Origin of the sequence: Bacilliculturomica massiliensis (assembly GCF_900605495.1) — a bacterium.
Classification (GTDB): Bacteria; Bacillota; Clostridia; order Peptostreptococcales; family Anaerovoracaceae; genus Bacilliculturomica; species Bacilliculturomica massiliensis.
Map to the genome: position 1 here is coordinate 1 of NZ_LR027603.1, position 57,671 is coordinate 57,671.

The following is a 57,671-nucleotide window of genomic DNA, read 5'->3' on the forward strand; positions in this document are numbered from 1 at the left end:
AGTACCAGCACAAATGAAAGTACTTTTCTCATTTTGAAATTCCTCCTTTAGAATTCTTCGAAGGGGAGTTTATTCGTTTTGGTTTGCTCAAATCATCCTCCCCTTCTGAAGATAATTTGACATTATTACAGAGAGACAAAACTCGTGTATACGTTGATTTCAAAGGGATTTATGATATATTACGTTAGATTTAAATAGACTTGGGCGAATGATAAAACGTCTCATTTTATGCGATTAACTATTCGGAAAACAGTGAATAAAAATGCAAAAAGAGGCCTTTGCGAAACAGCACTAAATGGTTTCTGTTTAGTGAGATCAGTTAGAAAAACACATAAAATAATTACAAAAATATACAGCGCATTATTTACTTATGAATAAATTACTTTAGATTAAATAATGGCGTAGTGCAGGAGAGATTTTCGCGGCACAGGTTTTACTTCTCCTTTTTAAATATCCCTTGACTAAAATTTGGATGCGGTATAATATTAACTTAAATAAAATTAAGTTAATATATTTTAAGAAAAGGAATGCCATGTTTATTGGAAGAAAAATTGAATTAGAACAGATGAATCGACGTTACCGCTCTAATAAGTTTCAATTTGTCGTTATGTATGGAAGGCGGCGTGTGGGCAAAACATTTTTGCTTACAGAGTTTATTAGAGATAAGAAAGCGATTTACTTCGCAGCGGAACAATATAATGAAAAATTACTGCTTGAAAAATTTTCTGCAGAAATACTTGCGGTCTGTCCCAGCAATTTATTTCAGAAATTTGATAGCTTTGAACAAGCTATCCGTTATCTGGCTGAAAGAGCCGCTGATGAACGGCTTATTTTGATTATTGATGAATTTCAATACTGGGCTCAACAAAATAAAGCTTTAATCTCACAATTACAGAATCTGATCGACCAACTTTTGCTTCATACGAAACTATACCTGGTTCTGTGCGGTTCTTATGTGAGTTTTATGGAAAGTGAAGTTCTTGGTTATCAAAGTCCGCTTTACGGACGGCGTACTGCTGAATTTAAACTTGATCCATTTCACTATAAAGAAGCCGCTGAAATGCTTCCCGGATACGATTCGATCCAAATGATGCAGGCCTACGGCGTACTTGGTGGAATGCCAATGTATCTGGCTCAGTTTGACGATGTATTATCATTAAAAGAGAATATAATTGATACTGTCGTCGCAAAAGGAGGGCTTCTTCACAATGAACCCTTGTTTGCATTAAAGCAAGAGCTCAGGGACCCGGCCCTTTACTTTTCGATCATTGAAAGCATTGCCAGAGGAAGCAGCCGGTATAATGAAATCTGTACAAAGGTGGGGGTAGACTGCGGCGCACAGCTTCACGCGCTGATTCAACTGGGTATTGTGAAGAAGGAGCTGCCTCTCGGCAGTCCTAAAACAGCAAGAAAAGCGATTTACAAGCTTCAAGACAACTTGTTTTCCTTCTGGTTCCGATTTATGAGCGAGGGAAATCTTTTAATTGAACAAGGGAAATATGAGTTGATGTACGACAGGATCATTCAGCCCGATTTATCAAACTACATGGGGCATACGTATGAGGATATTTGCATTGACTTGCTGGCGCAGGCAAACGCAGAAGAATTGCTTCCCACTTTATTTCTTCAAATTGGAAGATGGTGGGGCAATCATCCGAAAAAAAGGCAGGAGATAGAGATCGATATCATGGCAAAAGATGCCGATGATACATTGCTTGTGGGAGAATGCAAGTGGCGAAATGCGCCGGTCGACTTACCAATCCTGCTGAACTTGATAGAAAAGGCGGATATGTTTCCCCAGGGGAAAAAGTATTATCTGTTGTGTTCTAAATCCGGATATAAAACCTCCCTGCTGGAATACGGAAAAAAATTAGGGAATGTATTGATATTAGATACGGATACCTTAGAATTTAAATTATGTTAACCGAAATCAATCAAAGCAACGAGCAGACTAATCGACTGCTCGTTACTTTTAATTTCTCCATTCTATAACGGTTGATTTATAACATGAACTAACCTTTCAAACATGTATAAGTATACATTTAACCTTTGATAAACGTATACTTATTCTTTTGTTTTTGTCTCGAATCTGTTTGTTATTCAAATTGCATCACATCATTATTAATCACAATAAGTCCATGGAATTCAACCATTACAGCCGTTTACAACAACTTGAATAATGTCAAATTATCTTCAGAAGGGGAGGATGATTTGAGCAAACCAAAACGAATAAACTCCCCTTCGAAGAATTCTAAAGGAGGAATTTCAAAATGAGAAAAGTACTTTCATTTGTGCTGGTACTGTCTCTGGTTCTGGGAAGCTTTGGAATGTGCTTCGCAGCAACGGCCACTACGCCGAGCACCTTAAGCTTGAGCGATATTAATGGCCAGGACTGCGAGGATGCAGTCCGTGTGTTGACCAGCCTGGACGTAGTTTCCGGTTATGAAGACGGAACCTACAAGCCGGAGCAGACAGTAACGAGAGCGGAGATGGCGTCTCTGATCATCAAGGCTCTGGGACTGAAAGAGACCGATGCTGTACCGAAATTTGCGGACAGCAGGACCCACTGGGCGAAGGGATACATCGCTTATGCCAACACGCTGGGCATCATCAGCGGCAGAAGCGAGACCGTGTTCGATCCCGACGCAACGGTAACCTATGACGAGGCGACCACCATGCTGATCAAGGCTTTGGGCTACACGGACGAATCGTTGGTTGGAACCTATCCGGCCAGCTTCGTATCCAGAGCGAAGGTCCTGGGCATTCTGGATGGGATCCAGACCGGAACTGCCGGTGCCAACAGAGGCGATATCGCGATCATGCTGTATCAGACTCTGGATCAGGCTATCGGTAAGGTCGACAAAGATGGAAACTTTGTTGCAACCGTAATCGAGTGGAGCAAGAACGGTGGGAATGCTACAGATGCGAAAAAGTATGACACCATGCTGGATCGTCTGGGCGCTGACATCGTAGATGGCGACTCTAAATATGCGGACGTTGACGATGAAGCCTTCATGATCATCGGCGACGAGGACTCCCTGATCAATTTGACACCGTACAGAGGTGCACTGGTAAGCGCTTATGCAAACAGCGATGATGATATCATTGCAATCAAAGAAGTTTTTACCACATTTATTAGTGGTAACTTCGACAATGCTGACTTCGATACCGATACACCGTTTATTCTGTCTGATGGCGCCGAATATACCATGAAAAAGGATGCCCTGACGGATCTTGATGGTGGCAGCAAATATGATGTCGTCACTTTCCTCAACGGAGATGATACCAAACTGGATGGTCAATCCGGAACACTGCTGGCCTATCTGCAGACTCACAATAATGCGGACGATCAGACCCGTACTGCCTTTACGCTTTCTGTAGAACTTTCAGGAAAGAAGATCGAAAACATTTATGCAATCCAGCAGTGGGCCATGAAGGATGGAACACAGGTTGACGCAGATGACATCAAGGACATTGACGCAAACCACAAGCTGTTGGGTGTTGATTTTACAGAAGACAACAACGGAGATATCGATCTGGACGAATTTGAATTGCTGGGAGTAGAGTCTCTGGATAAGATCGCGAAAGACAATGTTGTTTATGTATACGACAACAATGACAAAGAAATCGAGAGAATTGCCGTAGGAACCGAAACCATTTCCGGCGAGGTTACGAAGACCAATGCTGCAAAAACCAAAATCACGATTGATGGAAAGACCTATAAGTACGCATCAGTTGAACTCGATGGCAACAAAATTGTTAACGATGCAGTTGCTGCCGGAAAAATTGAAGCAGGCGACGAAGTAAAACTGTATTTAGATGCTTATGGTTATATCTTCGACTATGATGAAATTTCTGGGCAGGCAGATAACTACGCGATCGTTCTCGAAACCGAGAATAAAGATGGAAACAAGATTTCCTCCGGAGCAAAGATTAAACTGTTCCTTGCTGACGGAACGGCCAAAGTGTTTGATGTAGATGAAGACGAAATTTTAGATGCCGGAATTATTGACAGCACCGATAGTGATACTGTAAAGTCTGACGGTACCAAGGGTGCTAGCGCAGCTGGAACAGATGGCCATTGGAATAACACTACCATTACCGCAGGTTCCATCATTAAGTATGGCGTAGACAAGAGCGGTACCATTACTGACATCGAAGCTAAGGGTGCCTATAACACAACAGACAATGGTCTTGATGTGAGAACTGCATCTGGTGAAGACATCACAGCTAAGGGCTACTATGGTGGTCAGGAAATCGGTAAAGATGCAGTTATCTTTAACTATGATTACGCTACCACCAGCGCGATCGGCGGAGACTTGACAGATGATGACAATTATTCCGTAGCTAAGTATGACAATATTCTGGACAGCGAAAATGTAACAGCATTCTACGTCTATGATAAAGATGATAAAGAAATCACTGCGATGTTGCTGTTCGACGTATCCTCCGGAACCGACGTATATGGCGTAGTAGTTGGAAACAAATACAACACCAGTGATTCTGAGGGTGAATTCGATATGCTGATCGATGGCAAACCTGTTACCTACAATGGTAAAGATACACTTGTAGGTAAGGGCTATAACAATGGTGGCGGAAGAAGCGGAAACGACGCTCTGTACAGAGTGAAGTTTGATGCTGACGGAGATATTAGCAGCTTTGAAGACTGGTATACCTCTGGCGACAAAGTGTTGAAGGCTCAGATCAATATGAGCGGTGGCAGAACTGCTACACTGAACAGCAGAGTATTTAAAGCCAGCGTTGCTTTCGATACCGTAACCGCAGCTGGGTTCTCCAACAATACATCTGCGGCAGGAAAGATTACTGACGAGGTTACACTGGACAGAGATGCTTACGTTTACAAGTACAGCTACAAAGATGGTGAGTGGCAGCTTGGAAGCACCAGCGATCTGAGGAGCCTGAATAATGGTACTTCAAACGGCGATATCGTGACCTTCTACGATGTTGTTGATGAAGATGGCGTGTTTGACGTCGTTCTGATTTGGGAGAAATCATCCGGAGCTACTACTGGCACCAATACTGGTTCTGTGACATACGGAAATGTTTCCTCAATGGCGATTACCTTCGATTTGACGCCGGATACAACGACTGTTGGCGCAATCAAGAGTGACGTTGCAGGCAATAGCATTACAAGTGTAAGTGCTTTAAGCGCAACAGTTTCAAGAGCAGGTTCTACGTCCGAATTAAACGCCAATGCAAAGATCAATAGTTCGAATGATTATGTTGTGACGATTACGGTTACACCTGATGTTAATGAAAACTTTGCAAAGGCGATGACTCTCACTGTAAATGGTGATACGGTTACCACTTATAAGAGAGATGGAAACAAATTGATAATCACCTATAACTTATCGTTATAAGTCCAGTAAAACGTCAGGGTTCGTACGAACCTTGTGATTAACAACGTAAGACTTTAGAGTAAAAAACACGTCTCGGATTACATTAACAGTGTACCGAGACGTGTTTTCTTGCATATGTAAAGGTTATTACCGCAACTGCAAGCGGTGAAGCTTATACCAGCGTTAAAGTAACGGTGGTAAGGTAACGCTTGTATTTGAAATCTTGTTAAGACTGGAAAACCGGCGCGTATAAAAACACTTGACTTTTCAGGTTTTATTGATATGCAAAAGTAGAGCAGTATAATACAGATAAGGCCAGATACCGAGATCTGGCTATGCCCTTATGTAGTTTTATCATCAATAAACAAATTCCCTGACGAACACAGAAAAATGTCGTCAGGGAATTTTGTTTACAGTCCAAGAGCCTATTGAACAAACTCTTTTGTACTAGTTATTTTAGATATGATTTACCTTAACGGTGATCTTCGCATCGTTGTCGAACACTACCGTAATAGTACCGCTCTGTCCAACCGCAATTCCAGTCTTTGTCAGACCAGTTTCTGTCAGCTTCAGCACGTAGCTTGCGCTCAAATCGTAATCGGCATTCGCTAACTGAACTCCATTAAACGTCATCACAGACTTAACAAAGGAAGCACCGCTCGGCAGAGTAATCGTCGCACCTGTGCAATTGAAAGCACCAGTAGTGGTTACAGTAATTTCCTTGCTGGACGGAGCAGGAGTCGGTGTGGAACCAGACGTCCCGGTTTCATCGATGAGGATGATATCATAAATGCCATCTTCATCCTGAACATCATAGAAGATTACCTTAGACCCATCCTTCAGATTTCTCAGATCGCTGGTACTGCCTAACTGCCATTCCTCATCAACTCTATCCCATACATAGATGTATGCGTCTCTGTCAATAGTAATACTGTTGGGGATAGATGTTACTGCTCCAGCAGTTGTATAGCTCAAAGGATCATTGTAACTGAAGGTTCTGTTATTCAGAGTCGGTTTCTTAGCAGTATCAACAGTAGTCAACTCAGCTCTGATCTGTTTGTCTCCAGTTGCAAATCCAGTTCCGGCACTCCAACTGGTGAAGGATTTGACATCGCCATCAGTATCATATTTGATCAAGCTCAGATCCTTATACTTATTGCGGCCAACATCTGACTTATCGCCATTCTTGTTGACTCCTGCACCATCGATCAGCATATCGAAATACGCACCGGCATCAGAATTGTTCTTACCGGATCCTACAACAACACCGTAGATGTCATCAGAGGATGTTACATCAAAGACAACCATGGCCACAATTTCTTTATCGTCATTGTCGTACACATACAAAGCTCTTACATCATCTTTATCGAGGATTTTTTCATAGCTGGCAACACCGTAATCATCGGCGTCGTCCATGTCGCTGCCTAATACAAAATTATCTCCGTCAAAGTTGAAGATTACAGCGTCAGAAGCAATGCTGGCGCCATCATAATAACCTTTTTCTGTGATGTTAGCTTTTTTGGAAGCAGCCATGTTATCGATAACGTCAATCGCATTATCAGTGACGTTGGCAACACCGGTATTTCCACCAGGAACACTCGCCTGAGCTCTGATATCTGTAATTACGCCACTCTTATCAACACCGTACTTGATAAGCGTTCCCGGTTTAATGGTATTTGTATTCCACGCACCCGGAGTCGGATTCAATGCAGATGTTGTTACGGCTTCTTTATCGTCACTTCCGATGATTCCGCCGTCCAGAATCTCGTCTTCGTCAACTTCAAACACTTTGTTTGTCCCATCAGCCAGGAACAGTTTGATCTTTGCAGAAGAAGAAATCTTGTTGTCTTCTTTGTCTTCGGTCTTTAATACAACGGCATAATTATCAGCCTGACCAGAGATCTCGTCATAATCATAGATGTATCCATAAGCATCCAGATAGATTTCGATTTCATCACCAGTATCTACCTTTGTATCAAGCACGGCATCACTAGAAATTCTATTATTTTTCAATTCGTTGCTTGCATACTTATATTGCGTACCGTCGATCGTGATCTTGCTTCTGCTGCTGTTCATTTTGGTCACTTCTCCCTTAACGGTGTTCTGACCTACAGCTACTCTAGCAATTTCCTCATCGTCATTGGCATATACATAAACAACGTCATCCTTTTCGATTTTGTCCAGAGAATCAACGCCAATCAGCTCGAATGCATCCAGATCAATATCGCCATTATTATCTTCGGGGAAGCTTACGCCCAGAAGCTTATTGTTGGTTTTGATATCGCTGATATCATCAGCGTCAACCATATCACCATTTTTGATATCCCACTTTAAAACGGAGTGGATATCTGTAATTTTCTTACCAGACAATTCGACAGCCAGGGTATACTGTGTTTCTTTAGCAATCGTCCCAACAGTCTTTTCATCTCCGTTAAGGAATTCTATGATGTCTTCTTTGAGGTCAAGGAGAGCATCGGACTTCATGGTGTATTCAGTTCCGTCAGCCAGTGTGAAGACAGTATCCGTATCAAAGTTGTCATCCCCGAACGTTCCGGCTACAAAAGTAGTAAATACTTCTTTGATTGCGATAATTTCATCATCACTATTTGCATAAGCGCTAACAACCGCTCCTCTGTACGGAGTCAGGTTGATCAGAGCGTCTTCCTCAGCTGTGATTACAAAAGCTTCATCATCAACTTCAGTCTTCTTGTATGCATTCTTTGCTTCATACATTTCAGCGCCCAGACGATCCAGCATGGTGTCATACTTCTTCGCCTGAGTGGCGTTTCCGCCGTTCTTTTCCCACTCGATTACAGTCGCAACGAAGTTTCCATCCTTGTCAACCTTACCGATGGCCTGGTCCAGAGTCTGATACAGCATGATCGCTACGTCGCCTCTGTTGGCTCCGGCAGTTCCGGTCTGGATTCCGTCCAGAATGCCCAAAACCTTCGCTCTGGATACGAAGCTGGCCGGATACGTTCCGTTCAGAGCCTCGTCCGTGTAGCCCAGAGCTTTGATCAGCATGGTGGTGGCTTCGTCATAGGTTACGGTCGCGTCGGGATCAAATACGGTCTCGCTTCTGCCGCTGATGATTCCCAGCGTGTTGGCATAAGCGATATATCCCTTCGCCCAGTGGGTCTTGCTGTCTGCAAACTTCGGCACAGCGTCAGTCTGCTTCAGTCCCAGAGCTTTGATGATCAGAGACGCCATCTCCGCTCTCGTTACTGTCTGCTCCGGCTTGTAGGTTCCGTCTTCATATCCGGAAACTACGTCCAGGCTGGTCAGCACGCGTACGGCGTCTTCGCAGGCCAGACCATCGATGTCAGTCAAGGTTTTCTTGACCGGCGTGGTGGTTTCAGCCGCAAAAGCCATTCCGAAGCTTCCCAGAACCAGAGACAGTACCAGCACAAATGAAAGTACTTTTCTCATTTTGAAATTCCTCCTTTAGAAATTCTTCGAAGGGGAGTTTATTCGTTTTGGTTTGCTCAAATCATCCTCCCCTTCTGAAGATAATTTGACATTATTCAAGCGGCTGAGATTCAATATAATTGTTGGAATTTCAACAGATTTCAATTTTTTTATTATTTGATGGGAGGAGAAATAACAAATGAAAATCAAGAAAGATTTTTAGAATTAAATGGTAATATTGAATGCATAAATATTCAAAAATAAAAACGGATTAAGCACCTTTTAAGAAAAAAGGTGTTGTCGCTAAAACGTTATTCACAAAAAAACAGGGTATTACATGTGCAATACCCTGTTATGGATCAAACTATTAAGGTAAATCTTTTCTCTCTGTGCCGGCGCCCTGGGTGTACCCCAATTCGTAAACAGCAAGATCATAATCCGTGATCGCTGCCGCCAACATCATATCATCATTGAAGGCTTTTAACTGTGCACCCTGTACATCGTCCAAAATCGCTATGCCCGCGTCGTAGGAGATCTGAGTCAAGCGAACATTTTCTTTTGAAAAGTCACAGTTTGCTCTCGCAGCTTCAATTGCAAGCCGTTTTTCCTCCAACGCATTGTACTGGTTTCTCACGTTCATCTCAAGATATATGGGTGCATTTTTAACCGACTGTAATGCACTATCATAACCCAGCTGCTGTTTTTTGTAGGTGGAAGACGCAGTGGAGATAGTATATTTCATACTGTCAAGTGTAGCTTTCTGAATGTCGGCGTACAGCTGCGCGTATGCCACATCCATGCTGTTTGCTTTTGCATTGGCGATCGCCTGATCCAGCGTCACGGTAGGGTATTCGAGTTCTTTCAAAGTATCCGTCAGAATAACTTCCTGAGTCAGATCATATCCCAACAAAAGATTTAAACTCATTTTAGCTTCGGCCAATTTTACTTCAGCCGTTTTCAGGCTGCTTTTCGCCCCCACTACGGATGTTTCCTGGGACATTACTTCTTTTTTTGCTGCGACACCTGCACTAAACTTTTTCTGAACATTTTCCAGCAGGTTGTTTTGAACCGTTAAATTATCCTGTGCCGCTTTCACGCCATCCTGCGCCTGCAGTACGCCATAATAAAGCTGCACGGTCTCTTTCTCAATTGCGTTCATATCTGCCTGATAGTTCTTGTCCATGTTCGCTTGAGCGTAGGCCTGATTCAATTTGTTTATTTTCTGTTCCAGCACACTGCTGCTTTCGTTGTTGCCTTCGAGAATTCTCTTCAAATTTTTAGCCGTCTCTGAGTATTTCTCTGTTGCCGCTTTATCTTCCTGTCTCTTGATTTCGGCGGTTTGTGCTTTAATTCCTTCGGTCTGCATTTGCTTTATTGCCTGATCCAGCGACAATTTGATCGGGCCGGAAGCCGCACCCGATATTTCTGCTCCGAAGGCCGTAACGCTGCCTGCAAGCAACATTACCCCGCACAGAGCAATACTGATAAGTTTCCTTTTCATTCTCCGCGTTCCTCTTTTCTTTTAAATTGGATAGTGTCCATTACAAATATTTTTCTGCGTCGCGTTTGGTAACATAGACAACGACATCGGCGACCGCAGATTTATCATCGGTCACATCATAAGCCCGTATCTTTGCTCCTGCATCGATATCGCTAAGACTGCCTTTTTCGTAACCGTCGATTGACCCTCCGTCAAATGTAGCTTTATAATATACTGCATCGTTCAAAATCGTGAGTTCCTTTGAGTCAGATGCTCCTGCTTCTGTTACAGTAAGCACTCTCTTAGAACGATCCGACACATCCGCCCAGTCGCCCGATCCGGCCAGAACTGCATAATGCTTTGGTCTACCCTCATTCGGATTCTGATAGATGTCTTTTACCGTCTTATCCATATTAAATTTAATATAATAAAGTGACCCGTCGTATTTGATCGGATCGGAGAGATCAGTCTTATCAGTGTTCAGTTTATAGGTTTCGCCATTCATAAGGAACTCGATCTGAACTACGTTGCTTCCATCTTTGTCTACCACCTTAGAATAGCCATTGATCATCCCAAAAGCTCCGCCTGCATCTTTAAAAATTGCAGCGTCATTGTCTGATGGTGTGACGGAACTACCGGTGGTGGGTTTATCATCGCTTCCATTGCCCTCGGGACTCTCAGAATGGTACTTGTCATAAATTTGTTCTGACACTGCAGACACCATCATGGCTACATCGCCTCTGGTTGCGGCGTTATCCCCATTTTCTCCAATGGGTACATCTTTTAATATTCCAAGTTCCTGTGCTTTCGCAACATAACTTGCCGGATAAGTCCCCGATAGATCTTTATCCGAATAACCCATTGCTTTTACTAACATCGTGGCGATCTCATTGTATGTCACATTGTTCGACGGCTTAAATATACCATCGCCATAGCCGCTGACTACCCCCTTTTCAGCTGCATAATTAACAAATCGCTCCGCCCACCCATATTCCTTCATATCGCTGAACGCGGATTTTGCAGCATTCAGCTCAGCGTCGGAGGGATCAATTGCATTTACGATGATCGAGCAGACCTCCGCGCGGTCGATAGGCTGTTCCGGTCTGAAAGTGCCGTCGGAATAGCCCTTTACGATTTCTTTTTCAACCAGCTTTTTAACCGCAGTCTCGTACTTTGTTCCCAGGACATCAGAGGGTATTGTCGTATCTGCAGCAAAAGCACTGATGCTTCCGGTAACGAGAAGCATCGATACCAATATAAACGATAACGTTTTCCTCATTTCTTCATTTCCCCTTTCTATTTTAGCCGATTTAATATTGACCAGCACATTTTAATTATATAGGGAAAAGGGGGCGAGTTCAATAAATGATTCCTTAGCAGAAGTATTCTTAACTGTTTTGTAATACTTTTTTTTATTTGAGTCGGGATACAGATGGGAATTAAACAAAACGTTGACAATGGTAACGCCTGTTTCAAATTGCATAATCATGTCGCATGATGTAGAATTAAACCATAAGTGCAGCTCAAAAGGGAAGTGTAGATGTTGTGTGTTACATAAATTACAGGAGGATTAGAATATGAATAAGGTACTGGCTTTTTTACTGACACTGTCAATGGTGCTCAGCTGCTTTGGAGGTTCGGCAGTTTGGGCAGCTGATTCATCCGGATATTCTGGCTCGCGTGTTTTCTATGCAGCAACCCCATCGAATACTTCTACAACAGGAACGTCCGTTGCGGCGACCGGGCCATCGGTGGATATATCGGCATCTGCAAAATCTAAGGTTTTTTCTGATATTTCAGGGCTTCCTTGTGAGGAGGCGGTGAAAGTGCTGTCAAACCTGAAGGTAATCAGTGGCTACAGTGATGGAACCTTTCGTCCCAGTGCAGTGGTTACACGTGCGGAAATGGCTTCTCTCATCGTAAAGGCATTAGGAATGGATGGTTATGACGGAGGCAGGAGTCTGTTCACCGATACAAAGGGGCATTGGGCAGAAAACTATATTACCTATGCAAACAGTATCGGAGTAATTTCTGGAAGGTCCGCAACGATCTTTGATCCGGACACTACGGTATCCTATGACGAGGCTGTTACAATGCTCGTAAAGGCCCTGGGATATACTGATGCCGTTCTGACCGACAATTGGCCGCTGAATTATGTTTCAAAAGCCCAAGATCTGGGAATTTTAAAAGATATTCAATCAGGGGCGTCAGGCGCTAACCGCGGCGATTGTGCCATCATGCTGTATCAGACATTGGATCAATATATTGGAAATGTGAGAAAAGGTGTTTTTGAAATCACCAGTGTCTATAAAAAAGGAATTACAGATGCAAATGCAGCTCCGGGTACCCTGGCCCCCGACACGATGATGGTACGTTTGGGAATCGTAATGCTGCCGGAGTTTATAGTCCGCGGCAACGAAGACAGTCTGATCAACCTGAAAGATTATCAGGGAGCTTGTGTATCAGCATATCAGAATTCCGATGGCGATATCATTGGTATCAAGGAAGAGAAAAGCATTTTCCTCACTGGAAAGTTTCAGGATTCTTATAATAAATTCAAAACGGATTCAGAGACATACAGCCTTGCAGGAAGTGCTTATCGCCCGGATCAGGTCTATTTATTTGAGCAGGGGGGATTTACGCCGACTATTGGCGTTCCTCTGACTCAATTGGTTATGGAGGATGAGTACACGTTAGCCGCCGAGGTATCGGGACGACAAATCAGAAAGATCTATTCGGTAAGCAAATGGGATTCTATTACGGCAGAGGCTACGGCTACGATCGTTAATAATATTAAGAACGGGAAAAAGATAAACACAACGGTCAAGTTTTATTTAGATGATTATGACAAGATCGATATGAATGAATTTTCGCTTGCCGGAGTTCCTACTTTGAGTGCGATTAAGACTGGCAATGTTCTGACCTACTCCGTTGATTCCGACAACTATGTGAAGAAATTGGCTGTGGGCACACAAGTGATCACCGGTCCGGTCTCCAAACTCAGCGGCGATAAGGAAAAGGTCACAATTGATGGTAAAGAGTATGAAATGTATGATGGCAGCGCATTTAAAGATGAGATTAAAGTAGGCAATACGGTGAAACTGACTTTGACATACAGTGGAAAAGTCTTTAAAGCTGAACGTTCCGGTACGACTTCAAAGGATACTTACGGGATCGTGATCGCAATTTCATTGGGAGACAATGCAAGCTCCAGCATTGATGCTGAGGATCCACAGATCAAGCTCTATACTTCCGCTGGAACCGAAAAAGTATTTGATCTGGATGCGAAAGCATTGGTTGACGGCAATTACCTTGCAGAGAGTACTGGAAACGGGAAAGTGTCTTATGTGACAGCCGGCACTATAAATGCTGAATTAGGTAAAAATACAGTTGTCAAATATGATCTGAATACTCAGGGAAAAATCAATGTGCTCGAAGTGGTTCCGGCGGCTAAGATGAAGTTGGTCACATCGATGAAAGTCACAGCGCAGGGCGCACTGGATGGTCATGCAATTTCTGCTGATGCCGTATTATTTATTGCGGACCATGTGGACAGTGACGGCAGCAAATATGTGGTTGAAAAGGATTATTCCACGACTACCAAAACCCGTCTCTTAAAAAAGACTCTGACCAGCGCTGTGTACGCTCTCAACGATAAGGAGCAGATCGGTGTCATGGTGCTTCAATCAAACAGTGCAAGCGATGATCTCTATGCAGTAATAAATGATTTCTACTCTGACAACAGCGACGCGGGTTACGGGGTGGAATTGATCATGGATGGTACCAAAGCTACCTACCATACCAAGAACAACTATTCATCACTGGTCGGCCCGGCCAGCGCACTGCAGAAAGTAAAGCTGAAGGCGGATGGAACAATCGATTCCCTGACAGAGATCAAGGCTGATCAGGAAAAGGTCATAACGAAAATCACTGGAAGCGGCGTTACTTTTATAGAAGATAACGGCCGGCTGAAGATCGCCAGCACTCAGGCGAACGCTGATAGTGAGGATTATGATATCTTCAACAAGATGCTGGGAGATAAAGTCGTGATTTACGCTTGGGATCATAAAGAAGATGAATGGGTAGTCGGCGATACGTCGGATCTGAATGACGCGCTTACAAAGGACGATGAATACATTTATGTTTATGAATTAGATTCCGTTGATAACCCTGCCACCGTTACACATGTTGTCGTATATAAAAAATGATTTAACACAAAAAAACCGTTGCGATCAAAAGACGCAACGGTTTTTTAGTTGTATTACTTTACAATAGGTGGTGTCTTTATTTTACATCGGCAGCTTTTACGATAATAGCTACATCTGCGGCCTGATTTTTATCATCAGTCAGATCAAATGCCCGAATCTTACATCCTTTTTCCACATCTCTGAGCGTTCCGGGAATATAAGATATAAGCGTGCCTGCCTGATCATATTCAGCCACATAAAAAATGGTGGAGTCCATGACAGAAAAATCGCCCAGCTGCGTGGCTACCGATGTTTTATCACGTGCCGTTACTGATGTGAAGGTATTCGGAGTCAACTCTTTAAAATACTTTGCTCCTAATGCGGTGCCGTCGGTGGATATGCCTTTGACGATACCGTCGCTCAATTTAAGGCAGTACAGATTTCCTGCTTCACCTAAATATATATCCTTTTTAGGGATAGAGACTATGCTGTCCGTAGGCAGCTCGTAGATCCGATCACCCATGAGAAACTTCACGCTCGATCTTGAGGAGTCAAGGATCATTCCATAATTTCTGGTTGAAGAATTTGTTAATTTACCATTATCTACTGCGCCATCGGTGGTCATAACCATTGTCGCGTTCCGGTTCTTATTCGCCACTTCTATTTTATCTGCTACGACTGCAGTCATCAGTGCAACGTCGCCTCTAGTCGCAGAAACATTTCCGTCTTTTATGAGAGTTACATCATTAAAGATCATCAGTTCTTTTGCCTTATTTACATAATTATCAGGCCAAGATCCACTCAGATCCTTCGCTTTATAACCTACAGCGTTAACCAGCATCGCGGCCATCTCGTTGTAGGATACCTGGCCGGCAGGGTCGAAGCGATCATTGCCTACGCCGCTGACAACGCCTTTATCTACAGCATAGTTCACGTATTTCTCTGCCCATTCGTATCCGTCCATGTCGCTGAACGTATTTTTGTTTTGACTCGTATATAAATCTGCCCCCAGCGGATTCATGGCCTTCACGACTATCGCGCAGGCTTCTGCCCGTTCCATCGAGGCATTCGGGCGGAACGTGCTGTCTGCGTAACCAGATAATACATCTTTCTCCATCAGCATCCGAACGGACGCTTCATATACAGTCCCCTTAACATCGGAAGGCACTTGAGATGTATCCTCAGGATCTGTTTCCGCAGCATAAACGGACAAACTTCCCATGAGAAGCATCAAAAGAACCAATACAAACGATATTGTCTTTTTCATTGGTGATTTCCCCTTTCATTATTTAAAATAATATGCTCAATTTGATTATATAGTGGATTTTCATCAAATTCAACAAAGGAATCCGGACGGCAGCATATTTAAAGAGATTGTAATACTGCATGGTCCGAAGTTCGAATTGGATACAAATATACCGTCAATGCCTGCAGGCAATCGACGGTATAGTGCTATGGCTAGTAACAGGCAAATAAATCGATCGCTATTTTAAACTTTCATCATAATGAGCCCGCTCGCCGCCGATAAACTTTGGACGTACTCTTGCACAAACCAGGTTCGCCTCCCCGATCCTTTTGATGCTCAACCGTACCGGAACAGCAACCTTTGCCATATGCATTCCGATCAACGTGTCGCCTATGTCCATTCCGGCTTTCGCACAGTGGAGTTCCTCCACCGCTACAGGATGATCGAAGACCGCGTAAGCAGCAGTAGAAAACGAACCGCCGGCCTTTTTCTGCGGAACCACGTTGACCATCTCCAGCCCATAGGCCCTTGCAGCTTCCTTCTCGACGATCAACGCCCGGTTTAAATGTTCACAGCACTGTGTAGCCAAAAAGATATTCTTCTCTTTTGCCACTCCATAAATTCCGGAAAACACAGCGCCTGCAATCTCCTCATTCGAATCGGAGCCGATTTTATGACCACCGATTTCGCTGGAGGAGCAGCCCACCACCATCAGATCTCCCGGCTCCAACTTTGCTATTTCAATCAATTCCCTGGCTGCCGCCTCAGCGGTCTTTTTTAATTCATCAAACATGGTAAATCCCTCCCTTTTTTATTATAACACTTATGGTTCTGAAAACAAGACATCCAGTATTGCAATCTAAATTTCTCCTATGAGAGTATAATCTGAAGATCATGTGGAATTTCTATTTGTGTATTCCTATACGTATTCACGTTCTTGAGATAGGATAGAAGGAGACATTATTTATCATACAGTAAAGGAAGGTCAAAATTATGAAAAACAACGAAACAAACCAACTCTTAACTTTCCCGTTGGACATTGCGAAAGACGATCCCCTGACTGACCAGATGGCAGCTTATCTTGAATACTGCCGACACAGCAAACGGCTGGCCGCCGCATCGATGAAAGCTTACTGCATCGACATGGCACAATTTTTAAAATTTATTCGAAATGAGTACCCAGAAATTTCCGATGCGGCAAATATCAATCGTTCACTTTTGCAGCACTATATATCTATCATGAACGATTCTTATCGTGTAAAATCTGTAAAAAGAAAAATCGCTTGTTTAAAGGGTTTTTTATCTTATCTTGAATCAGAAGGACAAATAGATAATAATCCTTTCTTAAAACTCCATTTACGCATGCGTATGCCGGTTACTCTGCCCACGGTCATGTCCCTCCGGGAGGTAAAAAAAATACTTGCTGCGGTCTACAGTGAAACTCATCCTGCGTCTGAACTGCTCCACTTAAGAGATATCGCCGTGTTGGAAATGTTCTTCGCTACAGGGCTGCGCGTACATGAATTGTGCAATCTGAAATATAATGATCTGAACCTGAGACAATCGTCGATTCGGGTCATCGGTAAGGGAAATAAGGAACGGTATATTTATATTACAAATAAAGAAGTACTGGAGGCGTTAAATCGGTATTGCAAAGTTTTAAAAAAAATGAAATTCTACAGTGATTATATTTTTTTAAATAAAAACGGGATCCCACTCTCCACTCAGGCAGCGCGCAATATCGTAACTAAATATACCCGGCTGGCAGGCATCAAGCGAAACATCACCCCACATGCCTTTCGTCATACCTTTGCCACCCTTTTATTGGAGGAAGGCGTCGATATAAAATATATTCAGGAATTTCTCGGACACAGTTCCATATCCACCACACAAATTTATCTTCACGTGTCAGCCAGCAGCTGCCGGCATATTATCAACAAAAAGCATCCTCGGGAAAAGCTTTCATTTTGCAATACGTTGACTTTCTAAATGCCTGTTTCTTTCGGATGCTTAAAGTTGGAGTAGCCTGCTTTGCTTTACAGATGACTTAAAGACATAGCAAAAGCCCGCCGCCGAAAAATATCCGGCGGCGGGCTTTCTTAAATCAAGACTCGCTCAATTCCATCTGATCCTCAGGGGTTCATCCCAAAGCAGATCGTATTGATCATCGTTTTGATTTTTATACTGCGTTTGTGAGACGCTTTACAGTAACCTGAACAGTAGTTCCATTGTCCAGCTTAACGTTCACTTTTCCTGTAGAACCCTCATCGGGGCAAATCGCCTTAACCGCAGCTGCAGACATAATTTTGAAGGTCGTTCCGTCATACGTGTAGTCAGTTCCTACCTTCAGTTCCATTCCGGAAACAGTCTTCACAGAGTCGATTCCGGTTGCATTGCCTAAGCTCAGCGCGACACCAGTTGTGTTAGCAACATCTGACGCTCCTGAATTCAACTGTACCTCAGCACTGGTAGACGGAGTCGGAGTCGGAGCCGGGGTGGATCCGTTAGCAAACTTTTTGTCAATAAGGATAATGTCATAGATACCATCCTCATCGATTACGTCGTAGAACGTGATAGTGGTAGTAGCGCTCAAGGATCTCAGATCACTCGTGTTGCCGATCTGCCATTCATCGTCCACTCTGTCGTATACGTATACGACCGCATCTCTGTCGATCGTCAGCGACTCTTTGGTAGTTGTTGTTTCTGTTACGGAATCAGATTTATTGTAGAACTTGTTCGTAATAGAACCCTTGGTGGCAGTGAATGTACGATTGTTCATTGCTACGTCTTTGATATTGTTTTCATCTACAGTGATCGTTGCAACGTTTACTTTATCTTTTCCATTGTTCCAGGAATCGAACTGTTTGATGTCTCCGGAAGCATCGAATTTCACTCTGTACAGCTCACTGTCGTGATCGGTGCTTACGTCATACTTAGCCGTTCCACCGGAACCGTTAGAATCCGTACCATTGTAAGTTACTTCCTTGCCGTCGATCAGCATATTGTAGTAAGCACCGGCATCGCTGTTGTTCTTACCCTTGCTGTTTACAACACCAAAGATGTCGTTGGAGCTGGTAGCGTTATCCATCAGCATCGTTACGATCTTCTTCTTATTGGTATCGTAGACGTAGTAAGCATCTACATCTTCGGAATCCAGAGCGTTCTCATACTTCGCAATGCTGTAGTCGTCAGCCTTGTCACTCATATTGCCGCCGACACCGAAGTTCTCATCCTCATAATTGAAGAGAACTGCGTCTGTTGCCAGCTGTTTGCCGTCAAAGTAACCCTTTGCAGTGATGTCCGCGGTGGCTCTTCCGGCAATGATGTCTTTCGCAGTGATGATGTCATTGCCATCACCCTTGGTCACGATAACGCTCAGGTCATCGATAACGCCGCTCTTGTTTACATTGTACTTGACAATTGCACCGGTGGTAACGATATTTTTCTTCCATACTCCATCGGTAATTGCACCCTTGGTAATATCATCTTTGTCTACAGAGAAGATCTTGCTGGATCCATCTGCGAGGAGCAGCTTCAGCTGAGCATCTCCGGTTACTCTGTCGGTGGTGTCGTCTTCGATTCTCAGCACGACAGCGTAGTTGGAGTCGCCGGCCGCGTCGCAGTCATAGATGTATCCATAAGCATCCATGGTCAGTACTACGTCGTCGCCCGCTTCGATCTCATTCGGTGTAACTTCACCGGGAGCGCCGTTGCCTTTAAGTTCTTCCTTCGCGAACTTATAGACATTTCCATCAACGGTTACTTTCGTTCCGCTACTATTTACCTTCGCCACTTCGCCGCTGATCCGCTCAACCGGACCTACCGCAACTCTGGCAATTTTGCTGTCGTTGTTTTTGTAAACATACGCAGCCATGTCAGCCTTGATATCATCCAGAGAATTTACACCAACCAGCTCAAAGCTGTCCAGATCGATGTCATCATTGTTATCTTCATCGAAGTCAACACCCAGCAGCTTGTGGTTCTTGGTGATGTCGTTCAGATCATCTGCTTCCAGTAAATCATAGTTGCTTACCTGCCAGTACAGTACGGAATGTACTTCATTGATTTTCTTTCCGCTCAGATCCACTGCCAGTGTGAAGTTTACCTCTTCATTGCGAGCGCTCAGATCATCGCTGGCGATCTTCTCCAACTTGGCCAGGGAGATATTATCTCCATTCTGGAAGTATTCCGCGGTCTTTGTCAGATCGTCGATCGCATCCTTCTTCAGAGTGTATTCGGTTCCATCTGCCAGGGATAAAACATCATCCTTGATGGTGCCAGATACGAAGGTGGAGAAGCTTTCCTTAATCGCCAGAACATCGCCATCGCTGTTTACATAAGCGCTGACAGCGGCGCCCTTGTACGGAGTCAGGTTGATGATGCTGTCTTCGTCACCAGATACGATGAACGCGTCTTCATCAATGTCTTCTCTCCATGCGGCCACACCCTTCAGGTTGCTGCTGGACGCAATCTCAGCGCCCAAACGGTCCAGCATGGTGTCATACTTCTTAACCTGAGTAGCGTTTCCGTCACCCTTCTTCCACTCGATTACGGTAGCGTTAAAGTTTCCATCCTTGTCGACCTTACCGATGGCCTGGTCCAGAGTCTGATACAGCATGATCGCTACATCGCCTCTGTTGGCGCCGGCAGTTCCGGTCTGGATTCCATCCAGGATGCCCAGAACCTTCGCTCTGGAAACGAAGCTGGCGGGATAGGTTCCAACCAACGATTCATCCGTGTAGCCCAGAGCTTTGATCAGCATGGTGGTCGCTTCGTCGTAGGTTACGGTCGCGTCGGGATCGAATACGGTCTCGCTTCTGCCGCTGATGATGCCCAGCGTGTTGGCGTAAGCGATATATCCCTTCGCCCAGTGTGTTTTGCTGTCCGCAAACTTCGGCACAGCATCGGTCTCTTTCAGTCCCAGAGCCTTGATGATCAGAGACGCCATCTCCGCTCTCGTTACTGTCTGCTCCGGTTTGTAGGTCCCGTCTTCATATCCGGAAACTACGTCCAGGTTAGCCAGAACACGAACGGCATCTTCACATTTTTGGCCATCAATGTCGCTCAAGCTTGTGTCGCTCGGCGTGGTGGCCGCGAAAGCCATTCCGAAGCTTCCCAGAACCAGAGACAGTACCAGCACAAATGAAAGTACTTTTCTCATTTTGAAATTCCTCCTTTAGAATTCTTCGAAGGGGAGTTTTTCTTGGTTTTCTTGCTCAAATCATCCTCCCCTTCTGAAGATAATTTGACATTATCTATAGAAATGCGTACAGGTTACCCCATAGCATATTCTATCACAGTGAATTATAACCTTTCGCAACTGCGGCAGTCAACCACAAGTTCGAATTGTAATATTACTGTAATAAATTAGATTCATTGCAAAATCAACGAAATTGGGCGATTTCGCAACGACTTAATTTACAATACCCATTATACCCGAATGAGTTCATTTGTCCATTACAGCCGTGTTACAACTGCGTTAATGGTTCGCGACACGAAGGCAATATGCCTCGTATCAACGGATCGCTACCCCGGGTAAGGCCTATCTACTGCACTTCTATGGATTCATCAATTATACCATAACTTCGGCCGCATTTAAACTATAAAGATGGTTAAAATATGAATCTTTTTGTCAAATCGCGCGAATTCCGTTTTTCTTCCTTTATATAATTAAGAGAACTCACTTCTCTTGTTGTCGAATCACGCTTTTTCTGTTATACTCATTACTGTTGTTTCAATGCCTGCAGGGCCGGGACAAGCCGTTGCCCAAAGGCATGTCGAGAGAAGAAATTGTACAGAAGAGGTGACAATATGGTCAAAGGATTTGATGCGGACAAGTATATTGAAGAGCAATCAAAGTACATTCTGGAGCGTATCAGCGCGGGCGCAGGCGAGCGGCTCTATCTGGAGTTCGGCGGCAAGCTGGTGCACGACAAGCATGCGGCCCGGGTCCTTCCGGGATTCGACCAGAATGCGAAGATCAAGCTCCTTCAGCGAATGAAGGAACACGCGGAGATCATTATCTGTGTTTATGCCGGCGATATTACGACGAACAAGACGCGGCAGGATTTCGGCATTACATACGATCTTGAAGTTCTGCGTCTCATTGACACCTTCCGAAAGTACGAATTATCTATAAACAGCGTGGTGGTCACTCGCTACGAGGATCAGCCTGCGGTCAACATGTTTATCAACAAGCTGGAGCGCCGGGGCGTGAAGACGTATAAGCACGGATTCACCAAGGGGTATCCCACCGATGTGGAGACCATCGTCAGCGACGAGGGCTTCGGCGCCAATCCCTACATCGAGGTGAACAAGCCTCTGGTGGTGGTAAACGGACCCGGGCCGGGCAGCGGCAAGCTGGCCACATGTCTGAATCAGCTTTATCACGAATCGAAACGGGGCAGAAAAGCCCGCTATGCCAAATTCGAGACCTTTCCCATCTGGAATCTGCCTGTAAAGCATCCGGTAAATGTGGCTTATGAGGCGGCCACCGTGGATCTTCGGGATGTGAATATGATCGATGTTTTTCATCTGGAGGCCTACGGCCAGACGGCGGTCAACTACAATCGGGATCTGGAGATCTTTCCGGTGGTGAAGCGGATCATCGAGAGGATCACCGGCGAGGAGGCGGAATACAAGTCTCCCACGGATATGGGCGTCAACCGGGTTGGCTTCTGCATTACCGACGACGAGGCGGTGCGCAGGGCGGCGTGTCAGGAGATCATCCGGCGCTATCTCATCGCACAGTGCGATTATAAAAAAGGAATTATCAACGAGGACGCTCTGCTGCGGGCCAAACTGCTCATGGACGATCTGAATCTGAAGGTGGAAGATCGGGCCGTGGTAAAGCCGGCGCTGGATTATGCGGAATACAAGCGGAATCTGGACAGCAAGTATGAAAATATCATCGTCATGGCCATCGAGCTGCCTGACGGGCAGATCATAACCGGCCGCAGTTCCCGCCGCATGGTGGCAGGCGCGGCCCTGATCCTGAACGCCATCAAAACGCTCAGCGGTTTCCCGGACAAGATGCTGCTGATCTCCCCCGAGGTACTGGCCACGATCCAGCACCTGAAGACGGAGATCCTTCACAAGGAGAAGTCCACGCTGAACTGCGAGGAAGTGCTCAGCGCATTGACGATCTCGGCCACCACCAATCCTGCGGCAAAGAGCGCCGTGGAAAAGCTCAAGGAGCTGGCCGGCTGCAAAGCACACTGTACGGCTATCCTCAGCGACGTTGACGATCAGATCTTCCGGGATCTGAGCATCGACGCCACCAGCGAGCCGGAGTATTCCACGAACAATCTGTATCAGAGCTGACCGCAAGGTCTGCATGAAGCGAGCCCCGGCCTTGGGCGCTGCCGAAAGACAGTGCTCCGGGCCGGGTCTTTTCAGTCTTGCGTCCGTTTGGGCCGGGGCCTAAGCCTGGGCAATGAGCCCGAACAATACGCCTGGACAGGGATCTATCTTTGCGCAATTTTTATACCGGTAGAATTATGGTACCTTTCAGCATAGTTTTTCAGTATAATAAGACTATCCAACTCCGCAGAAGCGCTTAAAGAAAGGACAGAACTCGATGCTGTATTTTTTGTTTATTTTACTGGTACTGCTCACCAACATCATTCAGGGGATCACCGGCTTTGCAGGTACGGTGCTGGCCATGCCCTTCGCCATTCTCATGTTCGGCATCGACACTGCCAAGCCGGTGCTCACCGTTCTCACCACGCTGGCCTGTCTCATGGTGGTGTGCAGAAGCTGGCGCAGCATCGCATGGAAGGAATTTGGACGGATGTTCGTGCTGATGTTTATCGGTGTGTTCGCGGGAGAATACCTTTACAGGCAGGCTTCCCCCGATCTTCTGCTGCCGGTCTACGCCGTCTTTATCATTGCCATCGCACTGCGGGGAATGTTTCAGAAAGAAGAACGCGATCTGCCCCCGGCCTGCCTGATGCTGATCGTGCTGGGCGCCGGCGTCATACACGGTATGTTTATCTCCGGCGGACCGCTTCTCATCATATACGCGGTGAAAAAGATACCGGAAAAGGAGCAGTTCCGCAGCACTCTGTCTCTGATCTGGATCGCTCTCAACATCTACCTGCTGGCAAAGCAGGCTTCCGCCGGTCTCTTCTCCGCCCCCACGCTCCACCTGGCGGTCATAGGGGTCCCTGCCCTCATCCTGGGCGTGGCTGCCGGAAGCATTCTGGCAAAAAAAATGAGCCAGGAGGTATTCCTCCGGCTCACTTATATCCTTCTGCTCATATCGGGCGCAACTTTATTGCTCTAAAAACGCATTACCCAGTCCAGCATATCGGCAAAATCGCTGAAGACGCTGCGGGCGCCGCCTCCTTTCAGGTTAACGGTGGAAACTGTCTCGTTTCCTTTGCTGTCAACGGCGTAGAAGGTGTACGTCCCGCTGTCGCTGTACGTGAAGTTCCCGTTTCCGTTCCGGTCCAGCGTAAAGGAGGTCCCTTTGCCGCCGCCTTCAAACCAGGCGGCCCCTTTGGTCCCCTCTGCGTATCTCACCGCTTTCAGATCGCCGTCGCTGTCCGTCACATTTACGGTCAGATATCTTGACCTGCCCAGCCCCAGTTCGGAACCGGTGAAGATGCGTATGACAGGCGCGCTGCCCTTCCCCGGAGCAGTCTGCCCGCCGCTTCCTCCGCTGCCGGTCCCCGGCGTGCTGATCGGCCCGCGGTTCTGGTCCGGCGCGGGGACGGCAGCCGGCGTGCTGATCGGCCCGCGGTTCTGGTCCGGCGCGGGGACGGCAGCGGGTCCGTCTCCGCCTGCATTGCCGCCTGTGCTGCCGTCCGCATCAGCGCCGCTGCCGGCGGAAGCATAGTCTTTTGCCTCCGCTCTGTTCAGAGCCAGCGCCGCACCGGCGTCCAGCATTCCGCCGGTGCGCACTTTGCCGCTGAGACTGTCCATGGGCGCCGCGGACGTCAGAATGATGTTTCTCGCTTCCGCCGCCGTCAGATCGTCGTACTGCGTATAGAGCATGGCAGCCACTCCGGCGACCATGGGGGCGGCCATGGATGTTCCCGTCATATAACTGTAGTCGCCGCCGGTCACCGTGCTGAGAATATAGCTGCCCGGCGCCGCGATGTCGATGGTGTTCGCTCCGTAGTTCGAGCTGGAATGCAGCGTGCCGTCCGGCTGAATATTGGCCACGGAGATCAGATTATTCAGATTCCATGCAGCCGGATACGTGGGATAGCGGTCCGTATTCTGGCCGCTGCCCGTCCAGTCGCTGCCGTTTCCCGCTGCGGCCACAAAAAGCATATTGGAATCCGCGATGGCTTTTCTCAGCGTTTGATCGTTTCCCGTGGTGCCCAGACTGAGATTGCAGATCGAAGCGCCGTTGGCCTCCGCGTACTTGATGGCCTCCATGATGGATTCTGTGGTGCCGGTGCCGTCTTTTCCTCCCAGAGCTTTCAGAACCATGATCTTAACATTGGAACTTCCGACTATGCCGGCGGTGCCTTCGCTGTCCCGCGCCGCCGCAATGGTGCCGGCGCCGTGGGTCCCGTGATTATCCTCGTCCCCCGCGAAGACTTTATTGTTTCCGTCGTAAAAGTTCCAGCCGTACACATCGTCCACATAACCGTTGCCGTCGTTGTCGATACCGTCGCCGGGGATCTCTCCTTCATTGACCCAGATCGCGTCGGCCAGCTGCTGGTTGGTATAATCCACGCCCGTGTCGATGATCGCCACGATGACCTCTCTGCCGTTGGTATCGAAGCGGTCCCAGGCCTCCTGTACGTTGATGTCTACGCCCTTGACCGAGGAAACTTTTTTGGATGGCGAGACCAGGCTGCGCCCGCCGGCCGCGTTGGCTTCATCGCCCCAGTTGAAGACCAGGTTCCACTCTCCCTCGTCCCACGGAGCTTCAAAGGGATCGTCAAAGACGGGGAACTGATTTCCCTTTTCCTCCATCACAAAAGAACCGTCGTTATATAGCCCCCACTGCTGTCCAAAAAGCTCGTCGGAAGCAATGCTCCCCATGGCCCTGTACACATAGTTGGGTTGTCCGTTTATGTAACCGTCTGTCTCTGCCTCTGCATTTCCGTTTCCTGCGGCGTGCCCGGCGCCCGCAGCGTCCGCCCCCTGCGCGTAAACGCCCGTAACGGCTGCTGCCAGCAACACCCATACTGCCAGACCTCCGGACAGGATCCGTTTCATACTCCTGTTCATCCTGTTCTCCTTCCCCTCCTGCAAGATCCCCTTTTATCGTTTTTATATTACGACAGCTTCCTCAAAACATATTTGCCTTTCGCGCTGTCGTTCTCGATCACTTTTAGACCGATAACATTCTGCTTCACCCTGTTTCCTTCATCATAAAAAACGGGAGTCCAAAAGTCAATGCCGGGTCCATGAAGATTTTATGAAAATGAGATGAAGAATCGCAGACTGTAAAACCAAGAGACCGGCTCCTCCCCGGAGCCGGTCCTCATCCTGACTGGATCGTCTATTTTTTAAGCAGTTCAATGGCCTTGGCCAGCTGTTTGTCGTCGCTTCCTCCGTAGATATGATCGCTGAACGCAGAGGAGATGGCCTTCATGGTGGTGAAATCCAGACCGCCGTACGCGCTGAATCCCTGCTCCTTCTGGAACTTCTTGATGGCTTCCACCGTGGCCGCGTCCATGGTCCCCGTGGTTTCCACGTCATAGCCCAGATATTCCAGCCGCTGCTGGGCGGCGTACACGTTCAGTCCCGTCTGCCCTGCGCTGTACTTTATCTCTTCCGTCATGGGAGCCAGAGATTTATAGACCTGTTCGATCTGGTCTTCGCTGAGACCCAGCCCGTTGTATACCGCGTAGTCAGGCGCGATCCCCTGCTTGTCGATGACATGCTCTTTGGGCGTGAGGAAGTAGAACATGGACAGTTTATAGGAAGCTCCGTTGTCCAGTTCCTCCACCTGCTGGGCGATTCCCTTGCCGTAGGTCGTGGTCCCCACCACAACGGCGGTCCCGGAATCCTGCAGCGCTCCGGCCAGAGCCTCCGAGGCGCTGGCGCTTCCCTCATTGACCAGCAGCGCCACAGGCACGCTTCTGGTGGCGCTTCCCGAGGCCATCGCGGTCTCCACGATCTTTCCCTGCTGGGCGAAGTGGAAGATGGGACCCTTTTCCACCATCAGCTGATTGGCGATGGACGCCGCGGCGTTCATGACGCCGCCGGGATTATTTCTCACATCGATGATCAGAGACTTCGCCCCCTGATTGAGGAGCTTCAGCCTCTCCGTGATAAATTCCTGATCCGTGTTGCTGCCGAACTGGGTGATCTGAATATATCCGATCTGATCCTCCAGCATGCTGCCGTAAACGGTCGTCTCCTGGATTTTTTCTCTGGTGAGAGTAAAATCAAGGCTCTGACCGCTGCGGTCCACGGAGACCTTGACCGTGGTCCCCTCTTTCCCCTTCAGCAACGCTGTGATATCTGTCAGTTCCTTTCCTGCCACGTCGGCGCCGTCCACCTTCACGATAATGTCTCCGGTGCGCATTCCCGCTTTTTCAGCCGGTCCGCCGGGGATAGGCGCTACCACGCGGCAGCCCTCGGCGTGCCGTTCTACGCTGACGCCGATGCCGCTGAACTCTGCGGTGGCGTTGTCCATAAAGCTGTCGCTTTCATCGGTGGTGGCATAGTATACGCTGTACGGGTCGTTCAGCGATTCCAGCACCCCGCTGAACGCTCCGTTGACCAGCGTGTCGTAAGACACGTCGTCTTTATAATTTTTGCTGATCTCCTTGATCAGATTTTTGAGCGTGCCCAGCTCCTTTTCCAGATCCGCGTCCGTCTTCACTTTGGATTCCGCCGCGTACACCACGGATCCGTTCGCCCCCACCAGTCCCGGAAGGAAGATGACAAAGGAGAATGACGTGATGATCATGGCCGCGCAGAGAATCAGCGCCAGTACTCTGGCAACACGCTTCGCTTTGTTGTGATCCATAATAACCCCCTCGTGTTTTCCGCGCCGCAGCGCGTTTCCTTTTGTATTTCACGGGAAGGCCCTCTGGCCTTCCCGCCGCCGTCCCGTTAAAGGATCTCGATGTCCAGCTTGCTGCGGCCTTCGGACAGTCCTCTCAGACTGATGTGATAGTCGATGGCCAGCGTGCCCCTGCCGTCGGGAGATTCCTGCAGGTGATTTTCAACGGTGTTGGTGAGGACCTCCATCTCGATGGCCCCGTAAGGCGTATCGTAGTATCCCTCAAACCGCTTTCCCTTTTCAAATTCGATCACCGTGTCCAGCGGCAGCGAGGCGCCGTAACGTTTCATGCGGACCTTGTCGCCTGTGATCTTCAGGCTGGTAGTACAGCCCTCCATACCGGAAAATTCGCTCTCCCGATACATCACATAAAGCGAGTCGCCTTTTTCGTACAGCTGACCCTCCGTCATGAACTCCAGAACATCCTCTTCTTCATCCACCCCCTGCTCGTGAATGATCTGACGCCCGATGATCTTCAGCATGATATCTTTCATAGTATCCCTCATCTCTGTTTTTGTCTCTTGTATTTGGAACCATTCCGGCTCAGCGGTTCACGCTCTGCCTGCATTTCATGCGGTAGCGCTCCATCCCCAGCTCGATGATCCGTTCGATCAGTTTCGGATAGGGAAGGCCCGCCTCGGCCCAGAGCAGCGGAAACATGCTGTATCTGGTAAAGCCCGGAATCGTATTGATCTCGTTCAGATAAATTTCGCCCGTGTCTTTGTCCATGAGGAAGTCCACCCGGGCGTAGCCCTTGCAGTCCAGCGCTTTGTACGCCTGGACCGCCGTGGCGCGGATCTCCTTTTTCTGTTCTTCCGTAATGTCGGCGGGAATACATAGCCTGGTTTTTCCGCCGTCGCAGTATTTGGAAGAGTAATCGTAATATTCATTGGAAGGGATGATCTCACCCACCGCGCCCACCTTGGCCACGTGGTTTCCCAATACGGCAGTCTCCAGCTCACGGCAGTTGACGCCCTGTTCGATGATGATGCGCCGGTCGTACTTTGCCGCCAGTTCCAGCGCCGGGCACAGATCCTTTTCCTCCGCCACCCTCGAAAGTCCCACGCTGGAGCCCATGTTGGCAGGCTTGACAAAGATGGGCCAGGTAAGACGTTCCTCGATCTTGCGCCGCAGCCAGCCATGCAGTCCCGGCACATCCTCCGAGTCGATCCACACATAGGGGACCTGCCGGATGCCCATGACAGAAAACACATGTTTCGCCGCGATCTTATCCATGGCCAGCGCCGAGCCGATCACGTCGCATCCGCCGTAAGGGATATCCACCATCTCGAAAAGCCCCTGAATGGTGCCGTCCTCGCCGTAAGGGCCGTGCAGCACGGGCAGCGCAAAATCGATGAGTTCGCGCAGACTTTTCCCTCCCGTTCCCAGAACGGTGATCGTGTATTTTTCCGGATCCGCCGCCAGGGCCGCTTCCGCTTCCTCCTGCCAGCTGCCGTCTTCTATGTGCTCCGCAGGACCGTCGTACAGGAGCCATTTCCCTTCCTTCGTGATCCCGATCGTAACGATCTCGTACTTTTCTTTATCGATCGCGTTGATGACCGAGGTCGCCGACATCAGCGAGACCTCATGCTCGCCCGATCTTCCACCAAAAAAAATGCCCAGTTTCATCATTGCAGCAGCTGCCTCCAATTATAATAATGTAAAACATTTTCCGAAAGCGGACATCTTTACCGTATTTTATCGAAAAATGCTCCCAGGATTGATTTATTCTGAGGGATGCACGATTATGCCACAAATTCCGTTTCGCCGGCGTTCTCCGAAAAGAACGCCGCGTGCCGGCCGGGGCCTGCGGTCTCTGCGGCGAGACAGCCTCGGGATATTATAACACAACAAATCCTTTCATGGCATGATCAATTGATTTTTCACGAAATCTTCAATTTTGAAGGGTATCCTTTCCATCGGCCAGCAGATCCCGGATCTCCGCCAAGATCTCCAGCTCCGTGGGCTGTTTTTCTTCCGCGGGGCCCTCCTCCTGCGAAGGGACGGCGTTTTTGGCCGCAGCCTTTTCCGCCGCGTTTTTGGCTTTGTTCAGCATCTTCACCGCCAAAAATATAGAGACGGCGATAATGAGAAAATCCACCACGTTCTGTATAAAATTCCCGTACAAAATAGCGGCCTCCGGCCGGATCACCGTTCCTGCAGCGTCCAGTTCCGCCGGAGAGAGGACCATCTTCAGCGATTTAAAATCCATTCCCGCCGTGAGAAAGCCGAATACCGGCATGATCAGATCGTTTACCACCGATGTGACGATCTTTCCAAAAGCGCCGCCGATCACAACGCCCACGGCCATATCGATCACATTACCCTTCAGCGCAAATTCCTTGAACTCCTTAAACATCTTTTTCTCCTTATCCTGCTGTGAATTGCCCGGGCGGTCCGCCGGCCCCCAGGCGTTACTCTCCGGCCTCCGACAGAAGCCGTTCCAGATGTTCTTTATCAAACTGGTAGCGGGAGAGACAGAACTGACAGACCAGCTCCGCTTTCCCGTCTTCCTCCCAGATCTCCGTCAGATCTTTTTTTCCGATGCTCAAAAGCGCCCGCTCCATGCGCTCCATGGAACAGCCGCAGTGCCAGGAAAGATCCCTGTATTCCAGGGGCTCCACCTGAAATTCCTCCGGCATGCCGCCGAAGATCGTGTTCAGCAGATCCGCCAGCAGCCCTTCCGCCGACTTTCCAGCGGACTGCTTCTGCGCTTCCTCCACCAGCGTGCTCACGGGCCGCATCTGCGCCAGCATGGATTCCAGCGCGTCTATCGCCTGCGGATCCCCGCCCGGGAGCATCTGAATGATCAGCCCGCCGGAGGCCGCCACGGTGCGGTCCACCGCGATGCGCACTCCCAGCGCTACAGATGAGGACTGCTGTTCCGACACGAAGAAATAAGCGGTCAGGTCCTCTGCGATCTCTCCGGAGACCAGATCGATACGACCCACATATGGTTCCTTCAGGCCCAGATCCTTGATCACGGTCAGCGTGCCTGCGCCCAGCGCCCCGCCTACGTTCAGCTTTCCGTCAGGCCGTTTGGGCAGATCCACATCCGGATTGGAAATGTAGCCTTTTACCCGGCCGGAGCCGTCGGCGCAGGCCAGGACTTCCCCGGCAGGACCGTCCCCTTTAAACTGGACCGTCAGGCGGTCCCCATCATTTTTCAGCATGAGTCCCATCATCCCGGCGCCCGTGAGCACCCGGCCCAGCGCCGCCGTGGCCAGCGGCGTGGCGTCGTGGATCCTTCTGGCCTCCTCCGCCAGGGAGGTGGTGACAGCCAGATATACCCGGTAAGACCCGCTCTTATCGATTCCGATCAGTGCTTTATTCAAACTTTTCCTCCTGCCCGCCGTCTCAGGCGGCGTTTTTTCGTTTTTTATACAAGTTTACTCTGTGAAAGTGAGCCCCCAGGGCGAATCATGTTTCCAGAGGAAACTTTTTTTATTCTACATACCGTGGAAGTTCTTCCCGAAGACCCTGGATGATCCCCTCCGACGCCTCCCGGCTGTCCGCCCTGGCGGACAGATAGATCTTCAGCTTCGGTTCCGTGCCGGACGGTCTCACCATAAAGCTGGAGCCGTCTTCCAGTATGTATTCCAGTACATCGGATTTCGGCAGTCTCGTCTCATCGTGGCGGTAATCCGTACGGCTGACCACCGTCCTGCCGATCACACGACGGGGCGGATCCTTTCTGAAACGCTCCATGATCTCCGCCATTTTTTCCATCCCCGCCGCTCCCTCAAACATGAAGTCCAGCAGATCGTTGCGATAATATCCAAACCGGGCGTATAGTTCTTCCATCCGATCGGCCAGCGTCAGCCCCTTTGTCTTATAGTAAGCCGCCATCTCGCAGATCAGCATGGATGCATTCACCGCGTCCTTGTCTCTGACGTAGGGCCCCGACAGATAGCCGTAACTTTCCTCGAAACCGAAGATAAAACGCTCTTCCTGTCCCTGACGTTCCAGTATGCCTACCTGCTCCCCGATAAACTTAAAGCCTGTCAGCACCCCTGTCATCTCCACGCCATAGTGCTCTGCCACCGCCTCGCTCATGCGGCTGGAAACGATGGTCCGAATGGCCAGCGGACGCTGCGGCATGGTCCTGGCCGGTCTGCATTCCGTTTTGCCGGCCCGCACCTGGCACAGAAAGTCCAGGAGCAGGATCCCCACTTCATTTCCTGTCAGAAGCTGATAGTCACCCTTCTGCTTGACCGCCACGCCCACCCGATCGCAGTCCGGGTCGGTGGCCAGCAGAAGGTCCGCCGTCCCCAGCTTTTTGCACAGCTCAAGGCCGCGGGCCAGCGCTTCCCGTTTTTCCGGGTTGGGATAGGGGCAGGTGGGAAAATTCCCGTCGGGCAGCTCCTGTTCCGGCACCACGTGGACCCTGCCCACGCCGATCTCCTCCAGAATGCGGCGCACAGGCTTATTGCCCGTGCCGTTCAGCGGCGTGTAGACCACTTCCAGTTCGCCGCAGCCCGGCGCTCCGGTACTTTCCCGCCTCACCGCCGCCATATACGCGTCCACGGTCTCCTGGGAAATAGATTCGATCCGTTTTACAGCCTCTTCGTCCGCCTGCTTTACATCATCGAAGAGATCCAGTTTTTCTATCTCCCCCAGCAGCTCGTCGGCCTGTTCCAGATTGATCTGGCATCCTTCCTCATTGTATACCTTATACCCGTTGTACTTGGCCGGGTTGTGGCTGGCCGTCACCATGACGCCGCCGCTGCATCCGTAATAGCGCACGGCAAAGGACAGCGCCGGCGTGGGCATCAGCTCCCCGTACAGGTAGACCCGGATGCCGTTGGCAGCCAGGATCTTGGCCGTTTCCATGGCAAACAGTTCCGATTTGTTGCGGCTGTCGTAGGATACCGCCACCGCCGGCTGCCCGCCCGCTTTTCCCTCAAAGTGCCGGTTCACGTAGTTTGCCAGTCCCTGAGTGGCTCTGCCCACCGTATAGATGTTCATGCGGTTGGTCCCCGCTCCCAGGATCCCGCGCAGTCCGCCCGTACCGAATTCCAGCTCCTTATAAAATCTCTCGTAGACCTCATCCAGAGCTTTTTCGTCCTCAGAACTGCGCTCCAGCGCTTTCCTGCAGTCATCCAGTTCTTCATATATCTCCCGTGATAATCCTTTCACGGCCAGCCAGCGTTCCATCTTCTTCAGAGAATCCTCGTACTTGCTGTTCATATCAATACCTTATCCTTTCTTTTCCGTCCCCGCCTGAAAGTCCGGACCATCGTCCGGTTCCTTTCTCAGCTTTCCCGCCGGAATGTGAAATAACCCGTCTGCGGTTATTTTATTATTTTATCACATTTCCCTGTTCCTGAAAACTATCCGCGGTTTTATGATCCAATACTTTTCCCGTACTTCGATCAGCGAGAGGACTCCATCGCCGTCCCAAAAAACAGACAGGCAGGAGAACTGTCTCACAGTATTCTCCTGCCTGTTATTTTTCATCATTTCCTCAGCGGTTCCACAGGTCCGTCCCACGGCCTGCGTGACCGCCGGCGCCCGACTCAGCTCATCATCGGAACTCTTAGACCACGCCCGGGTTCGGACTTCCTGTCAATCGATCCGTTTCAGGTAATCCAGCGTTTTGAACTCCAGCTTCAGGGTCGTCTGTCTGCCGCTGTGGGCCGCCTCCACCAGCTCCCGATACCTAGGGTCCAGCTCTATCTCCGCCGCCAGAATGTCGGACTGCATCTCCTCGGGGACTTCCGCGCCGATCAGACAAAGCGGGGGAAACAAAACGCACCACCAGTTTCGTCCCTGTCCCGTGCCGATGGTCACGTTCAGCGCCTCGTAATTTCCCGCGGGAAATACCACGCTGCCGTAGGTTTTTTCCGGGACGAAACGGGCTCCAAGCTCTGCCGTCACCCCATAGTCGTAGCCCTCCGCCTCCACGATGCGGACCGCCGCGGCTTCGATCTCCGCCAGATGGCTCTGGATGTACTCCTGAGACTGTTCCAGCGTCAGGCCCGCGCGATCATCCTCCACGCCCGCCATTGCCGCCGCTTCCACCACCAGTTCGCCGTTGATTTTTTCAAGCAGGCCGTCCCTCACCTTCAGCTTCAGCGCCTGATCCTCATCCGAGTCGCTGTTGGCGATCACGTGAAACCGTATAAAATCCTGATTCGTCAGCTGTTCATTTCCGCCGCCGCGCACATTCCATACTGAGTAAATGCAGATCGCCAGAAGGACCAGCGCCAGCAGCCGCCATTTATTTTTTCGTGTATCCATACGAGACTCCCCTTAACACCCGCAGCTCTGCCTGCCTTGCCGACAGTATGCAGTTCTGCGATTTTTCGTGCCGGCGTTTCCGGTCCGCGCCGCAGTCCGCTGAATGCGGCTGTGGGTCTGCGGCGCGCGGCCTTCGCCTGCACATCTTTTATGTGTTATTTTAAGTCTTGCCAGGGTGAGTTCGTTTTATACCGTTCTTTTTTGATCCATGCGGTATTCCATACACGCGCCGTTGTCCTGCGCTGATTTTCTTCTTTTATTTTACGATCAGAAGCTTCGTGCCCGGTTTCAGCTTTCCGCTGTCATCGATGCCGTTTATCTTCTTGATGTTTTCGATGGTCGTGCGGTACTTCTTGGCAATGCGCCACACATTGTCCCCTTCTCTCGTTATGTAAAGGATGATGCCCGGCTCGTTTCCGGCGTTTTCCGGAAGTTCCACGAAGCTGACGTTATTGATCAGAGGATGCTTCTGCCTGCTGCAGACGGCTGTGTTGACCAGAACGCCCGCGTTGACCTCGATCTGGCGGTTGTTGATCTTATCGTACCACAGTTCTTTGAGCAGCGCGTCGCTGTCCACCTCCATGTCCCCTCTGACGCCCGGGACCTCGATGGCACAGCGGAAGGGGATATCCTTTTTCAGGCTGAAAGGAGTCTTCTCATCGCCGGCGGCGATGCAGATCATGGACAGGCTCACCACGCCTTCCGTCACACTCTTTCCGGCGTCCAGTCCCGCCCGCACGTCGGAGATCCTGCCCGTTATATAGACCACCCGGTCCACCGCTCCGTACTTTTCCGGTACATTGATGATCTCTCTTGCGGATACTTCCGCCATGCCGCTGCCGCAGAGATTCATAACGCTGACCTCGCGGGTATCGTAGCGCATTTCCTTCATGTGGTGATAAACGTCGGTGACGATGTCGGTCTCAAGATCCTGATAGAGTTCCAGCGTGGTCTCAAGATCCAGATTCAGCGTCAGGCTGTTTCCGCCGCCGTCCTCGTTCTGGGCCGTAGGCGCCAGCTCCGCTTTCGCCACCCGGAAGCCCACCTTGCTGCCCACGGGATTCTGCGTTCCCCGTTCCGCCGGTCCGTCGTCCTCCAGCTTGATGAACTGCGTGAATTCCGCTTTTCCCTGGAACAGCGCCGGTTCGGCGGAAGTCGTCTGTACCCCTTCCTCCGGATCGAAATCGGAACCGTCCGCTTCCTCTGTCAGATACATGGCGTTCACATAAGCCGTGCCGTTGATGACTGCCTTTTCCGCCGTGATCTGCTTGTGGTTCTCCACTACGTTGACGTCGAAGCAGAGAATCTTTCCCATCGGACCGTTTCCGTCCTTCATGGGCAGCTCTTCGGAGAGCTCCATGCTGTCTGTCCTGCGCATAGCCACGTCGGTGAGGTGGATGCTTTCCGACAGCATCTGAACTTCCTCGTCCTTCAATCCCTCAAAGAGATCCAGGTTCAGCGCCCGGTACTCTTTCAGATCTACCAGGACCGTGGCCTTCACCTTGAACTTGCGCTCGTTGATCACGCTGTAATCAATGCTTTCCACCGCCGCGGAGGCCACCAGATCCGAGTACGGCTCTCCCTTGATGTCAGCCTCCTGCTTAAACGGAATGCGGGATTCGATGGCGATGATGTTTCCTTCTTCCCCCGACCGATCCGGCAGATACAGGGTGGAGACCATCAGGTCGCCTGCCAGCTTTACGCTGTCCGCACCCTGAGCGCCCACGGGGATCTGCTGGTCCGACAGATTCACCGCCGCCTCCATGGAAAGAACGGAGGCCAGATCCGGCTTCACATCGGGGACCAGAATGTCCTCCTCGATAAAGATCCGCATCTTGGGCTTATTTTTAATGTCTGTCAGCTTCAGGCTGGTGCTGATGACAGAACTTCCCGCCGGAATGATCTTTGACGGCGCAGGTCCGGTCACAGGCGCCGTGGGCATCGCTCCGCCAGGGGCCACCGGTTCTGCCGGAGCCATGACCTCCGTCTCCTCCGGTTCTTCGGATACAGCGGGAGCGATGGTCTCTTCGATCTCAGCCTCCGCCGCTTCCTGTTCCCCTTCCGGCGCCGCGCCCGTCTCCACGGCCTCCGCGTCTGTCCCAGCCGTTTCCTCCGCTTCAGGCGCTGCTTCCGCAGGCGCCTGCGATCCTGTCTCCGCCAAGGCTTCCTGTCCTTCCGCGGGGTCCTCTTCCCCCATCGAAACGTCCGCTGCTTCAGACGCCTTCTCCAGCGCTTCCGCCTTGACCAGATCCGGCTGCTCCGCCTTCTCCCCACTGGTTTCCAGCGCTGCCGCCGCAGTCTCCGACGGTGCCGGTCTCTCTGCCGGTCCCTCCGCCGCTTCCGCGTCCATGGCTCCTGCCGCCGACAGCGATCCAAGGTCCGTACCTTCAGCTGCAGCTGCCTCTGCTGATCCCGCCGTCGCCGCTTCCGTCTCAGCTGCTTCCGCCTCAGCCCCTTCGGCGCCCGCCGCGCTGTCCGCGCTGTCCGACGCAGCCATAGTCTCCGCATCCCGCGGGGATGTCTCCTCCGACGGACCCTCCGCCGGGCCATCCGATGCCGCCGTGTCCGCTGTCTGCTGATCTTCCGCCCCGAAGACTTCCGCCTGATCCATCGTCTCCGCCTCCGATTTTTTCTCCGCGGCGATCATCCGCTCAAACAGGGCCGCAAGTTCGTCTCCCGCGTGCTCCTGAATGAGCTCCGCCTCTTCCTTCTCCAGCGGAGCCAGCTCTGAGAATAACTTTTCATATACGGCGGGATCGAATGTATCTGTATCCTCTCGGGCAGGCTGCATCGCGTAATCCGGAATGTTATCCATCTCGTAAAGATCTTTTTCGTGTGCCATAGTATTCCCCCCTAAATTTACCCCGCAGCAGCGCTCCATACGTTCTGCCTGCCGTCGGCGGTTATATATCAGCATTGAAAAAGTGAGTATTGGCCTTTTAACTCATTTCATCTTATGCCGGGGGAGGACTTGTTATTCCAAACAAAAATACGTCTGTCTGATTCCTGCGCTTCTTTTTTACGCAAAAAAACAGAGACCGTCCGCCGCGTGCGGGCAGAAGTGCCCGCCCAGGCAAAAACAGTCTCCGTCAGGGGACGCTGCGGACAGAGGGACGCGCCCTCTCCCTTCCTGGCGTATTACCCCAGATAGGTCCTGCGCAGATAAGTCTCCCGGTTGATCTTCTTCATGACGCCGTAGGCCTTTCTCGCCTCATCCTCGTCCTCATAAAGCCCAAAGACGGTGGGCCCGCTTCCGCTCATCATCACAGCGGCCGCCGTGCCGGCCCCTTCCATTCGTTCCTTTGTATCCCGCACCCTGGGGAAGGCCGGAAGGGTGACCGTCTCAAGCAGGTTTGCCATATGATCCGCGATCTGTCTCAGCCCCTGCCGGCGCAGGGAGCCGTCCTGAGGATCCGCATCCTTACGGTCCAGCAGCTCCAGGCCGCCGATCAGAGCCGCTGTGTCCGGATGCGCTTCCGGAGAGATTTCATCCAGTTTCAGCCCTCCGTACACTCTGGCGGTGGATACGCTCAGCGGCGGTTTGGACAGGAGCACCAGACAATCCAGCGGCGGGAGAGCGGAAAGCTCTGTGCCAAGCCCTTTCGCCAACGCGCAGGTCAGCCCCTCCTGGGCCCACAGACAGAAGGGCACGTCGGCGCCCAGCTGTTCGCCCAGACTGCACAGTTCTGCCAGCGACAGATTCAGGCCCCACAGCTGCGCCAGTCCCCGCAGTACAGCGGCGCCGTCCGCGCTCCCCCCCGCCAGTCCCGCGGCCACCGGTATATGCTTTTCCAGATGGATCCGAATATCCGCCGGATCCCCGGGTCTGAAAATATCCAGCATCATCCGCGCCGCCTTGTAGGCGATATTATCGCTGTCCACGGGCAGGTAAGGCAGACTGGCCGTCACGGTTATGCTCTGGCCTTCTCCTCCCGGGCCCCATTCCACCACTACCTTATCGTACAGTTCCACGGCCTGCATGACCATCTCCACTTCGTGATAGCCGTCAGGCCGTCTGCGGAGCACATCCAGCGACAGATTGATCTTCGCGTATGCCCGCAGTGTGATCCGCTCCCTCTTTGCAATTCCGTATCGTTTCATACCCTGTCTCAACCCCGCTTCATCTCACATTCCTTTTTTATTCTGCGTCGTCGTCTTCCCACGCGCCTGCCTTGCTCTCTGCGGACATTATACTACATCAACTCTTCCCTCGGCTACAAAAACAGACCCCGAAAGGAAAAAGGCAGAAAACCGCAACCGGTTCTCTGCCTTTTATATTCGTATCCGTCTTCAGCTGCCTTCCCTCTATGTAAAAGGTCACCCTTGCGGCCTACTGCGTATTTTGCCGCTGCCATTGCGCGGCGGCCGCGGAAATGTTCCGCGGACTGTCTGTGCGGTCTCCCGTAGGGGGAAACTACATCTCCACGATCAGGGCAGTACCCATGCCGCCGCCGATGCAGAGCGTCGCCAGACCTTTGTGCGCGTTTCTTTTCTTCATCTCATAGATCAGGCTGATGAGGATCCTCGCGCCGGACGCGCCGATGGGATGACCCAGGGCGATGGCTCCGCCGTTTACGTTCAGCTTCTCTTCCGGAATCTTCAGATCTCTGCCTACTGCCACGGACTGAGCGGCAAAGGCCTCGTTGGCCTCGATCAGATCCATGTCGTCGATGGTGAGACCAGCCTTCTCCAAAGCCTTGGTGGAAGCCGGAACAGGTCCGATACCCATGATGCTGGGATCTACGCCTGCGGACGCATAGGACTTGACGGTGCACAGATAGGACAGGCCCAGCTCATCGGCCTTTTCCTTGGACATGACCACCAGAGCAGCGCCGCTGTCGTTGATGCCGGAAGCGTTGGCAGCCGTTACAACTCCATCCTTCTTGAACGCCGGCTTCAGCTTCGCCATCTTTTCCATGGTGGAACCGAACTTGGGATATTCGTCGGTATCAAATACGATGGGATCTCCCTTTCTCTGGGGGATCTCAACGGGAACGATCTCGTCTTTAAATTTGCCTTCCTTGATGGCGGCTTCCGCTTTCTGCTGGGATTTCAGAGCGAACTCATCCAGTTCTTCTCTGGTGATCCCCCACTGCTCTGCGATATTTTCAGCGGTGATACCCATGTGATAGTTGTTGAATACGTCGGTCAGACCGTCGTGAACCATCAGGTCCACCATCTTGGTGTCGTTCATTCTGGCGCCCCATCTGGCAGCATCCATATAATAAGGAGCCAAGCTCATGCTCTCCGCTCCGCCGCAGACGATGATGTCGGCGTCGCCGGCTTTGATGATCTGCGCAGCCAGACCTACGGAACGAAGTCCGGAACCGCATACCTTGTTGATGGTCATCGCCGGTACTTCTTTCGGAATTCCAGCCGCCATAGAGATCTGTCTTGCAACATTCTGGCCCAGACCGCCCTGCAGCACGTTTCCAAGTACCACCTCGTCGATCATCTCCGGTTTGATCCCGGCTCTCTTGATGGCCTCTTTCACAGCAACCGCTCCTAATGTAACGGCTGGTGTGGACTTCAGCGTACCGCCGTAGCTGCCGATGGGAGTTCTTGCCGCACTAACGATTACTACTTCTCTCATTTTTTGTCCTCCTACACATACATGATTTATTCTAACGATAAATTGTACCAATTGTACTCGGTCCGATTGTCTACGTTGACTATCATATCATTGCGCGTTTTAAATTACAATACCTATTAAAAAAGCGAAATACGCCTGCTTTTCCGTCAATTATTTGCCAGATCATCCCCCGCCCCATAAATATTTCGTTTAACTTTGATAAATGTTTAACGATCTTTTAATATTTTCTGAAATTGCCTGTAAAAAAATAATCGGACCTTTTCATAAAAACGTAAAACCTACGGTTTTCCTATAGATCAGCCTTAAAAATCGCGATATATTTTTCCACCATTTTAACGGGATTGTAAGAGAGCTTGGCCTTTCGCAGTCCTTCAATGCCCATATCTTCTTCCCGATTTATATATTTCACCTTATCCGTGACCTGTTTGCAGAATTCATTGTTGATCGCCTGGTACAGACCTCTGATCTCCGTATTTGCCTTTTCCACATGGACGGTCACCGTCTTTTTCCCCAGACGTCCCCCGATAGAAAGGGCTTCGATCCGTCCGTCGATCAGGATGGCCCCCGCCAGATATCCCACCTTCTCCAGATTTTCAAACACGTCGTCCAGAGCTTCCTGCTCGTAGATCAGCAGTTCCCGCTCATGGGCGGAAAGTCCCTTCTTCCTGTCGTTGAATTCCCTGATGAACCGTTTCGCCAGGGGCGCCATCTCAGAGGTCAGCGGAACATATTCATATTCGTAGTGGTTTTTGAAGTAGTTCAGATGATTTTTCTTTCCGTGATAGGCCCGGCCCGCCAGCTCGATCAAATCCTTTGTGCGGTATACATAGTCGTAATTGGGCCGGTCCGCAATGATCTTCATCTCCGTGGGGAACGCCGCCCGCAGGCAGTCCACCATCTGAAAGGGCAGCAGGCGCAGACTGAAGATATAACCCGCGTCCTCGAAGATCCCCTTCGCCTGCAGGATGGTCTCCCGCAGCTTCTGCGGCTCATAGAGCCCGATCCGGGTCAGCGGCGGCAGCAGAAACGGCTCCTCCACTTCTTCCTCCAGCAGGCTGACGCCCGCGATGCACAGGTAGTCGCCGATGATCTGCCAGCTGAACTGATTGATATTCCGCCACATATAAAGGGAGCTGAAGGACAGCCCGGAAGCCCGATATTCATAGCTTCCCAGATATTCCTCCAGCACCGCCCTGTTTTCGATCGTAATCTCGTTTTCAAACATTCGCATATAACTCATCTCCTGTGAAACAGGGCGGCCGGCCCAAGCCGCCGCCCCTGTCTCTCTTCGGCCCGGAAAAACCCTGCGTCCGCTGGATCCGCAGCCGTTTCTCCACAGCCTCTTTTCTTTTTATTTCACGATAGCGGAGATCTCCTTGAAACCCGGTTCTCTCGCGCCGCCGCAGAGCTCGAACAAGATCGCCTCCATGGTGGTATACACGGCGCCTTCCGCCCGCATACGGCTCTTGGCCATGCGGCGGTCGGAAACCTTTCTCGACGATACGCAGTCTGCAGCTACGAATACAGTATACCCAGCATCCAGCAAATCAATCACCGTCTGCTGTACGCACACGTGAGATTCGATCCCCGATACGATGATGGTACTGCGTCCGGACGCCTTCAAGGCCTCCACGAATTCCGGCGTCTTCATTGCGCTGAAGGTGGTCTTCTCCACAGGCGTGTAGGACGAGGCCGCCGCGCCCGAAAACTCTTCTGTCAGCGCCGCGTGCAGCGCGGGGATCGTGGCGCCCAGCCCTTTGGTGTACTGCTGCGTTACCAGAGCCGGAACGCCCAGCGCCCTGCAGCCCTTTACCAGACGTACGGCGGCGTCCTCCAGCTCCCCGCAGCCTTCCATGGCCGGCATGATCCGCTCCTGAAAGTCAATGAGTACCAGAAGTGCTTCGTCCTTTTTCAGTCTTTTTACCATTTGCATCCTCCCTTTTTTACTTCAAAAAATCAACGATCTATAATGCGCGGCGGGGCCGTCTTTTCCTCCCTACCGTTGAAACTCGATGCCCCAGCCAGCCACTTCATCGATCATGCCGTGGTTCGTCAGATCATACTGCAGCGGCGTCACCGTGATGTAATGGTCCTGTGAGGCCATCACATCCATATCCGCAGGAAGATCTTCATACACAGCCGGCTTGGAAGAGTACTCGTAATACGTCTTCCCTTCCTCATCTGCGGCGGGATCAAAGGTATTTTCATATTCCCGGATACCCTGCCGCACGAATTTTACCCCTCGGATCTCTTCAGCGGGCAGATCGGGCGCATTGACGTTCAATACCGTATTGTTGTCCAGCTTTCCCCAGACCGCCTGACATACCTGAGCGGCAAAGCGGTCGTAGACCTCCAGGTGCTCCGGCTGATGGCTGCAGCTGGAGAACGCGATGGATGGAACGCCGCAGATCACACCCTCCAGCGCGGCGGACACCGTTCCCGAATAGAGTACGTCCGTGCCCAGATTTGCGCCGTGATTGATCCCCGAGCACACCAGATCTATTTCGATCCCCTGGGAGCGGAATACCTCAAGGCCCAGCTTGACGCAGTCGGCCGGCGTTCCCGAGCAGGAATACGCTTTTTTCGCCTCCTCAAAAGGAGCTTCCACCACGTACAGTTTTTCCGAAACGGTTATGCCGTGACCGGCCGCCGTCCTCTGCCTGTCCGGGGCGCACACGTAAACATCGGCGATCCCGGACAACGCCTTCGCCAGCACGTGGATGCCGCGGGCGGTGATCCCATCGTCGTTGGTTACAAAAATATTCTTCAATCTCATTCCCATCGTCCCTTTCTGTCCGTTCCCGCCCTTCATCTCGTGTCTTTTCGCGGAACAGACCTCTCTTATCTTTTCTGTCTCTTTCTTTATTATTGAAAGTTCGGCGCCGGATATACCTGAACATATCCCTGCGGCAGGGTCCGCACGTGTGGTCCGCCGCCGACATTATATCCTGATTGGCGGCAGGCCATCATGGTATAATCCGCCTATGGCGTCCGCCGCGCCGCACAGAATCTATACGATAACCAGTCTGCGGTTATTATATCATAAATATCCCGTTCAGCGCCAGCGCGTTTCCTCCTTTTCCCTGCCTGCCATTCCCGAATTTCGTCGAAATTTGTCGTCAAAAATCGAATGGTAATCCACTCCGATCGCTTGACATAATCCCTCTTTTTCGATAATCTTTTATTGTAAGAACATATATATATGTAGACAGGCGTTTTTTTACCGGTTTTCCCATGGATGCAGCCGGCTGCGCTTACAGGATCCGTCCGCACATATATATATTTTTACTGTCTGCCCGTATGTCGATTCGTCCTGTTTTTTCCGGACCGGCTGAAGGGCGTACGTTGCTGCTCCTGACTGCCGGATCGGAAAGGAAATGTTACGATCCTTTTTCCGCCGGCCATCCAACGAAAGAGGGATCTACGTGGAAAAATTACTGACTAAACTCAAAGAGTCGGTTTCCTCGGTTCTTCCCATCGCCGTCATTGTATTGATTCTTCACTTTACAATTGCGCCTGTGCCCGACGGCACGCTGGCGCTGTTTCTTGCGGGAACAATATTGCTGATCATTGGTATGGGATTTTTTACCTTGGGCGCCGACATCTCGATGATGCCGATGGGCGAACAGATCGGCGCGCAGCTGACCAAGTCCAGACGGCTGGGTCTTCTGGTCGCCTGCTGTTTTGCCATCGGCATACTGATCACCATCGCCGAACCGGATCTTCAGGTTCTGGCCGATCAGGTCCCGTCCGTTCCCAACGCGACTTTGATTTTGTCCGTGGCTCTGGGCGTGGGGCTGTTTCTGGTGGTAGCGCTTTTGCGCATCCTGTTTCAGCTGAAGCTCTCATGGCTTCTCCTGCTTTTTTACGGGGCTGTTTTTCTCATGGCCGTCTTCACCTCGCCTGACTATCTGGCTGTGGCATTTGATTCCGGCGGCGTTACCACCGGTCCCATCACCGTTCCCTTTATTCTGGCTCTGGGCATCGGCCTGTCTTCTGTCCGCGGAGGAAAGAGTTCCCACGACGACAGTTTCGGCCTGGTGGCCCTCTGTTCCATCGGGCCGATCATGGCCGTCATGATCATGGGGCTGTTTTTCGACCCATCCTCGTCGGCAGCCTCCACGGAGACGCCCGTGGTCTCCGGCCTGGCCTCTATGCTCCGGCTTCTGGGACACGGCCTTCTGGACTACGCCCAGGAAGTGGCTGTGGCCCTGTCGCCCATCGTTCTGTTTTTCCTGATCTTTCAGTTCGCCGCGCTCAGGCTTCCCAAGTCGAAGCTGATCAAACTGGCCGTTGGCGTAGTCTACACCTATGTGGGTCTGGTGATCTTTCTCACCGGGGTCAACGTAGGATTTCTGCCCGCGGGACACTATATCGGCGCCGCCATCGGTTCTTCCGGCACAGCCTGGCTTCTCATCCCCCTGGGGATGCTGATGGGCTTCTTCATCGTGGCGGCGGAGCCAGCCGTCCACGTGCTGAATAATCAGGTAGAGGACATAACAGGCGGTTCCATCTCCCGCAATTCCATGCTTGTCTGCCTGTCCCTGGGCGTGGCGGTCTCCATCGGTCTGGCCATGCTGCGCATCCTGACAGGTCTCTCCATCTGGTATCTGTTAGTCCCCGGCTATGCCATCGCGCTGCTGCTGACCTTCTTTGTGCCGCCGATCTTCACCGGCATCGCCTTCGACTCCGGCGGCGTGGCCTCCGGCCCCATGACGGCCACCTTCCTTCTGCCCTTTGCCATGGGCGCCTGCGAAGCTCTGGGCGGAAATATCATGACCGACGCCTTCGGCATCGTGGCCATGGTGGCGATGACGCCGCTGATCGCCATACAGATCATGGGCGTTATCTACCGCGTAAAGCTGACTGTCACAGAACGTCAGGAATCGCGGAAGCTGGCCTTCGACATGGCGGTGGAAGCGGCAAAAGCCCAGCTTATCGCCGATCTGTACGCCGACAATTACTATATCGACCTGGAAGAGGAAACCGATCCTCTGATCCATGGGTATCTGATGAATTACGGAGAGCTGTCATTCCAGAAAGGAGAGTAATATGCAAGGCATCAAACTTCTGATCGTCATCCTCCCCCGGGGAAAGGGGGAAGAAGCAGCGAAGCTCTGCCGTGAAAACGGGCTCACCTTCTCCATGATCTCTCCCGCTTACGGCGCGGCGGGAACGCATTTTATGGATTACCTGGGTCTGTCCGACTCAGAAAAGGACTGTGTATTTACTGTAGTCCGCTCCGAGTTTTCCCACGAGATGCTCACCCGCATCCACCGGTATTTCCGCATGAACGAGCCCAACACCGGCATTGCCATATCGCTGTCCATCACCGGCGTCAGCGGCCCCAGAGCCCTTCGCTATATTTCCGGCATCTACCCGCCTCCCCAGAGCGCAGGCGACTTCACGGAAACGGCCTCACCCCAGCAGCAGAACCGCCCCCAGAGCGGAGAAGGAGTTGATACAATGGGAATCACTGAGAAAAAGAATAAAAAAGCCGACAAGATCTCCCCCTCCGCCGTCACGCAGACCACCGAACCCGGCGGCATGAGAACCTTCGACCTGATCATCACCATCGTCAACCGCGGCTTTTCAGATCTGGCCATCGAGGCTTCCAAAACGGCGGGGGCCAAAGGCGGCACCGTTCTGCACGCCAGAGGCACCGGCGTCCACGAGGTGGAGCGATTCTTCTCCATCTCCATACAGCCGGAAAAGGAGGTCATACTCTCTCTCGTGCGGCACAAGGCCACGAAGGAAGTCATGCACGCCATCATCGAGGCCGCCGGTCTGCAGACGGAAGGGAAGGGGCTGTGCTTCTCCCTGCCGGTGGATGAAGTGACCGGGATCGCCCGCTGGCTCACCGCCGACGGCAGCGAGGCCGAACCGCCCGCCCCAGCCGTACAGCCGTCGCCCGACAGCGGCAGGAAGAAAAAATAAGTTGTATAAAAACGCCTGTGCAGCCAAGACTGCACAGGCGTTTTTTCATCCCTCCATCCGTTAAGAAACAGAGGTCAAAATGGACGCGTCCTATTTTCCGTAGATCTGGCTTAGATCGGGCAGCCAGTCAGGCTTGTTCTTTTTCGGCATGGGCGGCAGATGGTAGGTCTTTGCCTCCTCCGCGCCGGTGACGATGCGCAGTCCCCCCTGGGCCAGCGCATCCATTTCATGCTCTCCGGGCATTATGACCACAGGTGCGATGAAGGAGACGTAATCCGTTATCATGTCGGTCATCATCTTCGAGAAGGCCACGCCCCCCGTCAGGATGATCGCTTCGTTTTTTCCCTTGTTGACGATGGACAGGAGGCCGATGCCTTTGGCGATCTGATATGCCTGCGCGTGAAAGATCAGCGCCGCGTGCTCGTCGCCGCCTGCGATCATCTTCTCGATCTCCCGGCAGTCGCTGGTGCCCAGGTGAGCGTACATACCGCCTCTGCCTCTGATCTTCTTCTTCATATCCGCTCTGGTAAAGTACCCGGAATAGCACATGTCTACCAGTTCCAGGCAGGGCACGCTTCCCGCCCTCTCCGGCGAAAACTGCCCGTCGTCGTCTCCCATGGAGTCGATGATCGTTCCCCGGGAATGTACGCTGACGGAGACGCCGCCGCCCAGATGAGCCACGATCAGGTTCAGATCCTCATACTTTTTCCCGATCTGATCCGCGTACCGCATGGCCATGGCCCGGCTGTTAAGCACGTGGCAGCAGCTCTGTCTGGTTATGTTGGGAATGCCTGTTATCTTCGCCACAGGCTGGAGCTCTCCGGCTGTCACTGCGTCGTAGATATAAGCGGGCACGCCCACAGGATCTCCAAGGAGCTTGCCCAGCATGCCGCCCAGATTGGACGCGTGCGGGGAACTGATATCGCTGCCCAGGGCGTAAAACAGTTCCTCGTTGACGCGGTAGCCGCCGGTCCTCAGATTCGGCACCATGCCGCCTCTGCACATGATCGCGGAGTAAGACGACAGATCGATGTCTTTCTCCTTCAGAAATTCCTGTACCACCTGCAGGCGGAATGGCAGCTGATCCACAATATTTTCAAAGGCTCCGATGCTCTCGGGGTCGTGGACGATGTTTTCCGTAAACACCGCCTTGTCGTCCTCGTAGACCGCCAGCTTTGTGCTGGTGGAACCCGGGTTGATCACGAGAAACTTATGCATGAGTTTACCCCCTCGTCAGGTTATATTCCTCCGCCAGCTGTCTGAAGGCGGGCAGAGAATTCACGATGGTTTCATAAGACACACAGTAGGCCAGCCTTACATAACCGGGGCATGCAAAGGAGCTGCCCGGCACCATGAGTATATTGTACTTCTTTGCGGCGGCGCAGAATTCCTTTTCGTCTTCCACCGGTGATTTTACAAAGAGATAAAACGCGCCCTGAGGTTTGGCGCAGGTGAATCCGCACTCCGCCAGTCCGTTGTAAAGTGCATTTCTGTTCTTTTCGTAATACGCGATATCCACCGCCGCGTCCACGCAGCGGCCGATCACCTTCTGCATGAGCGAGGGGGCGTTGACGGAGCCGATGATCCGGTTGGCGATGGACGCCGTGGTAAACATCGTCTCGCTGTCGTCCATCTCGTCCGGTACCACCACGTAACCGATACGCTCTCCCGGCAGAGACAGGGATTTGCTGTAGGAATAGCCCACGAACGTATTTCTGTAATACTTGGTCAGATAGGGCGCCTGGGCGCCGTCGTAGACCAGCTCCCTGTAGGGTTCGTCGGAGATCAGGTAGATCTCTTTTCCGTACTCTTTCTGCTTCCGTTCCAGGATCTCAGCGATCCCCTTGATCGTATCCTCAGAGTAGACCACTCCCGTGGGGTTGTGGGGAGAGTTGACGATGACAGCTTTGGTCTTCGCAGTGAGCCGCTTCTCGAATTCCCCCAGGTCCGGCTGGAATTCCGGCGCGTTGGGGGGAACTTCGACCAGCTTGCCGTCGAAGTTTCCGATGTAAGCGGCGTACTCCAGAAAGTACGGAGCGAACACCACCACTTCGTCTCCCGGGTCTAGGATGGTCTTCAGCACCACGTTCAGGCCGCTGGCCGCGCCTACCGTCATCAGAATATTGCCTGCGGAGAAGGCCGTTCCGAAGCGGCGGTTGAGAGACTGGGCGATGGCCTCCCTCACATCCTCAAAACCGGCGTTGCTCATATACCCGTGTACCGTTACCGGATCTTCTTCCTTTACGATATCCACGATGGCTTCCTTCACCGCTTCCGGAGCCGGGACATTGGGATTTCCCAGGCTGAAGTCGAATACTTTGTCGTCGCCGTATATTTTTTTCAGGCGATTTCCTTCCTCGAACATGGTGCGGATCGCTGAGTTGTTGTGTAAAAACGGTTCCATCTTTTTCGCTATCATTGCAAACTGCCTCCTATCCTTTTCTCTCTGTTAATTTATTTCTATTGAAGACGCCGGCGGAACAGCGCCGCCGGACGTCTTATTTCTGAAAAAAGGCCGCTCCGGTGGAGCGGCCCTTGTCACGCGGTAAGGACCGGCGCTAAGCCTTCAGCCTGCCATCTTTTTTCCTGTAGAAGGAAACGTAGGCGATAAAGCACAGGAACGCCGCGCCGATCAGCATCCATGCGATGCCCAGCCCGGAGCTGACGGTCTTTCCCCAGGTATTCGGTCCGAATTTGTCCCAATAACCTTTGATGTAGATGAACACCACGATCAACGGCATAATGTAAGACATGTAAAACCGCAGCGCGGAACTGTTGGGGAATTTCATCCCGGCGCCGGAATTGGCTTCCTTCAGGAAGTTATCCCAGCCCCAGCCGTAGCGGTAGGTACAGAACATCAGGTACACCATGGAGCCCAGAGGCAGAATGTTGTTGGATACGATGAAGTCCTCCAGATCCATGATCGTGCTCCCCGGTCCCAGAGGGGCGATGGAGATCAGCAGGTTGTAGCCCAGCACACAGGGCAGGGACAGCGCGATGATCAGAAAAATGTTCACCACAACGGCTTTTTTCCTCGTCCAGCCCCACAGATCCATGGCAAAGCTCAGGATATTCTCGAACACCGCCACAACGGTGGAGAGCGCCGCAAAGGACAGGAACAGGAAGAAGAACGCGCCCCAAATGGTTCCGCCCGCCATCTGATGAAAAATATTGGGCAGCGTAATGAAGATCAGCGGGGGACCGGCCGACTGCGGTACGTCAAAGGCAAAGCAGGCGGGGATCACGATAAATCCGGCCAGGATGGCCACTAAAGTATCCAGACAGACGATGCTCACAGCCTCGCCGCCCAGAGAACGGCTTTTGTCCAGATAACTCCCGAAGATCGCCATGGAGCCCATGCCGATGGACAGCGTAAAGAAGGCCTGGGACATGGCCCCGAAGATCACCGATCCGATGCCGATCTCCGCCATCGCCTTGAAGTCCGGCACCAGATAGAATCTGACGCCCTCCCCTGCGCCCGGCAGCGTGACTACCCGGACTACCAGCACGATCATAATGGCCAGCAGGCAGATCATCATGATCTTCGTGATCTTTTCAACACCGTTTCGCAGACCAAGGGAACAGATGCCGAAGGACAGCAGTACAGCCAGGATCATGAAGGCTGCCATGATCCCGGGATTTCCCAGCATGTCATTGAACCCCGCGGCCACCTGATCTGTGGTGGCCCCATTGAAGTCGCCTTTGATCATGCGGAACATGTAATAGATCAGCCAGCCGGCTACGCTGGTATAGAACATCATCAGCAGATAATTTCCTATCATGCCGAAATAACCGTAGGTGTGATATGCCGCTCCTTTCGGCTGCAGAGTCTTGAAGGAAGAGGCAACGCTTTTCTGGCTGCCCCGGCCCACGGAAAATTCGCAGACCATGATCGGAAGACCCAGGATCAGCAGGAACACCAGATAGATCAGGATAAACGCCGCGCCGCCGTACTGTCCGCACATGTACGGGAACTTCCACACATTTCCGAGACCTACCGCGCAGCCCGCCGAGACGAGGATAAATCCAAGCCGCGACCCAAATTTTTCTCTTTCTGCCACGATAAACACTCCTTTCTCGTCGACTTACCCGCCTTCCGCCGGCAAAGCCAGGCCGTGCCTCTCTCACGCGGAAGGTCATATGAATTAATAATTGCAGTCCGCCGCTTTTGACCGGAAAACGGCGGACAGTCAGACCTTTATATTATACCGCTTTCCTTCTTTTTTCCAAAGCTTTTTTGTCAATTTCACAAAATCTGTTCTCTTTCAGAGCTGCCGCACATCTGCGCGCAGGCCAGCAGCGAATAATACTTTTCCTCGAAGGATGCGCTTCTGGAGTTCAGCGCCACAGGACATTCCGCTCCCACCACGCAGCCGGCCATTTTCGCGTCGGCGAACGCCAGAAGGCTTTTTACCATAATATTTCCCGTACAAATATCAGGCACCAGGAAAATGTCCGCATCCCCCGTCACCGGGCTCTCATAGCCCTTGATCTTCGCCGAATCGGCGCTGACTGCCAGGTCGAAAGAGATCGGCCCCTCAAAGAGACATCTGCCCAGCGCGCCTTCGGCGGCCAGCGCCTTCAGCTCGTGGGCTTCTACGCTCTCCGGCATCTTCGGATTGACCACCTCCACCGCGCACAGCGCCGCCACCTTCGGTTCCTCGTATCCGAATCTGTGGAAAAGCTCCACCGCATTCTTTACGATCGCCTTCTTCTGTTCCAGATCCGGATAAAGCAGCATACCCCCATCGGTGACGCCTACGATCTTATGGTACTTTGGAATATCCAGAAACGCCACGTGGGACATGATATTCCCCGTGCCGATGCCCGTCTCTTTATTGAGCACCGCTTTGAGAATAGAAGACGTCTGCATCAGACCCTTCTGCAGAAAATCCGCCTTTCCTTCACGGACCAGTCTGACGCTCTCCGCCGCAGCTTCCGCTTCCCCTCTGCAGTCCACCACCCGTCCGCTGTCCAGCCTGTGACCCTCCGCCGCCGCGATCTTTTCGATCTCCGCGCCGTCGCCCACCAGCATATAGTCCAGGATCCCTTCCTCCTGGGCGCGGAATACCGCCTCCAGAGCATGGGCGTCGTGAGCCGCCGCCACGGCGACCGTACGTTTCTTCGAGCCTCCGCACATCCTCGCCAGCTGTTCAAAATTCTGAATCACCATTGGAATCATTCCTCCCTCTCTCAAGCGATCATCTATTGCATAAAGCAGATCCCGCTTTTCTATTAACTGTATATTTATAGGATTATTTAACTATTCTCGCCCAGCCCCGCTCATCTTTGTCCGAAAATATTTTTTTAAAATGATGATTTTTTAATTTTAACAGGAATTTCTTTGGCATCTTTTCGTTAAGTTCGTTACTTGTTCAGAGATTCCAAAATCATGCATCATGCATGATTTTTGCTTCTGATGCCTATTATACTATACCCAAACGCACTTGGGGTCAAATATTTCCCTTTCCCATCAACGCCGTCCAGTCGAAATAACTTTGGCATATATTCGAAAATTCCGACAATTTCACCGGTTGACTTTATACGGCCCGACAAATATAATACATTTTAATAAAACACAATAATTTCAAGGTTTTTCTAAGACTTGGGAGGTGAGATACCAATGGACGGCTTTAAGAAAAAGACGATCAAGGACCAGGTCTATCATTATATTCGGGCAAAGATATTGAGTCAGGAATTCCCATTTGGCAGCAGGATCAACATCGACACGCTTTCCTGCCTGCTCCATGTGAGCAACTCTCCTATACGCGAAGCCCTGATCATGCTGGAGAACGACGGTCTGCTGACCATACAGCCCAACGTGGGCGCCAAGGTCATCCAATTTACCGAGCAGAGCTATCAAGAGCTGAACACCGCCATCTGCGGGCTTCTGGCCTGCACCTACGACATCTGCCGGCGGCAGGATCTCACAGCGAACCTCTCTGATAAACTGCGGGAATGTATCCTTCTTCAGAGGGCCTGCGCGGCAAAGAACGACTGCACCTGTCTGACAGAACGCGCCATGGCCTTCGACCGATGCTTCTTCGAGGCCGCGGACAACCGCTACCTCTCCGCAGTCTACGCCAACATGGAAAGCCTGCTCTACCTGCAGATCCTGGACAATTACCGGAGACATGGGCTTGAGATCGACCAGACCATACGGGAACACGAAGCCATCGCCCAGGCCGTCAGGGCCCGGGACAGGGCAGCCGTGTACGCCGCCCTGGAAAAACACTATGACAAACACGTGCAGGGGCTGCCGGACTGACCCTTCTTTACACCACGCGGAAAAAGCTCACGCCCAATTTGAGTCCATAGCAGAATATGATCGCGCCGCAGACGATATTGATACCGCGGAGAACACGGTCGGACAGTTTGGCGCCGAACAGGTGAGTCAGGGTGGAAATACCCAGCCACCAGGATGCGGAGGCCAGACAGACGCCCAGGATGAAAGCGGCGGACTGGTCCGCCGGCAGAGACGCTTTGAAGGCGCCCAGCATCAGGGAGCCGTCGATCAGAGCCTGAGGGTTGAACCAGGTCACGACGCAGGCTGTGGAGATCACCTTGAGCAGGGGAACATCCACATCGGTCTTTTCCAGGGATCCCCTGGCCCGCATCAGCTGAACGCCCATGTACATCAGCGCCAGTCCTCCCACGATGAGGATCCCCATCTTCAGCAGCGGCGCCCGGTCCATGACGGCGCCCACCCCGAAGAAGCAGGCGACAGCCAGCACGATATCGAAAAACATAACGATAAACGCCGTCTGATACACCCGTTTTACGCTCTGGGTCAGGCCGGTATTGATGACAAATAAATTCTGCGCTCCGATGGGCGCCACATAGGCCAGGCCCAGCGTAAAACCCTGAAAAAAGTATACCATATAAATTTCATTTCCTTTCTCCGCTGTGGTCGGACGCACCCCGTCGACCCAGCCAATTTCATTTCTGTTATCCTTACAATATCGTCTTTTTCATGGAAAGTAACCAGCCACTTACACATTTTTTACCCAGCCAGTCATTGACTTTGCCGCGGCGGCAGGATAGAGTATACCCGTCAGACAGCGGACTGGATAGACAAGAGACGGACAGCCGGCAGAGCAGACCGACGGAGAAACAGGATAACAGCGAAAGGGAGAGTACAGTTATGGGGCAGGCAAAAGAGCCGGCGAAAAAAAAGAAATACCAGACGGAATTGCCGGAACTGGAGATCGACTGGAGACCGGACAGGGGATCGGCCGCGCCGGTCTACCAGCAGATCGTGGACTATGTGAGCAGGCGCATTTCCGGCGGAGATTGGCCGGTGGGCAGCCGCCTGCCCTCCCAGCGCCGGCTGGCGCAGCAGTTCGGCGTGAACCGCAGCACGATCTCCGCCGCCATGGATGAACTGTATTCTTACGGCGTGCTGGAAGGGGACCGCGGCCGCGGCACTTATGTCGCCAGCAACACCTGGTCCCTGCTCATGTCCTCCGCGCCGCCGGACTGGGGCAGCTATATCCGCTCGGGTTCTTTCCGCGCCAACGTTCCCACGATTCAGCTGATCAACAAGCTGGAATTCGAGAGAGACGTCCTGCGTCTGGGCACGGGGGAGCTTGCTCCGGATCTCTTTCCCCGTGAGATCATGGACGAGGTCTTTTCCCGCCTTCCCGCCCGCATCCCTTCGCTGAATTATCTGGAGCCTCTGGGGTTGGCCGAGCTGCGGGAAGTACTGGCCCGACGTCTGTGCGCCCAGGGGATCGAGACCTCCCCTTCCGGCATTCTCATCACCTCCGGTTCTCTCCAGGCGCTGCAGCTGATCTCTGTCTGCATGCTGAAGCCCGGTTCCACCGTTTACACGGAGGCCCCTTCCTATGTAAAATCCCTGCAGGTCTTTCAGTCCGCCGGCATGAGACTTTCCGGCCTGCCCATGGACAGCGAAGGGCTGGTGCACTGGAATATTCCACAGAAGCGGGAAAGCGGCCTTCTTTACACCATCCCTACCTTTCACAATCCCACGGGGACGGTCATGTCGGCCCAGCGGCGGGAAGCGCTGCTGCGCTTCTGTCAGAATACCCGGCTGCCGATCATCGAGGATAACGCCTACGGGGAACTGTGGTTTGACGAGGAACCTCCGCGCCCCATCAAGACGCTGGACAAAAATGGCGTGATCCTTTATCTGGGCACGGTATCCAAGACCATCGCTCCGGGTCTGCGCATCGGCTGGCTGGCAGGTCCCAGATCCGTAACGGAACGGCTGGGCGACGTGAAAATGCAGATCGACTACGGAGCCAGCTCCCTGTCCCAGTGGGCTCTGGCGGAACTGCTGTCCGGCGGTCTCTACGATCAATATCTGGCCTCCCTCCGCGTCAAATTAAAAGAGCGCAGAGATCTGGCTCTCCGCGCCCTGGATCTTTACTTTAAGGATCTGGCAGATTGGAACATCCCCCAGGGCAGCTTCTACATCTGGCTGAGACTGAAGGTCAGCGTTCCCACAGACCGCCTGTTTCAGCGGGCCATGGAGGAGCGTATCCTCATAAACCCGGGAAGCATCTACGACTACAATAAAAATAACGCTGTCCGCCTGTCCTACGCCTACGCCGCCGAGGACCAGCTGGAGGACGGCATCCGCAGGCTGGCGAAAGCCGTTCGGTCGCTGATATGACCCGGTGACCGGCGTTTTGCTACAGCACGCATTCTCCCAGCACTTCGCCGATGGCGTCGCTGATCACCAGATCGGCCTTGCCGTCGTACTGGGTCTTGGATTTATTGATGAGGACCAGATGTTTTCCGCGGAAATACTGGATCAGCCCTGCAGCCGGGTATACCACCAGCGACGTGCCTCCCACGATCAGCGTGTCCGCCCGGGCGATGGCGTTCACCGCGCCGTTGATGCAGCTGTCGTCCAGACATTCCTCATAGAGGACCACGTCCGGCTTCACCGTGGCTCCGCATTTGGCGCACTTGGGCACCCATCCGCTGCAGTTTTCCTGATCCATGATATAATCCAGCTCGTAATGGGCTCCGCAGCCCGTGCAGGTGTTGCGCAGCACGGAACCGTGGAGCTCGTAGACCCTCTTGCTCCCGGCCAGCTGATGCAGGCCGTCAATATTCTGGGTGACCACCGCCAGCAGCTTCCCCTCCTGCTCCAGCCTGGCCAGAGCCAGATGCGCCTTGTTGGGCCGGGCCTCCCGATAGATCAGATTGTTCTTGTAGTAGTCGAAAAAGGTCTCCGTACTCTGCTCGTAAAACGTGCGCGACAACATGTGCTCCGGCGAATATCCGTATCTGGACTGGGCCTGATACAGCCCGCTCTCCGAGCGAAAATCAGGAACGCCGCTCTCTGTGGATACGCCCGCGCCTCCGAAAAAAACGATCTTTTTGCTCTCCTCCAAAATCTTTTTCAGTTCCTCATACATCTGCAGCCTCTCTTTCGCGCACTTTCATGCGGCTTGATTATGACTTTTCCTGTCATTATTGTGTGCCTTTGCGTGAAAAAAATCAAGGGCAGAAGAAAGATTCTCCCGGGGATCCCCCTCATCCGAACATTTCCGTCAGGTGCTTCCAGTACCGCACCGGCATGTACTGCTTCTGACACCGCGGGTTGATCCGCTCCCGGATGGCGATCGTCTCAAAGTACTGCTTCCAGAGCTTCCGGTATTCCCGTTCGCCCTGAGCCAGATCCACCGGCGCGTCTTTGGGAAGGACCGCCACATACCAGTGCCCGCCCTGAGAGAAGACAGCCTTTTCCCGTCTCAGATCGTGCAGGATGAAAGGATCATTTTTATACCGGTCCGCAAAATGCGGGGCCATGAGTTCCACCACATCGTTGTCCGGTTCCAGTCTGGCGTAAAGCACCTCCGCCGGATCCCCCTCGTCCATCCCGGCGCCGCCTGCCCTGATCACGGAAAATCTCAGGATCCCCAGATAGCGGTGCCGTTCGGCATAAACTTTTTTCTCCGCCTGCTGCGCGTCAAACACGACGGGATCCGCATGCATCAGATCCACCTTCGCCCCCATGCGAAAACCCAGCTCTACGTAGCGCAGGATCTTCATCTCCTTCTCCGGCTCTGTGCACAGATATACGGCGTAGACCCTCCGCAGGGCATCGGATGAGATCTTGCCGCGGATGGCGTCGTACACTCTGGCCGCTTTGTCCCCGTCCGTTTCAACCATCCGAAACTGCCGCAGCATATTTTGCTGATAGCAGCTCTTCTCGAAGATCCCCTCGGCCTTTTCACCGTAGTAATGCGCGTAGATGCAGCACAACACCCCTTCAAAACTCCCATCGTACAAATAATCCATCCGTTCTCCCCCGTCTCCGCTCTATCGACTTTTCCCAGCGCCGTCCCGGACCGGTTCCGGGTCTGCCGCCGCGGCAAGCCGCGGCTGAGCCGCGCTGTCTCCCGAGTCCGCCGCCATACCTGAGATCTGCTGAGATGTGCCGGGCTGGGAGAAAAAGGACAGCTGCACCTCCGTCTCCGGGGGCAGCAGCTTCGCCCGTACGGCTTCCGCCGACAGCGCTCCCGGCCGCACCCTCCCTTCGGTCCCCAACGCCGCAATTGCGCTGGTCTTCCGGCCCCCTGCATTCTTTTTCGCCCCTTCCGTTTCCGGGCTTCCCTCCCCATCCGGGGCCGGCATCCGAAACAGATCCTCCGGGGCCGGCGCCGCCAGTTTTCCCCGGAGCCGGTCCGGAGCCAGATCGAAATCGCCGTAATATTTCCCCCCGCAGGTGAGAAAATATTTTGCCCGCTTCACCACCACGCCCATTTTCTTCAGGTCCTCAAATTTGACGGCGGCCATGCGGCGCTGTCTGACGATGCGGGCCGCCGAAATGTTGCCGACGCCTGGGATCCGCAGGATCTCCTCCATGGAAGCCCTGTTGATCTCGATGGGAAACAAATGAATGTTCCGCAGGGCCCAGTCCACCTTCGGATCTACCTCCAGATCGAAGTTCGGATGGTCGTCGTCCAGTATTTCATCGGCTGTAAAGCCGTAAAAGCGCATGAGCCAGTCCGCCTGGTAGAGCCTGTGCTCCCTGGTCAGCGGCGGCGCGGTGAACAGGCCGGGCAGGATGGGGGACTGCACCACCGGCACGTAGGCGCTGAAATAGACTCGTTTCATAAAAAAGGTCCTGTAGATCCTCTCTGAGGTCTTGATGATCTGCCGGTCGCTTTCCGGCGTAGCTCCGATGATCATCTGCGTGGTCTGGCCTGCCGGCGCAAATTTTTCCCGGTACCCCTTTCCCCCGCTCTTTTCCCTGACGGCTAGCGGCAGCCCCGCCGCGTCCAGCAGTCCGCCTTCCCCCGCCATCCGCCTTTCGTCCGCCCACGTCTCCGGCGGCGGCGACAGGTAGGATAGGTCGCCCTGCTGAAACCGCTTTGCCTTTTTCTTTTCCTCCACCGCGCGGGCTTCGTCGCCTTCCCGCCAGCGCAGCCGGGAAAAGCGGTTTCCCGCGCCCACCACCGTTTTCTGTTCGATCATCGTTCCTGTTATCTGCTTCATGGGCGCAAAGATCTTTTCCGCTTTTTTCTGGGGCGCCAACAGGGCGAGGCTCTCTCTGGTGGGGACCTCCACGTTCACGCTGAGCCGGTCCGCCAGATAGCCGATGCGCTCCACCAGCTCCGGACTGACGCCGGGTATGATCTTCGCGTGGATATACCCGCAGAAGCCGTATTCATGCCGAAGGATCCCCAGCGCTTCCAGGATCCGCTCCGCCGTATGATCGGGAGATACTTCCACCGCCGAGCTGAGAAACAGGCCTTCGATATAATTTCTGCGGTAAAACTCGATGGTCAGATCCGCCAGTTCCCGAGGCGAAAAACTGGCCCGCTCCACCTCCGCGCTGCGCCGGTTCACGCAGTAAGCGCAGTCAAATTCGCATTTGTTGGTAAAGAGTATCTTCAGCAGCGATATACAACGGCCGTCCGCCGACCAGGAATGGCAGATGCCTTCCTTCGCCGCGCTGCCCAGACTTCCTTTATTTCTTCTGTCCGCGCCGCTGCTGGAACAGGACACGTCGAACTTGGCGCTTTCCGCCAGTATGGTCAGCTTTTTCATCGCTTCTGAAAGATTGCTCATGCTTTTCCCCGCCTTATTTTCCCGTTTCTGTCTCTTCTCCCTATCCTGCGGCCGTCTCTTTTCACCCGTCTACCTAACATCCGGACGTCCGGCCCCTTCCAGCCCCGCCGCCAGAAAGCAGCAGGAACATTCGTTCTTATTATACCTTATGGAGAACAAACGTTCAACAGCAGGCGCGTA

General features: G+C 51.8%; 38 protein-coding genes. 10 read left to right on the forward strand and 28 right to left on the reverse strand.

The features are described 5' to 3' along the window. Nucleotides 1-532: 532 nt before the first annotated feature. Both E0E37_RS09775 and E0E37_RS09780 read left to right on the forward strand, forming a co-directional pair. Complete coding sequence (locus E0E37_RS09775; protein ID WP_165445309.1) at nt 533-1,924, forward strand: ATP-binding protein; 1,392 nt, start codon at nt 533-535, stop codon at nt 1,922-1,924. Nucleotides 1,925-2,270: 346 nt separating this feature from the next. Continuing rightward, complete coding sequence (locus E0E37_RS09780) at nt 2,271-5,381, forward strand: S-layer homology domain-containing protein (RefSeq protein ID WP_130862875.1); 3,111 nt, start codon at nt 2,271-2,273, stop codon at nt 5,379-5,381. A 435-nt stretch (nt 5,382-5,816) separates the two neighbouring features. On the opposite strand, the gene E0E37_RS09785 is transcribed toward E0E37_RS09780, so the two are convergent. From E0E37_RS09785 to E0E37_RS09795, 3 genes are all read right to left on the reverse strand, one after another. Beyond that, entirely contained in the window at nt 5,817-8,789 is a 2,973-nt protein-coding gene (locus E0E37_RS09785; protein WP_130862876.1) for an S-layer homology domain-containing protein, read from the reverse strand. A gap of 346 nt (nt 8,790-9,135) precedes the next feature. Further along, on the reverse strand, nt 9,136-10,269 hold the full coding sequence (locus E0E37_RS09790; protein ID WP_130862877.1) for a TolC family protein: 1,134 nt from the start codon (nt 10,267-10,269) through the stop codon (nt 9,136-9,138). Nucleotides 10,270-10,309: 40 nt separating this feature from the next. After that, the gene (locus E0E37_RS09795) at nt 10,310-11,527 is read right to left on the reverse strand and encodes an S-layer homology domain-containing protein (RefSeq protein WP_130862878.1); all 1,218 of its coding nucleotides are present in this window, start codon (nt 11,525-11,527) and stop codon (nt 10,310-10,312) included. Between the two features lie 298 nt (nt 11,528-11,825). On the opposite strand from E0E37_RS09795, the gene E0E37_RS09800 reads away from it, so the two are divergent. Continuing rightward, entirely contained in the window at nt 11,826-14,456 is a 2,631-nt protein-coding gene (locus E0E37_RS09800) for an S-layer homology domain-containing protein (protein WP_130862879.1), read from the forward strand. A gap of 76 nt (nt 14,457-14,532) precedes the next feature. Here the strand turns inward: E0E37_RS09800 and E0E37_RS09805 are convergent, their stop codons facing one another. Together E0E37_RS09805 and E0E37_RS09810 are read right to left on the reverse strand one after the other, a co-directional pair. Beyond that, nucleotides 14,533-15,702, reverse strand: coding sequence for an S-layer homology domain-containing protein (locus E0E37_RS09805; RefSeq protein WP_130862880.1), 1,170 nt, complete (start codon nt 15,700-15,702; stop codon nt 14,533-14,535). Nucleotides 15,703-15,919: 217 nt separating this feature from the next. Continuing rightward, nucleotides 15,920-16,474 carry a TIGR01440 family protein gene (locus E0E37_RS09810; RefSeq protein ID WP_130862881.1) on the reverse strand — a complete coding sequence of 185 codons (555 nt, stop codon included), beginning with the start codon at nt 16,472-16,474 and terminating at the stop codon, nt 15,920-15,922. 200 nt (nt 16,475-16,674) lie between these two features. On the opposite strand from E0E37_RS09810, the gene E0E37_RS09815 reads away from it, so the two are divergent. Continuing rightward, on the forward strand, nt 16,675-17,670 hold the full coding sequence (locus tag E0E37_RS09815) for a tyrosine-type recombinase/integrase (RefSeq protein WP_130862882.1): 996 nt from the start codon (nt 16,675-16,677) through the stop codon (nt 17,668-17,670). A 190-nt stretch (nt 17,671-17,860) separates the two neighbouring features. On the opposite strand, the gene E0E37_RS09820 is transcribed toward E0E37_RS09815, so the two are convergent. Further along, nucleotides 17,861-20,842, reverse strand: coding sequence for an S-layer homology domain-containing protein (locus E0E37_RS09820; protein WP_130862883.1), 2,982 nt, complete (start codon nt 20,840-20,842; stop codon nt 17,861-17,863). Nucleotides 20,843-21,492: 650 nt separating this feature from the next. On the opposite strand from E0E37_RS09820, the gene E0E37_RS09825 reads away from it, so the two are divergent. Together E0E37_RS09825 and E0E37_RS09830 are read left to right on the forward strand one after the other, a co-directional pair. Then, nucleotides 21,493-23,004, forward strand: a complete 1,512-nt coding sequence (locus E0E37_RS09825) for a DUF1846 domain-containing protein (RefSeq protein WP_130862884.1) — start codon at nt 21,493-21,495, stop codon at nt 23,002-23,004. Nucleotides 23,005-23,260: 256 nt separating this feature from the next. Then, the gene (locus tag E0E37_RS09830; protein WP_130862885.1) at nt 23,261-23,968 is read left to right on the forward strand and encodes a sulfite exporter TauE/SafE family protein; all 708 of its coding nucleotides are present in this window, start codon (nt 23,261-23,263) and stop codon (nt 23,966-23,968) included. Here the strand turns inward: E0E37_RS09830 and E0E37_RS09835 are convergent. From E0E37_RS09835 to surE, 14 genes are all read right to left on the reverse strand, one after another. After that, a complete protein-coding gene (locus E0E37_RS09835; RefSeq protein WP_130862886.1) occupies nt 23,965-25,875 on the reverse strand; it encodes a S8 family peptidase in 1,911 nt (636 codons plus the stop codon). The two genes, E0E37_RS09830 and E0E37_RS09835, sit on opposite strands and share 4 nt — an antisense overlap. Before the next feature lie 274 nt (nt 25,876-26,149). Beyond that, complete coding sequence (locus E0E37_RS09840) at nt 26,150-27,628, reverse strand: S41 family peptidase (RefSeq protein ID WP_130862887.1); 1,479 nt, start codon at nt 27,626-27,628, stop codon at nt 26,150-26,152. Between the two features lie 86 nt (nt 27,629-27,714). After that, nucleotides 27,715-28,158: a DUF1934 domain-containing protein gene (locus E0E37_RS09845; RefSeq protein WP_165445310.1), complete on the reverse strand. Its 444-nt coding sequence runs from the start codon at nt 28,156-28,158 to the stop codon at nt 27,715-27,717. Nucleotides 28,159-28,207: 49 nt separating this feature from the next. After that, complete coding sequence (locus E0E37_RS09850; RefSeq protein WP_130862889.1) at nt 28,208-29,296, reverse strand: D-alanine--D-alanine ligase family protein; 1,089 nt, start codon at nt 29,294-29,296, stop codon at nt 28,208-28,210. A gap of 262 nt (nt 29,297-29,558) precedes the next feature. After that, a complete protein-coding gene (gene mscL, locus E0E37_RS09855; RefSeq protein WP_130862890.1) occupies nt 29,559-30,023 on the reverse strand; it encodes a large-conductance mechanosensitive channel protein MscL in 465 nt (154 codons plus the stop codon). A 55-nt stretch (nt 30,024-30,078) separates the two neighbouring features. Further along, complete coding sequence (gene hslO, locus E0E37_RS09860; RefSeq protein WP_130862891.1) at nt 30,079-30,999, reverse strand: Hsp33 family molecular chaperone HslO; 921 nt, start codon at nt 30,997-30,999, stop codon at nt 30,079-30,081. A 109-nt stretch (nt 31,000-31,108) separates the two neighbouring features. Then, nucleotides 31,109-32,854, reverse strand: coding sequence for a phospho-sugar mutase (locus E0E37_RS09865; protein WP_207302949.1), 1,746 nt, complete (start codon nt 32,852-32,854; stop codon nt 31,109-31,111). Nucleotides 32,855-33,232: 378 nt separating this feature from the next. Further along, on the reverse strand, nt 33,233-33,907 hold the full coding sequence (locus E0E37_RS09870) for a stage II sporulation protein R (protein ID WP_130862892.1): 675 nt from the start codon (nt 33,905-33,907) through the stop codon (nt 33,233-33,235). A 256-nt stretch (nt 33,908-34,163) separates the two neighbouring features. Then, on the reverse strand, nt 34,164-36,749 hold the full coding sequence (locus tag E0E37_RS09875; protein ID WP_165445311.1) for a DUF3794 and LysM peptidoglycan-binding domain-containing protein: 2,586 nt from the start codon (nt 36,747-36,749) through the stop codon (nt 34,164-34,166). 296 nt (nt 36,750-37,045) lie between these two features. Further along, nucleotides 37,046-38,008, reverse strand: coding sequence for a 4-(cytidine 5'-diphospho)-2-C-methyl-D-erythritol kinase (gene ispE / locus E0E37_RS09880; RefSeq protein ID WP_130862894.1), 963 nt, complete (start codon nt 38,006-38,008; stop codon nt 37,046-37,048). A 313-nt stretch (nt 38,009-38,321) separates the two neighbouring features. Next, on the reverse strand, nt 38,322-39,500 hold the full coding sequence (locus E0E37_RS09885) for an acetyl-CoA C-acetyltransferase (RefSeq protein WP_130862895.1): 1,179 nt from the start codon (nt 39,498-39,500) through the stop codon (nt 38,322-38,324). Between the two features lie 289 nt (nt 39,501-39,789). After that, a complete protein-coding gene (locus E0E37_RS09890) occupies nt 39,790-40,731 on the reverse strand; it encodes a DUF2156 domain-containing protein (RefSeq protein WP_165445312.1) in 942 nt (313 codons plus the stop codon). A 120-nt stretch (nt 40,732-40,851) separates the two neighbouring features. Beyond that, nucleotides 40,852-41,427, reverse strand: coding sequence for a hydrolase (locus E0E37_RS09895; protein ID WP_165445313.1), 576 nt, complete (start codon nt 41,425-41,427; stop codon nt 40,852-40,854). A gap of 69 nt (nt 41,428-41,496) precedes the next feature. After that, nucleotides 41,497-42,276, reverse strand: a complete 780-nt coding sequence (gene surE, locus E0E37_RS09900; protein ID WP_207302950.1) for a 5'/3'-nucleotidase SurE — start codon at nt 42,274-42,276, stop codon at nt 41,497-41,499. A 649-nt stretch (nt 42,277-42,925) separates the two neighbouring features. On the opposite strand from surE, the gene E0E37_RS09905 reads away from it, so the two are divergent. Together E0E37_RS09905 and E0E37_RS18705 are read left to right on the forward strand one after the other, a co-directional pair. Next, nucleotides 42,926-44,551: a DUF1538 domain-containing protein gene (locus E0E37_RS09905; protein WP_330548568.1), complete on the forward strand. Its 1,626-nt coding sequence runs from the start codon at nt 42,926-42,928 to the stop codon at nt 44,549-44,551. Nucleotide 44,552: 1 nt separating this feature from the next. Next, complete coding sequence (locus tag E0E37_RS18705; RefSeq protein WP_207302951.1) at nt 44,553-45,437, forward strand: P-II family nitrogen regulator; 885 nt, start codon at nt 44,553-44,555, stop codon at nt 45,435-45,437. A 90-nt stretch (nt 45,438-45,527) separates the two neighbouring features. On the opposite strand, the gene buk is transcribed toward E0E37_RS18705, so the two are convergent. From buk to E0E37_RS09930, 4 genes are all read right to left on the reverse strand, one after another. Further along, entirely contained in the window at nt 45,528-46,655 is a 1,128-nt protein-coding gene (gene buk / locus E0E37_RS09915; protein ID WP_130862900.1) for a butyrate kinase, read from the reverse strand. Nucleotides 46,656-46,659: 4 nt separating this feature from the next. Beyond that, a complete protein-coding gene (locus tag E0E37_RS09920) occupies nt 46,660-47,856 on the reverse strand; it encodes a pyridoxal phosphate-dependent aminotransferase (protein ID WP_130862901.1) in 1,197 nt (398 codons plus the stop codon). Nucleotides 47,857-47,995: 139 nt separating this feature from the next. Continuing rightward, nucleotides 47,996-49,498, reverse strand: coding sequence for a sodium-dependent transporter (locus E0E37_RS09925; protein WP_330548569.1), 1,503 nt, complete (start codon nt 49,496-49,498; stop codon nt 47,996-47,998). 185 nt (nt 49,499-49,683) lie between these two features. Continuing rightward, nucleotides 49,684-50,610: a phosphate acyltransferase gene (locus tag E0E37_RS09930; protein WP_130862902.1), complete on the reverse strand. Its 927-nt coding sequence runs from the start codon at nt 50,608-50,610 to the stop codon at nt 49,684-49,686. A 450-nt stretch (nt 50,611-51,060) separates the two neighbouring features. Between E0E37_RS09930 and E0E37_RS09935 the strand changes: the two genes are divergently transcribed. Continuing rightward, the gene (locus tag E0E37_RS09935) at nt 51,061-51,705 is read left to right on the forward strand and encodes a GntR family transcriptional regulator (RefSeq protein ID WP_130862903.1); all 645 of its coding nucleotides are present in this window, start codon (nt 51,061-51,063) and stop codon (nt 51,703-51,705) included. Nucleotides 51,706-51,712: 7 nt separating this feature from the next. On the opposite strand, the gene E0E37_RS09940 is transcribed toward E0E37_RS09935, so the two are convergent. Then, nucleotides 51,713-52,318, reverse strand: coding sequence for a LysE/ArgO family amino acid transporter (locus E0E37_RS09940; RefSeq protein ID WP_130862904.1), 606 nt, complete (start codon nt 52,316-52,318; stop codon nt 51,713-51,715). A 263-nt stretch (nt 52,319-52,581) separates the two neighbouring features. On the opposite strand from E0E37_RS09940, the gene E0E37_RS09945 reads away from it, so the two are divergent. Continuing rightward, complete coding sequence (locus E0E37_RS09945) at nt 52,582-54,075, forward strand: aminotransferase-like domain-containing protein (protein WP_130862905.1); 1,494 nt, start codon at nt 52,582-52,584, stop codon at nt 54,073-54,075. Nucleotides 54,076-54,094: 19 nt separating this feature from the next. Here E0E37_RS09945 and E0E37_RS09950 read toward each other — a convergent pair whose 3' ends face one another. The 3 genes from E0E37_RS09950 to E0E37_RS09960 all read right to left on the reverse strand — a co-directional run bounded on the left by E0E37_RS09950 (nt 54,095) and on the right by E0E37_RS09960 (nt 57,491). Beyond that, nucleotides 54,095-54,829, reverse strand: coding sequence for an NAD-dependent protein deacylase (locus tag E0E37_RS09950; protein ID WP_130862906.1), 735 nt, complete (start codon nt 54,827-54,829; stop codon nt 54,095-54,097). 118 nt (nt 54,830-54,947) lie between these two features. Then, nucleotides 54,948-55,715: a TIGR03915 family putative DNA repair protein gene (locus E0E37_RS09955; protein ID WP_130862907.1), complete on the reverse strand. Its 768-nt coding sequence runs from the start codon at nt 55,713-55,715 to the stop codon at nt 54,948-54,950. A 21-nt stretch (nt 55,716-55,736) separates the two neighbouring features. Next, nucleotides 55,737-57,491 carry a putative DNA modification/repair radical SAM protein gene (locus E0E37_RS09960; RefSeq protein WP_130862908.1) on the reverse strand — a complete coding sequence of 585 codons (1,755 nt, stop codon included), beginning with the start codon at nt 57,489-57,491 and terminating at the stop codon, nt 55,737-55,739. Nucleotides 57,492-57,671 lie beyond the last annotated feature (180 nt).

What these genes read in the sequence shown, in the direction of transcription:
- E0E37_RS09895 (WP_165445313.1), bottom strand. Translation starts at nt 41,427, where the DNA reads ATGGTAAAAAGACTGAAAAAGGACGAAGCACTTCTGGTACTCATTGAC.
- E0E37_RS09805 (WP_130862880.1), bottom strand. Translation starts at nt 15,702, where the DNA reads ATGAAAAAGACAATATCGTTTGTATTGGTTCTTTTGATGCTTCTCATG.
- E0E37_RS09825 (WP_130862884.1), top strand. Translation starts at nt 21,493, where the DNA reads ATGGTCAAAGGATTTGATGCGGACAAGTATATTGAAGAGCAATCAAAG.
- E0E37_RS09865 (WP_207302949.1), bottom strand. Translation starts at nt 32,854, where the DNA reads ATGAACAGCAAGTACGAGGATTCTCTGAAGAAGATGGAACGCTGGCTG.
- E0E37_RS09775 (WP_165445309.1), top strand. Translation starts at nt 533, where the DNA reads ATGTTTATTGGAAGAAAAATTGAATTAGAACAGATGAATCGACGTTAC.
- E0E37_RS09780 (WP_130862875.1), top strand. Translation starts at nt 2,271, where the DNA reads ATGAGAAAAGTACTTTCATTTGTGCTGGTACTGTCTCTGGTTCTGGGA.
- E0E37_RS09940 (WP_130862904.1), bottom strand. Translation starts at nt 52,318, where the DNA reads ATGGTATACTTTTTTCAGGGTTTTACGCTGGGCCTGGCCTATGTGGCG.
- mscL (WP_130862890.1), bottom strand. Translation starts at nt 30,023, where the DNA reads ATGTTTAAGGAGTTCAAGGAATTTGCGCTGAAGGGTAATGTGATCGAT.
- E0E37_RS18705 (WP_207302951.1), top strand. Translation starts at nt 44,553, where the DNA reads ATGCAAGGCATCAAACTTCTGATCGTCATCCTCCCCCGGGGAAAGGGG.
- E0E37_RS09830 (WP_130862885.1), top strand. Translation starts at nt 23,261, where the DNA reads ATGCTGTATTTTTTGTTTATTTTACTGGTACTGCTCACCAACATCATT.
- E0E37_RS09850 (WP_130862889.1), bottom strand. Translation starts at nt 29,296, where the DNA reads ATGATGAAACTGGGCATTTTTTTTGGTGGAAGATCGGGCGAGCATGAG.
- surE (WP_207302950.1), bottom strand. Translation starts at nt 42,276, where the DNA reads ATGAGATTGAAGAATATTTTTGTAACCAACGACGATGGGATCACCGCC.
- E0E37_RS09815 (WP_130862882.1), top strand. Translation starts at nt 16,675, where the DNA reads ATGAAAAACAACGAAACAAACCAACTCTTAACTTTCCCGTTGGACATT.
- E0E37_RS09800 (WP_130862879.1), top strand. Translation starts at nt 11,826, where the DNA reads ATGAATAAGGTACTGGCTTTTTTACTGACACTGTCAATGGTGCTCAGC.
- E0E37_RS09835 (WP_130862886.1), bottom strand. Translation starts at nt 25,875, where the DNA reads ATGAACAGGAGTATGAAACGGATCCTGTCCGGAGGTCTGGCAGTATGG.
- E0E37_RS09840 (WP_130862887.1), bottom strand. Translation starts at nt 27,628, where the DNA reads ATGGATCACAACAAAGCGAAGCGTGTTGCCAGAGTACTGGCGCTGATT.
- E0E37_RS09785 (WP_130862876.1), bottom strand. Translation starts at nt 8,789, where the DNA reads ATGAGAAAAGTACTTTCATTTGTGCTGGTACTGTCTCTGGTTCTGGGA.
- ispE (WP_130862894.1), bottom strand. Translation starts at nt 38,008, where the DNA reads ATGAAACGATACGGAATTGCAAAGAGGGAGCGGATCACACTGCGGGCA.
- E0E37_RS09945 (WP_130862905.1), top strand. Translation starts at nt 52,582, where the DNA reads ATGGGGCAGGCAAAAGAGCCGGCGAAAAAAAAGAAATACCAGACGGAA.
- E0E37_RS09845 (WP_165445310.1), bottom strand. Translation starts at nt 28,158, where the DNA reads ATGAAAGATATCATGCTGAAGATCATCGGGCGTCAGATCATTCACGAG.
- E0E37_RS09920 (WP_130862901.1), bottom strand. Translation starts at nt 47,856, where the DNA reads ATGATAGCGAAAAAGATGGAACCGTTTTTACACAACAACTCAGCGATC.
- E0E37_RS09790 (WP_130862877.1), bottom strand. Translation starts at nt 10,269, where the DNA reads ATGAAAAGGAAACTTATCAGTATTGCTCTGTGCGGGGTAATGTTGCTT.
- E0E37_RS09885 (WP_130862895.1), bottom strand. Translation starts at nt 39,500, where the DNA reads ATGAGAGAAGTAGTAATCGTTAGTGCGGCAAGAACTCCCATCGGCAGC.
- E0E37_RS09955 (WP_130862907.1), bottom strand. Translation starts at nt 55,715, where the DNA reads ATGGATTATTTGTACGATGGGAGTTTTGAAGGGGTGTTGTGCTGCATC.
- buk (WP_130862900.1), bottom strand. Translation starts at nt 46,655, where the DNA reads ATGCATAAGTTTCTCGTGATCAACCCGGGTTCCACCAGCACAAAGCTG.
- E0E37_RS09820 (WP_130862883.1), bottom strand. Translation starts at nt 20,842, where the DNA reads ATGAGAAAAGTACTTTCATTTGTGCTGGTACTGTCTCTGGTTCTGGGA.
- E0E37_RS09810 (WP_130862881.1), bottom strand. Translation starts at nt 16,474, where the DNA reads ATGTTTGATGAATTAAAAAAGACCGCTGAGGCGGCAGCCAGGGAATTG.
- E0E37_RS09935 (WP_130862903.1), top strand. Translation starts at nt 51,061, where the DNA reads ATGGACGGCTTTAAGAAAAAGACGATCAAGGACCAGGTCTATCATTAT.
- E0E37_RS09960 (WP_130862908.1), bottom strand. Translation starts at nt 57,491, where the DNA reads ATGAGCAATCTTTCAGAAGCGATGAAAAAGCTGACCATACTGGCGGAA.
- E0E37_RS09875 (WP_165445311.1), bottom strand. Translation starts at nt 36,749, where the DNA reads ATGGCACACGAAAAAGATCTTTACGAGATGGATAACATTCCGGATTAC.
- E0E37_RS09950 (WP_130862906.1), bottom strand. Translation starts at nt 54,829, where the DNA reads ATGTATGAGGAACTGAAAAAGATTTTGGAGGAGAGCAAAAAGATCGTT.
- E0E37_RS09870 (WP_130862892.1), bottom strand. Translation starts at nt 33,907, where the DNA reads ATGGATACACGAAAAAATAAATGGCGGCTGCTGGCGCTGGTCCTTCTG.
- E0E37_RS09890 (WP_165445312.1), bottom strand. Translation starts at nt 40,731, where the DNA reads ATGCGAATGTTTGAAAACGAGATTACGATCGAAAACAGGGCGGTGCTG.
- E0E37_RS09930 (WP_130862902.1), bottom strand. Translation starts at nt 50,610, where the DNA reads ATGGTGATTCAGAATTTTGAACAGCTGGCGAGGATGTGCGGAGGCTCG.
- E0E37_RS09795 (WP_130862878.1), bottom strand. Translation starts at nt 11,527, where the DNA reads ATGAGGAAAACGTTATCGTTTATATTGGTATCGATGCTTCTCGTTACC.